The sequence below is a fragment of the Acidimicrobiia bacterium genome (genome assembly GCA_029210695.1).
Classification (GTDB): Bacteria; Actinomycetota; Acidimicrobiia; order Spongiisociales; family JAHEDJ01; genus JAHEDJ01.
Genome location: JARGFH010000033.1, coordinates 1 through 42,107, shown reverse-complemented (window position 1 = coordinate 42,107; position 42,107 = coordinate 1). Strand labels below are relative to the sequence as shown.

Annotated in this window: 33 protein-coding genes, 2 tRNA genes and 1 pseudogene; 24 read left to right on the top strand and 12 right to left on the bottom strand. The window is 64.5% G+C overall.

Features of this window, described 5'->3' with window-relative positions:
- Together P1T08_11635 and P1T08_11630 are read right to left on the bottom strand one after the other, a co-directional pair.
- Positions 1 to 293, bottom strand: a 293-nt coding sequence (locus P1T08_11635) for a hypothetical protein (protein MDF1596721.1), incomplete at its 3' end; no start/stop codon positions are given.
- A 131-nt stretch (positions 294 to 424) separates the two neighbouring features.
- Entirely contained in the window at positions 425 to 1,066 is a 642-nt protein-coding gene (locus P1T08_11630) for a cation diffusion facilitator family transporter (GenBank protein MDF1596720.1), read from the bottom strand.
- Positions 1,067 to 1,233: 167 nt separating this feature from the next.
- Between P1T08_11630 and P1T08_11625 the strand changes: the two genes are divergently transcribed.
- Complete coding sequence (locus P1T08_11625) at positions 1,234 to 2,517, top strand: hypothetical protein (protein ID MDF1596719.1); 1,284 nt, start codon at positions 1,234 to 1,236, stop codon at positions 2,515 to 2,517.
- Positions 2,514 to 3,344 (top strand): 16S rRNA (cytidine(1402)-2'-O)-methyltransferase, encoded by an 831-nt coding sequence (gene rsmI, locus P1T08_11620; protein ID MDF1596718.1) that lies wholly within the window; start codon positions 2,514 to 2,516, stop codon positions 3,342 to 3,344. Before P1T08_11625 ends, rsmI begins: the two co-directional genes overlap by 4 nt.
- Before the next feature lie 24 nt (positions 3,345 to 3,368).
- On the opposite strand, the gene P1T08_11615 is transcribed toward rsmI, so the two are convergent.
- Positions 3,369 to 3,590 carry an AbrB/MazE/SpoVT family DNA-binding domain-containing protein gene (locus tag P1T08_11615; GenBank protein MDF1596717.1) on the bottom strand — a complete coding sequence of 74 codons (222 nt, stop codon included), beginning with the start codon at positions 3,588 to 3,590 and terminating at the stop codon, positions 3,369 to 3,371.
- 139 nt (positions 3,591 to 3,729) lie between these two features.
- Here P1T08_11615 and P1T08_11610 point away from each other — a divergent pair, with 139 nt between their 5' ends.
- From P1T08_11610 to P1T08_11580, 7 genes are all read left to right on the top strand, one after another.
- On the top strand, positions 3,730 to 4,482 hold the full coding sequence (locus P1T08_11610) for a TatD family hydrolase (protein ID MDF1596716.1): 753 nt from the start codon (positions 3,730 to 3,732) through the stop codon (positions 4,480 to 4,482).
- Positions 4,479 to 5,291, top strand: a complete 813-nt coding sequence (gene rsmA / locus P1T08_11605; GenBank protein ID MDF1596715.1) for a 16S rRNA (adenine(1518)-N(6)/adenine(1519)-N(6))-dimethyltransferase RsmA — start codon at positions 4,479 to 4,481, stop codon at positions 5,289 to 5,291. The genes P1T08_11610 and rsmA overlap by 4 nt, the downstream gene beginning before the upstream one ends.
- The gene (gene ispE / locus P1T08_11600) at positions 5,288 to 6,127 is read left to right on the top strand and encodes a 4-(cytidine 5'-diphospho)-2-C-methyl-D-erythritol kinase (protein ID MDF1596714.1); all 840 of its coding nucleotides are present in this window, start codon (positions 5,288 to 5,290) and stop codon (positions 6,125 to 6,127) included. Before rsmA ends, ispE begins: the two co-directional genes overlap by 4 nt.
- Positions 6,128 to 6,165: 38 nt before the next feature.
- Positions 6,166 to 6,237: transfer RNA gene (locus P1T08_11595), tRNA-Gln, on the top strand.
- Positions 6,238 to 6,256: 19 nt separating this feature from the next.
- A complete protein-coding gene (gene glmU, locus P1T08_11590; GenBank protein ID MDF1596713.1) occupies positions 6,257 to 7,648 on the top strand; it encodes a bifunctional UDP-N-acetylglucosamine diphosphorylase/glucosamine-1-phosphate N-acetyltransferase GlmU in 1,392 nt (463 codons plus the stop codon).
- Between the two features lies 1 nt (position 7,649).
- Positions 7,650 to 8,621 carry a ribose-phosphate pyrophosphokinase gene (locus P1T08_11585; protein MDF1596712.1) on the top strand — a complete coding sequence of 324 codons (972 nt, stop codon included), beginning with the start codon at positions 7,650 to 7,652 and terminating at the stop codon, positions 8,619 to 8,621.
- 200 nt (positions 8,622 to 8,821) lie between these two features.
- Positions 8,822 to 9,226, top strand: coding sequence for a YjbQ family protein (locus P1T08_11580; GenBank protein ID MDF1596711.1), 405 nt, complete (start codon positions 8,822 to 8,824; stop codon positions 9,224 to 9,226).
- Here P1T08_11580 and P1T08_11575 read toward each other — a convergent pair.
- Positions 9,207 to 9,965, bottom strand: a complete 759-nt coding sequence (locus P1T08_11575; protein MDF1596710.1) for a hypothetical protein — start codon at positions 9,963 to 9,965, stop codon at positions 9,207 to 9,209. The two genes, P1T08_11580 and P1T08_11575, sit on opposite strands and share 20 nt — an antisense overlap.
- A gap of 65 nt (positions 9,966 to 10,030) precedes the next feature.
- Entirely contained in the window at positions 10,031 to 10,792 is a 762-nt protein-coding gene (locus P1T08_11570; GenBank protein MDF1596709.1) for a LysM peptidoglycan-binding domain-containing protein, read from the bottom strand.
- A 112-nt stretch (positions 10,793 to 10,904) separates the two neighbouring features.
- Here P1T08_11570 and P1T08_11565 point away from each other — a divergent pair, with 112 nt between their 5' ends.
- Genes P1T08_11565 through P1T08_11550 form a run of 4 tightly spaced genes read left to right on the top strand, consistent with a single transcriptional unit; the run spans position 10,905 to position 15,715 of the window.
- A complete protein-coding gene (locus P1T08_11565) occupies positions 10,905 to 11,183 on the top strand; it encodes a hypothetical protein (protein MDF1596708.1) in 279 nt (92 codons plus the stop codon).
- Entirely contained in the window at positions 11,183 to 11,476 is a 294-nt protein-coding gene (locus tag P1T08_11560; GenBank protein MDF1596707.1) for a hypothetical protein, read from the top strand. Before P1T08_11565 ends, P1T08_11560 begins: the two co-directional genes overlap by 1 nt.
- Positions 11,466 to 15,443, top strand: coding sequence for an FtsK/SpoIIIE domain-containing protein (locus P1T08_11555; protein MDF1596706.1), 3,978 nt, complete (start codon positions 11,466 to 11,468; stop codon positions 15,441 to 15,443). Before P1T08_11560 ends, P1T08_11555 begins: the two co-directional genes overlap by 11 nt.
- 44 nt (positions 15,444 to 15,487) lie before the next feature.
- Complete coding sequence (locus P1T08_11550) at positions 15,488 to 15,715, top strand: DUF3107 family protein (protein MDF1596705.1); 228 nt, start codon at positions 15,488 to 15,490, stop codon at positions 15,713 to 15,715.
- A gap of 122 nt (positions 15,716 to 15,837) precedes the next feature.
- On the opposite strand, the gene P1T08_11545 is transcribed toward P1T08_11550, so the two are convergent.
- Positions 15,838 to 16,113, bottom strand: a complete 276-nt coding sequence (locus P1T08_11545) for a WhiB family transcriptional regulator (protein MDF1596704.1) — start codon at positions 16,111 to 16,113, stop codon at positions 15,838 to 15,840.
- A 95-nt stretch (positions 16,114 to 16,208) separates the two neighbouring features.
- Here P1T08_11545 and P1T08_11540 point away from each other — a divergent pair, with 95 nt between their 5' ends.
- From P1T08_11540 to P1T08_11530, 3 genes are read left to right on the top strand one after another with little or no spacing between them, the layout of a single operon-like run.
- Positions 16,209 to 16,916 (top strand): glycerophosphodiester phosphodiesterase, encoded by a 708-nt coding sequence (locus P1T08_11540; GenBank protein ID MDF1596703.1) that lies wholly within the window; start codon positions 16,209 to 16,211, stop codon positions 16,914 to 16,916.
- The gene (locus P1T08_11535) at positions 16,916 to 17,371 is read left to right on the top strand and encodes a GatB/YqeY domain-containing protein (GenBank protein MDF1596702.1); all 456 of its coding nucleotides are present in this window, start codon (positions 16,916 to 16,918) and stop codon (positions 17,369 to 17,371) included. The genes P1T08_11540 and P1T08_11535 overlap by 1 nt, the downstream gene beginning before the upstream one ends.
- A gap of 29 nt (positions 17,372 to 17,400) precedes the next feature.
- Complete coding sequence (locus P1T08_11530; protein MDF1596701.1) at positions 17,401 to 18,327, top strand: hypothetical protein; 927 nt, start codon at positions 17,401 to 17,403, stop codon at positions 18,325 to 18,327.
- Here P1T08_11530 and P1T08_11525 read toward each other — a convergent pair.
- From P1T08_11525 to P1T08_11515, 3 genes are all read right to left on the bottom strand, one after another.
- Entirely contained in the window at positions 18,307 to 18,801 is a 495-nt protein-coding gene (locus tag P1T08_11525; GenBank protein MDF1596700.1) for a hypothetical protein, read from the bottom strand. The genes P1T08_11530 and P1T08_11525 overlap by 21 nt on opposite strands.
- Positions 18,798 to 19,730, bottom strand: a complete 933-nt coding sequence (locus tag P1T08_11520; GenBank protein ID MDF1596699.1) for a ParA family protein — start codon at positions 19,728 to 19,730, stop codon at positions 18,798 to 18,800. Before P1T08_11520 ends, P1T08_11525 begins: the two co-directional genes overlap by 4 nt.
- A 93-nt stretch (positions 19,731 to 19,823) precedes the next feature.
- On the bottom strand, positions 19,824 to 20,609 hold the full coding sequence (locus P1T08_11515) for a Ku protein (GenBank protein MDF1596698.1): 786 nt from the start codon (positions 20,607 to 20,609) through the stop codon (positions 19,824 to 19,826).
- A 246-nt stretch (positions 20,610 to 20,855) separates the two neighbouring features.
- Between P1T08_11515 and P1T08_11510 the strand changes: the two genes are divergently transcribed.
- Positions 20,856 to 32,714 carry an Ig-like domain-containing protein gene (locus P1T08_11510; GenBank protein ID MDF1596697.1) on the top strand — a complete coding sequence of 3,953 codons (11,859 nt, stop codon included), beginning with the start codon at positions 20,856 to 20,858 and terminating at the stop codon, positions 32,712 to 32,714.
- Between the two features lie 113 nt (positions 32,715 to 32,827).
- Positions 32,828 to 32,899 (top strand) — tRNA-Arg (locus P1T08_11505).
- A gap of 10 nt (positions 32,900 to 32,909) precedes the next feature.
- On the opposite strand, the gene lysA is transcribed toward P1T08_11505, so the two are convergent.
- Positions 32,910 to 34,178: a diaminopimelate decarboxylase gene (gene lysA / locus P1T08_11500; GenBank protein MDF1596696.1), complete on the bottom strand. Its 1,269-nt coding sequence runs from the start codon at positions 34,176 to 34,178 to the stop codon at positions 32,910 to 32,912.
- A 208-nt stretch (positions 34,179 to 34,386) separates the two neighbouring features.
- On the opposite strand from lysA, the gene P1T08_11495 reads away from it, so the two are divergent.
- The 6 genes from P1T08_11495 to prfA all read left to right on the top strand — a co-directional run bounded on the left by P1T08_11495 (position 34,387) and on the right by prfA (position 41,321).
- Positions 34,387 to 35,673 (top strand): homoserine dehydrogenase, encoded by a 1,287-nt coding sequence (locus P1T08_11495; protein ID MDF1596695.1) that lies wholly within the window; start codon positions 34,387 to 34,389, stop codon positions 35,671 to 35,673.
- Positions 35,670 to 37,052: a threonine synthase gene (gene thrC, locus P1T08_11490; GenBank protein MDF1596694.1), complete on the top strand. Its 1,383-nt coding sequence runs from the start codon at positions 35,670 to 35,672 to the stop codon at positions 37,050 to 37,052. Before P1T08_11495 ends, thrC begins: the two co-directional genes overlap by 4 nt.
- A 239-nt stretch (positions 37,053 to 37,291) precedes the next feature.
- A complete protein-coding gene (gene rho, locus P1T08_11485; GenBank protein ID MDF1596693.1) occupies positions 37,292 to 38,992 on the top strand; it encodes a transcription termination factor Rho in 1,701 nt (566 codons plus the stop codon).
- Positions 38,993 to 39,002: 10 nt separating this feature from the next.
- On the top strand, positions 39,003 to 39,257 hold the full coding sequence (gene rpmE, locus P1T08_11480) for a 50S ribosomal protein L31 (GenBank protein ID MDF1596692.1): 255 nt from the start codon (positions 39,003 to 39,005) through the stop codon (positions 39,255 to 39,257).
- Between the two features lie 32 nt (positions 39,258 to 39,289).
- Positions 39,290 to 40,249 (top strand): DUF1385 domain-containing protein, encoded by a 960-nt coding sequence (locus tag P1T08_11475; GenBank protein MDF1596691.1) that lies wholly within the window; start codon positions 39,290 to 39,292, stop codon positions 40,247 to 40,249.
- A complete protein-coding gene (gene prfA / locus P1T08_11470; GenBank protein ID MDF1596690.1) occupies positions 40,242 to 41,321 on the top strand; it encodes a peptide chain release factor 1 in 1,080 nt (359 codons plus the stop codon). The genes P1T08_11475 and prfA overlap by 8 nt, the downstream gene beginning before the upstream one ends.
- Before the next feature lie 35 nt (positions 41,322 to 41,356).
- Here prfA and P1T08_11465 read toward each other — a convergent pair whose 3' ends face one another.
- Complete coding sequence (locus tag P1T08_11465) at positions 41,357 to 41,890, bottom strand: cytochrome c (protein MDF1596689.1); 534 nt, start codon at positions 41,888 to 41,890, stop codon at positions 41,357 to 41,359.
- Positions 41,864 to 42,016: pseudogene (locus P1T08_11460) on the bottom strand (cytochrome c). Before P1T08_11460 ends, P1T08_11465 begins: the two are co-directional and overlap by 27 nt.
- Between the last annotated feature and the right edge of the window lie 91 nt (positions 42,017 to 42,107).

The window sequence follows — 42,107 nt, the reverse complement described above, 5'->3', positions numbered from 1 at the left end:
ACCTGCGCGGTGTGGGCAGTAGCGATACCCAGATCGATCCCCACCAGCCTCCGATAGGCCACCTCATTCATGACCGTCTCCTCCTTCTGCACGAGCTTCTCCGACTTTCGGCCGCTCCTGGCAGAAGACACAAAACGCCACGGTCCCACGTTCCTCAGCCACGACACCACGCCGCGGATCCCACACATGTGCTGCAACTGGGGCCGAACTCGCCGGTCCGCCCCACTTCCCTCAATCGGGTCACCCGTGACGGGCCCGGCAAAGGCAAACAGACCAACGAGGCTCCCCGCCATCGAGCGGATCCCTCAGTGCGGTCAAAGGCGCCTCCACCCGGACCAGCCAGGATGCATCATGCACCCAGGACCCGGCAGTGATCAGCCACCGAAGTCACTTACATGTGCGGTGAATCCGGTGTGGTGTTGGGTTAACTCTGGTGGTGGGCGGTTCCGTCGTGGGCGTCGGCCTGGCCGTGGGGATCGACATGGATGAGTGCAGTGATCGGGAAGCTAAACCGATGATGTAGTGCGTGCTCGACATCGTGGGCGGTGTCGTGCCCCGCTTTGACCGTCACGGTGGCGTCGACCGAGATCGCGGCAGCGATGCGGAGCTGATGGCCGTGCCAGCGAACCCGCAGATCTGCTACATCCTCTACGCCGGCCACTGCGCGGATGGTCGCCTCGACCTCATCGACGATCTCCGGCTCAATCCCGTCTAGCACTCGACGCGTCATGCGCTTCGCCGATCTAGCCATCAGCCACAGGATGGCACCAGCAACGACGAAACCGGCGGCCGGATCGACCCACGCCGCGCCAAAGGCGGCCCCGATCCCAGCGGCAACCACCGCCAGGGAAGTCAACGCGTCGGTTCGGGCATGGCGACCATCGGTAATCAATGCCTCAGAGCCGATCGCGGTTCCCACTCTGATGCGATAGCGGGCGACGAGCTCATTTCCCAGCGCCCCGACGAAACCGGCTGTGATGACCCACGGGACGTTTAGCCATCTGATCTTTGTCAACGACCACGATTCCGGGCTGATCAAAGGCAACTCGACGATTACCAATGTCAAAGTATCCGAAGGCGGGTAGGTCGGTCACGCTGAAAGTGAGGTTTTCCAGGAGGAAGTGCCCGGCTCCCCCAGCTGGGCACTTCCGCGCCCGGAGTCAACCGGCCGGTGGCTCGGGGCCGCTGCCCGGCCATGATCTCAAACAGACATGCGGTGGCTAACCTCCCGGCGTGTTCCGTGTTCGCGCCGCCGCCGTTGTTCTCCTCGTGGTCACCGCCTCTTGTAGCGGCGCCGGGGTGTCCACCACATTGCCGCCGGACGCTCCGCTCTCAACCTCGACCACTTCCACCATTGCGCCGGACCCGTTGCTGCTGGCCATCGAGGACTTGACCGCGGTGACCGAAGATATCCGCCAACTCCAGTTCGTGGCACCTCCAAACGTCGTCCTCGTCACCGAAGCGGAACTGGCCGAACGGGTGCGCACGTTGATCGAAGACGAACTCGACCCGAACGAGACCCGTCGGGATGAACTGCTGCTCGTCGCCCTCGGCCTGATCGGGGCGGCTACGGACCTGGCCGATCTGTACACCGACCTCTACTCGGAGCAGGTCGCCGGGTTCTACGACGGAGAGACCGGTGAACTGGTCGTGCCGTTCGGCGACGGTGCGCTGTCGCAGTTGCAGCGGCTGACCCTGGTCCACGAACTCACCCATGCGCTCACCGACCAGCATTTCGGCTTTGCCGATCTCATCATCGACCTCGACGAGGCACAGAGGTTCGAAGAAATGGCGGCGTTCACGGCAGTGATTGAGGGAGACGCCACCCTCACCGAGACGTTGTATCTCGGTTCGCGCTCCCGGGACGATCAACTCGAAGTACTCGATGCCGCCATGGAGATCGAGACCGGAGTGTTCGACCGGACTCCCCGCTTCATCCAGGAACTCCTGCTGTTCCCCTACACCACCGGGTCGGATTTCGTCACGGCCGTGTGGGAGGTGGACGGATTCGAGGCCGTCAACGACCTCTATTCAGCGGCGCCGACCACAACCGAGCAGATCTACCACCCGGCCGACTTCATGGTCGGTGAGCCACCCAAGGAGGTGGAGACGGACAACTTCGTCCCGGCGGGGTACGGCATCTCCGAGACTTCGGTGTGGGGTCAGGCGGCATTCCGAGCGATGTTCGGTCAGGCACTCGACGATCAGACGGCCACTGCGGCCGCCGTCGGGTGGGGTGGCGACGAATATCGCCTGTTGTGGGATGGCGGTGGTGAGATCGTGTTCGATCTGGCCTACGTTGCCGACTCGTCGGTCGACGCAACAGAGATGTTCGAGACTCTGGTGGCGTTCGTCGTTCAGCAGATCGCCGGCGAGGTCGTTGACACCGACGACGGGTACCTCGAGGTGGCCGGTGAGGATTTCGCAGTCGTCCGCCTCGACGGGCCGACCATTCGATTCGTTGTTGCGACCGACCCAGAGGTTGGGGAAGGCTTCGTGGAGCAGTTGTTGCCATGAGCGGCGTGTTGGTTCTATGCGCCACCCCGATCGGGAATCTCGGCGACATGTCGCAACGGCTGATCGAAACACTTTGTTCCGCCGATGTCGTATTCGCCGAAGACACCCGCAGATCCCGGGTGCTCCTCGACGCGGCCGGGGCTGCCGTACCGATGCGGTCCTACTTCGCCGGCAATGAAACCAGTCGCCGGGATGAACTGGTGGACCGGCTCACCCGGGGAGAGACGGTGGCGCTCCTCACCGACGCAGGAATGCCGGGCATCTCCGACCCAGGCCTCTCGGCGGTGCGAGTGGCGGTGGAAGTCGGTGCACTGGTCACCGCCATTCCCGGACCCAGCGCAGCCACGATGGCCGTTGCCCTGAGTGGTTTGCCCTCGGAGCGGTTCGTATTCGAAGGGTTCTTGCCGCGCAAGGGCGCCGAGCGCCGCCGGCGCCTCGAGGCACTCGCCGGCGAGGAGCGGACGACGGTGTTGTTTGTCGCACCGTCCCGGCTGGCGGCGGATCTGGAAGATCTCGCGGCTGCGCTGGGCGCCGAACGGCCGATGGCGGTGCTGCGAGAGCTGACCAAACTGCACGAGGAGGTCTGGCGCGGCAGCCTCGGTGACGGCCTGGGCGAATGGTCGGCGCGGGAGGCCAGGGGCGAATTCACGATCGTGATCGGCGGGGCGACCGCGCCGGTTCCATCATTGGAAGAAGCAACGCGCATCGCCCGAGGGCTCATCGAGGCCGGGATGTCGTCGGCCGACGCAGCCCGGCGCGCCGCCGACGAAACGGGAGTGGCCCGACGTCTCATTTACGAGGCCGTTCACTCAGCGGAGAGCCGCTAGCGGACCTGACTGGTTGAGGATTCGCTAGGCGATTTCGCTCCGGCAGGTCGCGCAGAGGCCTTTGCCCTTGAACGCGCTGACGTCTTCGGTCGAACCGCAAAACGTGCACGTCGCTTCGAGTTTCTTGATGACGATGCTGTCACCGTCGACGGCGATTGTCAGGTAGTCGCCTTCTCGAATCTTGAAGAGCCGCCGGGTTTCGGCCGGGATGACGATGCGGCCGAGGTCATCGATTTTCCGGGTCATGCCTGTATCCATGGCACCTCACGATTGGTGTGGTGGCCGTCGCACCCTGCGCGGCGGCCGAGTCTTCCCCTCTCGGGGAAGTGTAGCCGACCACATGGCGGAGGCTTCCAACTTCTTCTGCACCACTACGCTCCCGTTGATGACATACCGTTGGGTTGACACCCACTGTCACCTGCAACTTGGCTCGCAGCCGGTGAGCGATCTGCTCGAACGCGCCGCCGAGGTGGCGTGGATCGTAGTTCCGGGAATCGACCTCGCTTCCACGGCCGCAGCCGAACACCTCGTCGAGCAGTATCCGGAGCGGCTCCTGTTCACGGCTGGTCTGCATCCCCACGACGCAGGCAAATGGCCGGAGGAGCGCGCCGGTCTCGCCGCCTTCTTCGAGAGGGCGGCGGCGGTGGGGGAGATCGGGCTCGACTTCTATCGGGATCTCTCGCCCCGTGACCAGCAGATACAGGCGTTTCGCGATCAGATCCGGGTGGGGCTCGAACTCGGAAAGCCGCTCGTCGTCCATGTTCGCGATGCGTTCAAGGAAGCGTTCCAGATAATCGACGAACTGGCGGCGGGGCGCCAGACCGTGCTGCATTGCTGGACGGGCGGACCGAAGTGGACGAAACGATTCATGGAACTGGGTGTGACCTTCTCGTTTGCCGGGCCGATCGCCTTTGAAACCGGTGACACGGTGCGCAGGGCCGCGGCCGTCGTCCCACCCGGCCGGGCACTGGTCGAGACCGACACTCCCTACCTCTCACCGCCCCCATTCCGCCACGAGGACAACGAGCCGGCCCGGGTTGCCCTGGTCGGGGCGGCCCTGGCGAAGGTATGGGGTCTCGAGGTCGACGAGGTGGCGCGCATCACCTCCACCACGGCTGCCGGGATCTTCAGGCCGTGACGGAACCACAAGGGCGGCGCGAAATGCGAGACCTGCTCGACAAACACGGTCTCTCGCCCAGGACCACGCTCGGACAGCACTTCCTCGCCGACCCCAACATCGTGCGGCGCATCGTTCGGCTGAGCGGGGTTGATGCCACCTCCAACGTGCTCGAGGTGGGAGCAGGAACCGGGACGCTCACTCGCGGGCTGGCCGCCACCGGCGCCCGGGTGGTCGCCTATGAGGTGGATTACCATCTGCGGCCGCTGCTCGAGGAATCGGTCGGCGACCTATCCAACGTGGAGATCCGGATGGAGGACGCTCGTAGCCTCGACGTTGCCGGTCTCGATGGGGAGTGGACGCTCGTGGCCAACCTCCCGTATCACGTCGGGACCCCGCTGGTCCTCGATTTCCTCCGCTTTGCACCGGCGATCCATACGTTCGTGGTGATGGTCCAGCGGGAAGTGGCCGACCGGATGACGGCGAATCCCGGCGGCAAGCAGTACGGCCTGCCAACGGTCGTTGTCAACCTGTACGCCGGCATCAAGATGGAGTTTACGGTCCCTCCTCACGTGTTTGTTCCTGCACCGCAGGTGGCCTCCGCAGTTATCCGAATCCAACGTCGGGATGAGGTCGACGAGCAAGCGGAGCGGGCCATCGAGTTGGCGGCGGCGGGGTTCTCGCAGCGCAGGAAGATGCTCAGGTCATCGTTGAAGGGAGCGGTGGACGATCCGATCGTCGCCTGTGAGGCCGCCGGAATTGATCCGACACAGCGCGCAGAGTCGTTGTCCACCGGGGACTGGCTGGCCCTGGCCAGGGTCTCCTCGTGAAGATCGAAACACCTGCCAAGGTCAACCTCAGCCTGCGGGTCCGCAGCCGTGCTGAGAGTGGCTATCACCCTTTGTTGTCGGTCGTCCAGGCGATCGAGCCGCTCGACACGCTGTTCTTCGAACCTGCCGACGATGACCTGCTCGACATCAGAGGCATTCGGCTACAGGTCGACGATGACAACCTCATATGGAAGGCAGTGCGGGCCGCAGTGCCCGACCGCAAGCGCGGCCTTCACATCAAGCTCGTCAAAGAAATCCCGACCGCGGCCGGCCTCGGCGGCGGCAGCTCCGATGCGGCGGCTGCCTTGCTGGCGATGGCGGCCCTCTTCACGGTCGAGGATCCGGCCGCGCTGGCGGCGGGAATCGGGGCCGACGTGCCGTTCTTCCTCGCCGGCGGGTTGGCGCGCATGGAGGGATACGGGGAGATCCTGACGGCCCTCACCCCGGCGGGCGGCTATCACCTGGCGCTGGTGGTTCCGCCGTTCGACCTGTCGACACCGGCCGTATACGACACATGGGATCGACTCGAACAACCACGGGGCTTCATGGTGGCCGGATCTGATCTGCCTCCGTCGTTGCGACCCCTCGGGCCGTTCGTGAACGATCTCTATCCGGCCGCGGTAGCGCTGGCTCCGCAGCTCGATGATTGGCGGGCCGAGCTGGCCGGACGCTGGAGCAGGCCGGTGCTGATGTCGGGGAGCGGGCCGTCGTTGTTCGGCTTCTTCGGCTCTGAAGAAGAGGCGCGTGAGGCTGTAGATCTCGTCCCGCCGGGTTCCCGATACGCCGGAGCGGCGGCCCCACTCCGCCACGGAGCCCGCCTGGTCGACGACGGGTAACATGACCCTGCCGTTAGCCGCCTCGGCGGCACTGCCCATGGGGGGTGGTGTAACTGGCAGCACGACGGGTTTTGGTCCCGTTAGTACGGGTTCGATTCCTGTCCCCCCAGCGAAAAGGAGGAAGCGCGCATGGGCGTGAGGGTGGCGATCTTGGCCGCCGGGCAAGGTACCCGGATGAAGTCGAGCCTTCCCAAAGTCATGCACCGGGTGGCCGGTCGCACGATGGTGGGGTGGGTCCTCGACGCCGTCGACGGCATCGGAGCCGACCACGTGACCGTGGTGGTTGCGCCGGACGCCGCCGAATTGCGCGCTTCCCTTCCCGTAACGGTTACCAGCTGTGTGCAAGATGAGCAGTTGGGAACCGGACACGCCACCCAGGTGGCGATCGACCATTTCGGCGATGTCGACGGCGAAGCAGTGCTCGTGCTGCCCGGCGACACGCCGCTGCTACGCACGGAAACCCTTCGGGAACTCCTGGACGTCCATCAGAAGGACCGACCGGCCGTTTCGATGTTGACCATGCGCCTTGCTGATCCGTCCGGGTACGGACGGGTGCTGCGAGAAGCCGGCGGCAACGTCACCGGGATCGTTGAGCATCGGGATGCCACCGCCGAGGAGTTGACCGTCGATGAAGTCAACTCCGGCATCTACGTTTTCGACGGAGCGAGTCTGACCCAGGCCCTCGGCAAGCTCGACCGCGACAACGCCCAGGGCGAGTACTACCTGCCGGACGTGCTGGCCCTGTTGGCCGCAGAGCACCTGCCCATCCGTGCTGTGCAAGTGGATCCGGTGGAGCTCTCAGGAGTCAACAGCCAGGCGCAACTGGCCGAAGTTGCGGCGTTGATGCGCCAGCGCATCAACGAGGGGTGGATGGACTCCGGCGTCTGGATGGCCGATCCCCGGCAGGTGTTCATCGACGCCACCGTTCAACTCGAAGCCGGAGTCAGGTTGTACCCCGGTGTCCATCTGGAGGGGGTTACCCGGGTGGGCGCCGGCGCACAGATCGGGCCGGACACCTACATCCAGGACGGCACGGTCGGACCGGGCGCCCATGTTTGGTACGCCGTCGTGCGCCAGGCCGAGATCGGCGCCGAGGCCGAAGTGGGACCCTACGTTTCGCTGCGGCCGGGAACCCTGTTGGGACCTCGCTCGAAGGCCGGCACTTTCGTCGAGATGAAGAACGCCGTCATCGGCGAGGGGTCGAAGGTTCCTCACCTCTCCTATATGGGTGACGTGGAAGTGGGCGTCGGCGCCAACGTCGGGGCAGGCACCATCACCGTGAACTACGACGGATACGACAAGCATCGCACCGTCATCAAAGACGGAGCCAGGGTCGGATCGGACACCATGCTGATTGCGCCGGTGACCATCGGTGAGGGCGCCTTCACCGCAGCCGGATCGGTCATCAGCAGCGACGTTGCCGACGGAGCCCTCGCCATCGAGCGCTCGCAGCAGAAGGAGATCCCGGGCTACGCTGACCGGCGGCGGGAAAGACACCGTCGCAAGCTCGAGGAGGGCTGATATGGAGGTCGTGAGCCGCAAACGGCTCATGCTGTTCACCGGGAGCGCCAATCCTGCCCTGGCAGAGGAGGTGGCCGAACTCCTCGGTGTGCGGCTGGGTGGCCTGGAACGGTTGGTGTTCGCCAACGGCGAGATCTATGTGCGGCCCACGGACAGCGTGCGCGGCACCGACTGCTTCATCCTGCAAAGCCACAGCGATCCGATCAACTTCCACATCATGGAGCAGTTGATCGCCATCGACGCCCTGAAGAGGGCGTCCGCCCGCCGGGTCACCGCGGTGGTGCCGTACTTCGGGTACTCCAGGCAAGACAAGAAGGTGCGGCCGCGTGAGTCCATCGCCGCCCGGCTGATGGGCGACATGTTCATGACCGCCGGGGCCAACCGGATCGCCTCCGTCGACCTCCATACCGGCCAGATCCAGGGGTTCATTCACAAACCGTTCGACCATCTCACCGCCCTCCCGGTCTTCACCGATTACCTGCGCGACCGACTCAAGGGCCCGACGACGGTCGTATCTCCCGACGCCGGCGGCGTGAAACGGGCCGAGAAATACGCAAGACAACTCGACGCCTATGTGGCCTTCATTCACAAGCGTCGCGAAGCCGACCTGCACAACGAATCCGAAGCGCTGGCAGTGATCGGCAAGGTCGAAGGTCGCCACGCCATCATTGTCGACGACATCATCGACACGGCCGGAACCGCCGTGAACGCGGTGAAGTTACTGAAGAGCAAGGGAGCGCTCAGCGTTTCGATCGCCGCTACCCACGGCATACTCTCCGGACCGGCCGTCGATCGGATCATGCACAGCGACATCGAGGAACTGGTGATCAGCAACACGATCCCGGCTCCGCCCGGCATCGAGTCCCTCGACAAAGTCCGTGTGCTCTCCATCGCCCCACTCCTGGCCGAGGCGATCCAGGCCATCTTCATGGAGAGTTCGGTCTCTCAGATCTTCCTGGGGGACAATCTGTAGTCGCTCCGGCAAGCCGGAGCGACGGTTCTAGTGGTCTGTCTGCTATTTGATGACCGGGGTAGGCAGTGCCACGAACCCTGCCACAGCGGGGATCGTCCGGCAGGAGACCAAGTCACCAAATCCGCGACGGACCACTAGGTTTTAGGCTTTAGGTTCTAGGTTTTCGCCCGGGCTAACGGCTAGACCGAGGGGGTCGCAGCTTGGATTCAGTTGTTCTCACAATTCACACCGGGGGACGCCGCGGTGCGTTTGATATCACCAGCGAGGTCTCAGAGTTCGCCGCCGGCCGCGGGGACGGACTCGTCTCGGTGTTCGTGCCGCACGCCACCGCCGGGGTAGCGATCATCGAGTCGGGAGCCGGCAGCGATCGTGATGTCATAGACGCCGTTGACGGTGTCCTGCCCCGCGACGACCGGTGGCGCCACCGCCACGGCTCGCCCGGCCACGGCGCCGATCACGTAATGCCTGCCTTCATTGCACCCAGCATCACCATTCCCGTTCTGGGCGGGATGCCGGCGCTGGGGGCCTGGCAGTCGGTCATGCTCATTGATCCCAACCAGGACAACGCGGAGCGGCGGATTCGCCTCAGCTGGATTCCCGGCTGAGGTCGACCACCTGCCACACACCGGCGACTCTCGCCAGCGGTACCTCTACCCGGAGCGTGTGCCCGCCGCCGGTGGTCACCGCAACGCCTGCCACGGCGGTATCCGCTTCCAGATGGAGGGTGAGGAGTTCCACGCCAGCGAACCCTCCTGCCGGCGCACTACCACCGATGGGAGCCGATCCGGTCAGATACCAGTCGAGATAAGCGGCCACAGCCTCCGCCGTGCCATCGTCCGACGGGGGCGCCTCCAGCGCGGGCGCCGGTACCGCGGCGACGGTCGGTGCCGCAATCGGAGCGGGGAGCCCGTCGGCCAGCAATCCGGCTCCGGGCCTGTCGATCACCCGGATCGCGAAGTGCCTGGGGTGCGACGGCGCAAATCCGCGCTCCGTTTGCTCGAGGACCTCTGCCCGGACTTCGACGGTCCAGCCCTCTTCGTGCGGGAAGAATCCCCGGACGGACACATTGGTCACGTAGAAGGCTCCTGGGCGCATGCCGATCAGCGATGGGGAGTAGCCGAGGAAGGGGGCGAGCGTCTCTTCGGATTCCTCTCCTGCCGCCGACAGATAGGTGTGCACGAAGCCCTCGGCGAACCCGGCCACGACGAGGGGTGGTGTGGCCGGGTTCGTCTGCCTCGGGACGATGACTGCCACCAGGAGGACGACTCCTGCCGTGATCGCAACACCGGACACAACCGCCGTCCGCTTCCAGGCGCTCTCCGGGCGCGAGCGCGCAGCAGGCACAGGGGCAGCAGGCGGTGGTGCAGGTGGAGGTTGCCGGTATTCCGGTTCAGGAGACCGTACGCCGATCACGGCGCCACCGGGGGAATCACCAGCACCTCTCCGGGGTAGATGAGGTCCGGGTCGCCTGAGATGAGCCTGTCACGGTTGGCAGCAATCAGCTCGACCCAGTACGTCGCAGTGGCGGCATCCGAGGGCGGGGTACCGGTGGTGAGGCGCAGTCGATGTTCGGCGATGGACCACAGGCTCTCCCCGACCTCCACCGCGTGGGTTTCGGATCCGTCGAACAACAGGTTGGCGGGGAGGGAGTCAACCGGTTCATGGTCGAGGAGATCAGTGGATGGATTCCCGGCCGGCGGTGGCGCTGCCGGGAGGGAGGCCCACGGCGGGACCACTGTCTGTGCATCGACGACCGGTTCCTCCGGCACGCCGGCCGGGGTCGGAATGTAAATCTGTTCGACGGGCGGCGGAACGGTCTGGACCATCGCCTGGGCCGGAGTGACGAGCGTGCCGACGGTCAGGCCGACCGCCAGGGTCCGGTCGACGAGACGGCGAACAACCGGGAGCGTTGCCCACTGCACCGCCCGAAGGGCGGCCTGAAGGTCCACCAGACGTGCACATACATACAGCACCGTCGACGCGAGCAGCCAGTACGCCAGCGTCAGGGTGAGGTAGCGAAGGCCTGAGGCGACGGCGTCGTCGAGGCGGGTGGTCGGGGCCGGCAGGTCCGTCCACCGGATACCGAATCCCGGCCTGGAACCGAGTCTGTGGAGTGCGCTGATTGCGAACCCTTCGAAGGCCAGGAGCGCCGCGAGTTTTCTATGCATCATGAGATGATGATATCTCTACCTAAAGCCGCTCGTCAACTCTTGACATATCTTATCTATCACTATACGGTGACGAGAAGCGCCACCAAGGTGCTGATCGAGAAAGGGATGCGATATGGCAACGTTTGTTGGGGGCAACCTCGAGCAGTTGGTGACACTCACCACCACCTTTTCCAGAGAGGCCGACCAGGTCGAGCGGCTGAACCGATCGATCGACGCAAATCTGGCGCAGACGCAGTGGACGGGTCTCGTCGCCGACGAGTTCCGGCGGCGATGGCACGAGGAGTTCCAGCCGATGCTGGTCAACCTCCAGGAGGCACTGCTCGAAGCGTCGCATGTCGTCGCCGCCCGGCGGGACGCCATCGATCAGGCAACCAACCTCTACGGGGCCTGATGGCCGGGGCGGACTCGCTCGAGTTGGCCGCCGCACGCTTGCGGGTGGAGTCGAATCGTCTCGAAGACGCGATCGCTTCGTATCTGGAACCGTCCCTGTTGCAGCTGCCCGAGGTGTGGATCGGGCCGGCCGCAGATCAGCTGGAGAGGGACCTGCTGAGCCACCGGTTGGTCCTGCGCGGTGTCGCCCGGGGGTTGCGCGCCGGGGCGAGCCGGCTCGAATGGGAGGCTGCCGGGATCCGGGCCGCGGCGGCCGCAGGCGCCGGCCTTGAAGGAGTAGCCGGTGCGCTTTGAGGTCGATGGACGTGCTTTCGACGTCGACGTTGCACCGGATGCTCCACTAGGGACGGTCGCCGCCCTGGTGAACGGAGAGGGTGACCTCCTCGTCGAGGGTTTGCGCATCGATCCGGCGCTTGCGATCGGCGCGATGTGGGACGGGTCCCGGCTGGATCGTGGCGGGGAGGCCGATGGGCAAGAGGCAGTGATCGGGAAGACCGGCGTGGTCGAACTCGTCGGGCAATCGGGAATCGATGCCGGGGGCCGCTGGCGTCTCGCCCCTGGTGGATACGACCTCACCCGACGAGGCGGGCCGCAGGTGTTCGTAGATGACCGGGGCATGGTCACCGTTCACCGTGTGGATGGGTCAGATGATGTGTACCAGGTTGGAGTGGGGCAGACGTTCCGCGCCGGCGGGACGAGGTGGCTGATCAAGGCGCCGGGGTCAATAGAGCGACGGGTTGAGCCTGTACGCGGACGCCGCTCCTTCAACCGCCCACCTCGGCAACTCGCCAAGTCGCCGGAGCAAGCTATCGATGTCCCGGCTGCCCCTGCAGAACCGGCCGCCCGGGCTCGAATGGGATGGGCCATGCTGGCCGGCCCGGCCCTGATGGGAGCGATCATGGCGTTGGTCTTCCGGCCGATCATGGCGGTGATTGCGCTGGTTGGTCCGTTGATGATGACGATTGCGCTGGTTGAGGACCGCCTGCGCCTCCGAAAGGGCCGCCGCCGGAACGCGGCGGCATGGGCCGCCGATCTCGCCGTATTCGATGATGCGCTCGAACGGGCCGCCCGAAACGAGATCGAGCGGCGGTTTGACCGCCATCCGTGCGTCCCCGACCTTGTGCGAGGCGCGATAGAAATGGAACCTGTTCTCTGGGAACGCCGCCGCCACCATCCCGACTATTTGCGGCTGTCGATCGGCATGGGACGGACCTGGTGGGAGCCCCCCGTTCGGTCTCCATCCGGCGGCGACCCGACGGTGGAAGCAGTGATCGAACGGCGATCGCTACTCCCGAACGGACCGGTGGAGGTCGGACTGGAGGCCGGGACCATGATTGGAGTCGCCGGCGACCGACCGGGAGCCCTGGCGATGGTGCGGGCTCTTCTTCTGCGACTGGTGACGCACCACGGTCCGGCCGACGTTCGCCTGGCGATCATCACGGGCACCACGACCGATTGGGAATGGTGCTCGTGGCTACCGCACACCAGGCTGGATGGCTCCTCGGGGCGCTACCGCCTCGGTGCGGACCCGGACGACATCGAATCAGTCATGGCAAGCCTCACCCAGGCAAGCGAGGCTGACCTGGTTGTGGTGTTCGATGGCGGAGGAATGGATCCACAGCTCCGCGCCCGGCTGGCGGCGCTCGTTGATGATGGGACGGTCTCGGCAGTGGTAGTTGAGGCTGCGCCGGTGGAGCTTCCCGGGTCGTGCGAAACAGTGGTGACGATCTCCGGAGCCTTCGGCGTGCTCACACATCCTGCCGGCGGCGGAACGAAGGTCGAGTTTGCTATCGACGGCGTGCAGCCGGACGTGGCCGGACTGGTCGCCCGACAACTGTACGCGCTGGACGACCCGGAAGAAGCATCCGAGGGTGGACGCCTCCCGGCCGGGGTCACGATGCAAGCACTCGTCGGTCTTCCGGTGGACACTCCGGAAGTGATCGCCCGGTGGACCGATCCGCCGGAAGGCCTTCTTGCCGCTCTTGGTCTGACCGAGAACGGCCTGATGGCTCTCGACCTCGTTGCGGACGGGCCGCACGGGCTGATCGCCGGGACAACGGGTTCCGGGAAGAGCGAGTTGCTCCGTTCTCTGATCACATCGCTGGCCATGAACTACGGACCTGATCGCGTGACCTTCGCCCTCATCGATTACAAGGGCGGCAGCGCCTTCGACGCCTGCGCGGCCCTCCCGCACGTCCTCGGACTGGTTACCGATCTCGACCGCCGGCTCGGGAAACGGGCCCTCCAGAGTCTCGAGGCCGAACTGCGACATCGCGAGGAAGTCCTGCGCGCTGCCGGGGCAGAGGACGTCGATTCGTATCATCGCCTGGGCGAAGCCGCGCCTTTGCCGCGTCTCGTCGTCATCGTCGATGAGTTCGCCGCCCTGGCCGGGGACATCCCGGAGTTCGTTCCATCGCTCGTCGACATCGCCCGTCGAGGACGCTCGCTCGGTGTGCATCTGATCCTGGCGACGCAGCGTCCCGCCGGCGTCGTTGGTGATGCAATCCGCGCCAACACCAACCTGCGCGTGGCGCTGCGGGTGCAGACGGTCGCAGACTCGCGTGACGTGATCGACGATCCGGTGGCTGCCCGACTTCCCCGCCGGTTCCCTGGTCGCGGAGTGCTGCGTCTCGGCCCGGGCGAGTTGGTGCCCTTCCAGACGGCCAGGATCAGCGGAGGTGATCGTCCGGGCGCCGGCGATCTTCCCATCGCCGTTCCGGTCCGGTTCGGCTGGGAACCGGTGGCGGTTGCGCAGGAGCAGGAGCTCGCCTCATCACCGAGCGAACTCGAACGGTTTTCGGCGTTGGCGTCGGCAGCGGTCCGCGTGCTTGGATGGCAACCGCCACGAGCACCGTGGGCTCCGCCGCTCCCCGACGCGCTCGAGCTGGGAGGGTCGGATCGGGGCACCGGAGTGTTCGGCCTGGTCGATGAACCCGATCGGCAACGAGTCGGTGACCTCGTCTGGAACCCCGGCGACGGTGGTTTGCTCTCCTTTGGAGTCGAGGGCTCGGGTGCGTCGGATGCCATCGTGTCCTGCGCCTTCGCGCTCGCGCTCGCCACCGACCCGGGCGGGCTGCACATCTACGGCCTGGATGGTGGGGGAGGGTCGCTCGCCGACCTCGAGGAATGGCCTCACGTTGGGGGGATCGCCCGCATTGCCGATCGCGAGCGGGTGGTCCGGGTTGTCAGGCGACTGGATAGCCTGCTCGAGGATCGACGTCGGGGAGGGGCGCGCCAAAGCATGGTCCTCGTGATTGTGGAACGGCTGGGGATCGTGCTGAGCGCCTTCGATGGTCCCGGCGACCTCGACATACGTGAAGCCTTGATCAGAGTGATGGTGGAGGGCCCCGCCTTCGGGATCTTCCCCTTCGTATCGGCGTTGCGTCCCGGGGCGGTTCCGTCTGCCGTTGCCTCCTCGATCGGGCCGCGATTGTGTTTCCGCCTCGCCGATCCAGTCGAGTACGCGGCTGCCGGTGTGACACCGCGCGACGTTCCGGACCTGGTGCGAGGGCGCGGTTTCGATGCGGCCGGCCGGATGGTCCAGGTCGGACGGCCATCGCCGGCGGAAACCCGCCGGCTTCTGGACATGCAGCCGAACGGTACTCCTCCGGAACGAATCGGTATCTTGCCCCACCGGGTTCCCCTCGAAGCCCTGTCGCACCACCCGGGCGCAGCCGGCGAGGGCAGATTCCTGCCGGTGGGACTCGGCGATCGCGACCTGGCCCCGATCGGGTTTCGAATGCATGCCGGCGATCACGTGCTGGTCGCCGGTCCGGCCAGAAGTGGAAGAACGACGGCACTTGCCTCGATGGCTCGTCTGGCGGCAACCGCTGATCCCGACCTGGAGGTTGTCGCCTTGGCCGGGCCGGGATCGATGCTCTGTGAGGTGGCCGGAACCTGCTGCGGGTCCGTCGATGAGCTCCTGGAAGCCGTGCGCGACCGGTCGGAACCAACCCTGGTTGTCATCGACGATGCCGAACGGATCGAGCATCCGGAGCTGAACGCCCTCCTCACCCGGCCTCGAGACGAGTTCTACGTGATCGCGGCCGGAAGAGCAGACGCGCTACGGGGCCTCTATCAACATTGGACCAGGGACATCCGCCGCTGCCGGCTGGGGGTGTCGTTGCGACCCGACCCCGATCTGGACGGAGAGTTGTGGCAGACGCGTTTCCCACGTCGGGGTCCATCTTTCCACCTCCCGGGGCGCGGTTATCTGGTGCAGGGGGGAGATATCGAGGTCGTGCAGGTGGCTACTTCCTGAGTGCCGGACGGTACGATGGTGATTCCGGCAAACAAGGAGACTACGTGCGCGTTCGCATCGGCATCAGTGAAAGCAGGGAGATCGAGCTCGACGTCGAGGATGCGGGACCGTTCAAGAAAGAGGTCGAGGCCGCTTTCGTGGAGGGTTCATCGCGCGTTCTCTGGGTAGTGGATACGAAGGGGCGGTCGGTCGGGATCCCGGTGCGCAAGATCGCCTACGTCGAGATGGAGGGGACGAAGGACCGGCCGAATGTCGGCTTCGGCGGCGACTGAGCCCATCTTCGGATTTTCTCCGCAATGCAATGACTTGTGACGCGCCACAGTATTGCCGAGAAAACAGGAGAATTGGAGAGGCCGGCGGGTTGCGCCGGCCTCTCTGTCGAGATTCGGTGTCGTTAGCTTGCGCGGCGGCGGCGCTCCGCCAACCAGCGCTTCCGCAGGCGACGACGCTCGTCTTCGGCGTAGCCGCCCCACACGCCGGACTCCTGATTGGACTGGAGGGCGTACTGGAGGCAGTCTTCCTGCACCGAACAGGCGGCACAGATAGTTTTGGCGGAAGCGATCTGATCGAGGGCAAGGCCCGTGGTCCCGATAGGGAAGAACAATGTCGGATCAGAATCGCGACACGAGGCGAGAGTTCGCCATTCGGTTGCGATTGTTTGGGTGAGCACTGAGGTCTCCTGGATGTTTGTGACGTTTTTCACAAGTAGCGTGGAAACTGTAACGGCCGCGCGCCGGGTCCACAAGGGGTAATTTCGGAAAACACATGAAACTGCAAGAATCCAATAATACCCAGGTTGGCGGCCATCGTGGGCTTCCACTGGTCTATCCCGATAATACGCTCGAAGGCATCACTGCCGCGGCGAAAGTGGCCGATTTCATTGAACTGGATGTCCGGAGGTCGGCCGACGGGCAGATGGTGCTCTCCCACGATCCTGCGTTACAAGACACCACGATCCATGATCACACCTGGGAGGAGCTCCGAAATATCGATCTCGGCGGGGGCTACCACCCGGCGTTACTCGAGTTCGTTCTGAACGCCCTTCCCAACACCCCACTCGACATCGAGATCAAGAACTCACCGCTGCAACCCGGCTTTGATCCCGGCGGCGAGGTCGCGGTCGAGGTGGCGGCTTGTGCCAGACCTTTTGACGTCGTCACCTGTTTCTTCTGGCCGACCATGGATATCGTGAAGCTGGCCCTGCCCCACGTCCGCACCGGTCTTCTGGTCGACGAGGGTGGCTCGTTGACAGACGCTATTGAGGCAGCCGTCGCCACCGGACACGAGGTGGTCGCCCCTCACTTCAGTCTCCTCATCAACTCGGGGAGCCGGCCAATAGATCAGGCGCACGAAGCCGGCCTCGAGGTCGTGACCTGGACGGTGAACGATGCCGCCGTCGCCGCCCGCCTGGTCGGAGACGGCGTTGGTGGCATCATCAGCGATGACCCTGAACGAATCCAGCGGGAGCAATAATGAGCATTCAACAGGAACTCGCAGAAGAACTGAAGGACGCCCTTCGGGCTGGTGACGGTCCACGCAAGAACGTGATTCGCGCCGTCCAGACTGAGGCTGCCCGTGCCAAGAGCGAGCCGGGCTTCGCCGGCGAAACCGACGATTCCTTCTATCAAGCCGTCATCGCCTCATTCGTCAAGAAGATGGACAAGTCGCGGCTCGAATACGCGGCCCTCGGCGAACGCGGCGAGCAGATGGCCGGACGCCTCGGATTCGAGGTCGAGTATCTGGGTCGCTGGCTCCCGAAGATGCTCGATGAGGCGGCCACACTCGAGTTGGTCAAGGGCGCCATCACCGAGCTGTCCGCTACCGAGCCCAAGGAAGCCGGCAAGGTGGTCGGATTCCTCATGAAGTCACACAAAGGTGAGGTCGACGGCGCACTCGTCAACCGCCTGGTGCGTGCCGAACTCGAGTGACGCTTCCGACGTACTCTCCCATGCTGGCCATGCCGTGGCGGGAACCGTTTTCCGACCCCGGGTGGGTGTTTGAGGCCAAATGGGATGGTGTACGGACGGTGCTGGGTTGGGACGGAACGGCGGTCCGGGCGGGGAGCCGTACCGGCAACGACCTGCTGCCGGCCTTCCCGGAACTGTCTGCCTTCCGGTGGCCGCGTCCCGGACTGATCGACGGCGAGATCGTCGCCTTCGACTCGACCGGGGTGCCGTCGTTCGAACTGCTCCAATCGCGCATTGGAGCGACGGGCCGGCAGGCGGGCGCTATGGCTCGATCGGTCCCGATCTCCGTGCTGGCTTTCGACGTGCTCTACGACGGCGAACCCTTGTTGACGCACCCGCTCGAGGATCGGACCGGACGGCTGTCGCAGATCGAACCGGGTCTGGTGGTTGTCTCCGCCCAGACCGCCGGCGACGGCGTCGAGTTGTTCGAAGCCGTCCGGGCCTCGGCGATGGAAGGCATCGTCGCCAAACGGCTGGGTTCCCGCTATCGACCGGGGGTCCGGTCGCCCGACTGGCGGAAGGTCGCCGTGATCAATCGCCTCCGGGCCGTCGTCGGCGGCTTCGTGCCGGGAGAGGGCGGACGGGCGAGCAGCTTCGGGAGCCTGCTGCTCGGGCTCTTCGATGGGGAGGCACTTCGCTACATCGGTCGGGTCGGCACCGGGTTCGATGATCGAGCGCTCGAAGCCATCCGCAGCGCGCTGGACGACCTGCAGGCCACCCGATCGCCATTCGACGGGGCAGGCGACCCGGGCCAGGCGCGGTGGGTCCATCCGGGATTGGTGGCGCGTATCACATTCAAGAACTGGACAGTTGCCGGCCGGCTCCGCGCCCCGGTCTTCGAAGGGATCGACCTGGTCGATCCGAATGCGGTTACCTGGCTGGCAGAAGGCCCAGCCTCAGAGGGCGCGCTCGAGTAACTCCGCAACATACGCCGACCGGTTCATCCCGAGTTCCCGGGCGGCTTGGTCGATTTGAGCCAGCGCCTCTTCCCCGATGTTGAGCGGCACCTGGGTTCGGCCCGGTGGTCGACGCCGACGTGGAGCGACAACCTTCAGCGTACCCAGGCGGCGCGCGGCCGTCCGCTGGTCTCGAAGTGGCCCGGCGTGATCCACCAGAGCATTGAGGATGATGTCGATGTAGTAGGTCGCATCCCGCCGAGTCACCGCCTTGAGCTCGCTCGCCAGCGTCGTGGGCAGCGAGAGCGTGATACGACGGGTCTGGCTCTTTCGGGTGGACGGAGCCGGCAGGCGAGTTCGCTTCTTCGGAGCGCGGGGCGACCGGGGGGAGGGCGTCTCGCCGGCGGCCGGGGGATGAGCCTCGGGCGCCTGCGCAGGTTGCGGTGCTGGCTGTGACTTCGCCCCGAAGCCGCTCAGGTCGCGTCTGCGGCTCATGACCCGGCCCATGGGTCGCCGTCGACCACCGCAAATGGCCGGGGCGGTTCCTTCAATCCGATCCGGGTCAGGATCTCACGAGTCAGGTTTTCGTAATCCTCTGCCAGACCATCCGCCGCAGACGAGAACTGTTCAACCGGCCGGCCGGCTCGCGCCGCTTTGATGCGCTCACCCACGGTCACGGTCCGTTGCTGGTGATCGGCCTGCTTCTGGTACTCGTGGCTAAGGATCCCGCGCCGTCTCATATCGAAGGCGCCGCGTTCGGATCGACGAATAACGGCTTCGAAGATCAGCCGGGGATCTCCGAGTTCGGACTCGAGGGACTTGCGGACCTCTCGCCGGATGAGCTTGCCGGCCAGGCTGAAATCGAAGAGGGCGACACCGAGCAATTCGAGGCCGGGGTTGTCGACCGTTCGGACTCCGCCGAACTGCCGGGCCATGAGTTCGAGACCGTCGAGTGACCCGTCGTCGTATTTGACGGGAATGACCAACCAGTGCCCGGCGGTGAGCGCGGCGTCAACCATGATTCCGCCGGCCGGAGGGCAGTCCATCACGATCAGGTCGTAGTTCCCGGCGAGCGGTTCGAGTGCGTAGCGCAGCGCGTGGCGCCCGCCGGAAGGATCGAGGGAGAGAGCGGTGATGAGCTCCGGCGTCGCCGGGCCGGCCGGGATGGCATCGAGACCAGGTCGAACGTCACGAAGAGGAGTCAGAGGTGCACCGAAGGCAACGGCATCGCGCAGGCCGGCACCCCCATCGTCGAGGCCGCGCTGCTTGAACCCGAGGTCGGATCCAAGGTTGCCCTGGGGATCGAGATCGACTGCCAGGACCCGCCACCCGGCGGCGGAGGCCATCCCGGCGACATTGGCGACGATGGTGGTCTTGCCGACGCCGCCCTTGCCATTGGCGACCACCAGCCCGTTCGAAAGCATCAGGGCAGTGTAGCACCAATACGTATACATTACATATACATCACAGATACACCGTTCTCGGCCATGCGTATGGCCTATTCGCCTATTGCCCTTCTAGCTGGCTGCTCGTTTGGCTTTGGTGGCCTCGACGCTTGCCTTGAGGGCTTCGAGGAGATCGATCACCTTGGTCGGCTCCGGCGACTCCGGTGCGATTATCTCTTCGCCTTCGATCTTCTTCTGGGCGAGTTCCTCGATGGATTCACGGGTGTGGTCGGTCCACTCGGCGGGGTCGAAATCCCGGGAGAGGTTCTCGATGATCATGTTGGCCATCTTGGCCTCTTCTTCCCTGACCTCCACCGCGGTGTCGAGTTCCTCGAACCGGGCCTCCCTGATCTCGTCCGGCCAATACATCGTCTCGAGAACCAGCACACCGTTGTTGGGGCGGACCGTGGCCATGTACTGTTTGTCGCGCAGTGCCACTCTGGCGAGACCGATCTTCCCCGAAGCGGCCAGTGCCTCCAGGAGGATGTGATAGGCCTTGACGCCTGTTTGTTCCGGAGCGAGGTAGTACGAGGACTTGTAATACATCGGGTCGATCTCCGACTGGTCCACGAATTGCACGACGTCGACCGCCTTGGCGGCCCCTTTGGCCGTAGCCGACTGGAGCTCTTCGTCGGTGAACACAACGTAGCGACCTTTTTCGATCTCAAAGCCACGCACGATGTCGTCCCAGACCACCTCCTGGCCGTCCGCTTCGGCGACGCGTTTGTACTTGATCGGACTGCCGTCGGTTTGCCGGAGCATCTTGAACTTCGGTGTCCGATTTTCGGTGGCCGAGTAGAGGCCAACCGGAATGGTGACTAGGCCGAAGCTGATGGCCCCCTTCCAGATCGATCGCATGGTTTCGATTCTACGTCGCGAGTAGCCCTGGGCGCTAGGGACTAGTCATTGTGAGCACGTGTGGGATGGCACTCCAGAGGCGCGTCCGGCGGTTCGATGAATACCCATGGCAGTGCAGGAAACCAACGTTGAGCTAATTCCATTTTTCGCGTCGAGCGTGTTCGATATCCGTCGGTCGGGCGGGGCAGTCGGCCCGGCCAGCCCCTCGAGCATGAAGGCGCTCCACAGCCGCAACGGAGCAGGTACGTGAACATCGCCGATCTCAGTTCCCGGAAGGCGGGCGCCGGAAGGCAGTCGGCTTTCACGCGCATCAGCGGACGTTCGACGCTGACGGCATTGATCGCGTTCCTCGTCGTAGTGTCGCAGTTCGCCGCTCCGTTTCTCGCCGCTGCGGCGGCGGCCACCACGCTGACCGTCACGCCAATCACCTGGGACATGATCGGTCTCGATTCGAACAGCCCGGCCACCGGACCTTCGGAGTACCTCGTCGGTGCCAGGGTGTGCAACGCTGGGTCAGAGGCCACTGCGAATGCCGTTGCCACCTTCCGCTGGGATGGTACGAGTCCCACCTACATCACCTTGGCAAGTCCGGCGTCGCAGACGATCGGCAACCTCGCCCCGGGCGCCTGTCGCCGGGTTTACTTCAAGGTGACGGTCAGCAAGGTTGCCGCGGCGTTCGACACCACCGGCCGTTACTACATCGAAGTCACGTCGAGCAACGCAGCTACCGCTTCCACTCCCCGGCCACGACAGCTCTACGTTGAGAAGCTCATCTCGCAGTTCCACAACAAGGCCGTCTCGCTCACCAAGACCTCTGCCGGCGATCTCGTGGTCGGCACCCAGGCGACCTTCGTGCTCACCGGGACCACCGCCACGAACGGCTATGAGCAACTCGTCAACCTCGTCCCGTTCGACCCGGCTATCTTCCAAATCGTCTCCGTGGCCGCGGCCTATACCGCCCCATCCGGAGCGACGAACGACAAGATGCACGCGGACGCCTGCGGTTGGGACGCCGTCCCGACCAGTGCCACCTACCGATCCTGCATCGGCCCGCTCCTGTGGGGGGGCAAGGCGGGCGGAGACATCGCAGTCACCTTCACCGTCAACGTGGTCGGCGCCGGATCCGGGACACTGCGGCCCCTCATCTACGACTTCTCAGGATCCAGCTTCCGTTACAACGACAATTGGTCCACCCTCTTTCTTGCCTATACGGCCGTCACTCGTGCCGACCTCGCCATCACCAAGTCCGCAACTGCGACCGCCGGGGTGGGCGAGGCGATCGCCTACTCGTTGAACGTGACCAACAACGGCGCGTCGTCCGCCAACGGCGTTACCGTCTCAGATCCGCTTCCGGCGGGTGTGACCTACACCTCGGCGTCGACCTCTCTTGGATCGTGCACGTTCACCGCTCCGACGGTCACCTGCAATCTCGGAACGATGGCAAAGGGCCAGACCGCCACGATCACGATCAACGGCACAGTGGCGAGTGGCACTGCCGGCACCCTCACCAATACCGCCACCGTGGCATCGACCACCACCGACCCGACCCCGGCCAATAACACGGCCACCGCTACGACGACGGTCGCCAATGCGGACCTGTCCGCGATCAAGACCGTCAGCGACTCCACGCCCCGGGTGGGAGCGACGATCACGTACGGGATCACCGTTACCAACAACGGTCCCGATGCAGCCAGCGGAGTCAGAGTGGCCGATTTGCTGCCGGCCGGTGTGACCTATGTCTCGGACAACGGTTCAGGCTCGTACAGCGTTGCCTCCGGCCTCTGGACGATCGGGGCCCTGGCTGCGGGTGGCTCCAGAACTCTCTCCATAACGGCCACCGTCGCGTCGGGAACCGCCGGCGCGACGATCACCAACACCGCCTCCGTGTCGGCGTCGTCTCCGGGCGACGGGACCCCGGCCAACAACACGGCAGCCGTTTCGATCACGGTCAATACCCCGCCGGTGGCGAACGCTGATGCGGCGACTACCCCGGAGGACACGCCGGTCACGATCGATGCCGCCGCCAACGATGCGGACGTGGATGGGAACCTGGATCCGACCACGACCGCGCTGTCGTCCGGCCCCGCCAACGGGACCCTCCAGAACAACGGCGACGGAACGTTCACCTACACCCCGGCCCCGGACTTCAATGGGAGCGACTCGTTCACCTATGGAATCTGCGACACGGACGGTGAGTGCGCCACGGCCACGGTGACGATCGCGGTGGATCCGCGCAACGACGCGCCGGTGGCTGTCGACGACTCGTACACGACCGACGAGGACACGGCCATCACGGTGCCGGCGCCGGGGCTGCTCGGGAACGACACCGATATCGACGGCGATACGCTGACCGTCACTCTCCTGACCGGTCCCTCGGACGGCACCCTGGCTCAGAACTCCACCGGCGGTTTCGTCTACACACCGGATCCCGATTTCAACGGTGTCGACTCGTACACATACGAATCCTGTGACGCAGGTGGATTGTGCGACCAGGCGACGGTGACGATCACGGTTGGCGCAGTCAACGACGCTCCGGTGGCAGTCGACGATTCCTACTCAACCGACGAAGACACGCTGCTGACGGTGCCGGCCGCCGGCATCCTCGCCAATGACTCCGACGTCGAAGGCGACACCCTGACGGTCAATCCCTTGACGGGTCCTTCCGATGGAACGCTGACGCAGAACGCCGACGGCTCGTTCACGTATCTGCCGGATGCCGACTTCAACGGCAGCGACTCGTTCACCTACGAGGCGTGCGACCCGAGCGGCGCCTGCGCTCCGGCGATGGTCACGATCACGGTGGGCGCGGTCAACGACGCGCCGGTGGCTGTCGACGATACGGTCACGGTGGCGGAGGGGGGCACGGTGGTGGTGCTCGACAGCGCGGCGACCACGGTGCAGGCCAACGACACCGATGTCGAGGACGGCGTGCCGGCCGGGTCGGTGGCGCTGGTGACCGGACCGGCCAACGGTGTGCTCACCCTGAACCCGGATGGCACGTTCTCCTATGTTCACAACGGTTCGGAGACCACCACCGATTCGTTCACCTATACCGTGACCGATTCCGACGGCCTGATCTCGAACGTGGCGACCGTTCTCATCACGATCACCCCGGTCAACGACGACCCGGCGGCAGTAGACGATGCGTACACGACGGACGAGGACACGCCGCTCGCCATCGCCGCGCCCGGCTTGCTCGACAACGACACCGACGGCGAGAGCGACCCGCTCACTGTGACCGGGATCGATGTGACGGGCACCACCGGTACCGTCACCTGGAACGCCGACGGATCATTCGGCTACACACCGGCCGCCAACTTCAACGGCGTCGATACGTTCACCTACGACATCGCTGATGGCAACGGCGGTGCCGATACGGCCACGGTCACGATCACCGTCGACCCGGTCAACGACGACCCGGTGGCAGTCGATGACTCGTATTCGACCAACGAAGACACGGCGCTTACCCTGCCGGTGCCGGGAGTTCTCGGAAACGACTCAGACGTCGACGGGGATCCTCTGCTGGTTGACTCATACACCCAACCCCCCAATGGGTCGGTTTCGGTGAGCGCGGATGGATCTCTGACGTACACCCCCGACGCCGATTTCAACGGGACGGACACCTTCGACTACACGATTTCAGACGGCAACGGCGGCACCGCAACTGCGACGGTCACCATTGCCGTCGATCCCGTCAACGACGCACCGGTCGCCACAGATGGCGTCTACCTCACTGAAGAGGACACCCCCGTGGCGGGGAACATCCTCACCGACGACACCGGCGCCGGAGTTGACTTCGATGTTGATGGTGATCCTCTCTCGGTTGCGCTCCTCTCCGACGTGTCGAACGGCACACTCACACTCAATACAAACGGGACGTTCGACTACACCCCGAACTCGGACTTCTCCGGCACCGACACCTTCTGGTACACCCTCAGCGACGGCAACCTTGGCTTCGATGCGGCGCAGGTTACGATCACGGTCGACGCCGGTCCCGACGCGGTCGATGACACTTACACGACCGACGAGGACACGCCGGCCACCTTTGCCGTGTCGGTGCTGACGAACGACGATCAGGGCGACGCCCCCGCCACCGTCACCGCCTTCGACACCACCGGTACCCTCGGTGTGGTGTCGGTGGCGGCGGACGGCACCGTGTCCTACGACCCGGACGGCCGGTTTGAGAGACTGGCAGTCGGAGAGACGGTGACCGATACCTTCACGTACACGATCACCGATGCCGACGGAGACACGTCGACGGCCACCGTGACCGTCAACATCGATGGCGTGAACGACACCCCGGCGGCGGTCGACGACGCATACTCGACGACCGAAGACACACCCCTCAGCGTGCCTGCCGACGGCGTCCTCGGCAACGACTCCGACATCGACGGCGACACGCTGGTCGTCGACTCATACACGCAACCGGCCAACGGAATCGTGACGGTGAATGCCGATGGATCTCTGACCTACACACCCGCCGCCGATTTCAACGGCGATGACACCTTCACCTACACCGTCTCAGACGGCAACGGCGGGACCGCCACGGCCACCGTCACGGTCACCGTGGTCGAAGCCAACGACCCACCGGTAGCCGGCGACGATCCGGCGACCACTCCGGAGGACACGCCGGTCACGATCGATGCTGCAGCCAACGACACCGACGTCGATGGCAACCTCGACCCGACCACGGCCGCGGTGTTGTCCGGCCCCGCCAACGGGGCCCTCCAGAACAACGGCGACGGAACGTTCACCTACACCCCGGACCCGGACTTCAACGGAATCGACGCCTTCACCTACGAGATCTGCGACACGATCGGTGCCTGTGACCAGGCAACCGTCACGATCACGGTGGTGCCTACCCCCGACCTGGTTGACGACACCTACTCGACCGACGAGGACACCGCCCTGGTGATTCCCGGCCCCGGCGTCCTGGCCAACGACGACCTCGGTGACGGACTCGACACGCTCACCGTCACCACATCACCCGCCGACGGGACCCTGGCCCTCAACAGCGACGGATCATTCACCTACACACCCGACGCCAACTCCAACGGGAGCGACTCGTTCACCTACGAGGCCTGCGATATCAACGGCGCCTGCGACACTGCGACGGTGACGATCACGGTGGGCGCGGTCAACGACGCGCCGGTGGCTGTCGACGATACGGTCACGGTGGCGGAGGGGGGCACGGTGGTGGTGCTCGACAGCGCGGCGACCACGGTGCAGGCCAACGACACCGATGTCGAGGACGGCGTGCCGGCCGGGTCGGTGGCGCTGGTGACCGGACCGGCCAACGGTGTGCTCACCCTGAACCCGGATGGCACGTTCTCCTATGTTCACAACGGTTCGGAGACCACCACCGATTCGTTCACCTATACCGTGACCGATTCCGACGGCCTGATCTCGAACGTGGCGACCGTTCTCATCACGATCACCCCGGTCAACGACGACCCGACCGCAGTCGACGACTCGGTGACCACCGATGAGGATCTGGACGTCGTCATCGCCGTCCTGGGCAATGATTCCGATGTCGACGGCGACCCGCTCGCCGTGGTGTCGGCGACGACCCCGGCGAACGGGTCGGTGACGATCAACGCGGACGGGACGATCACCTACGCCCCGGACGCCGATTTCAACGGGACGGATTCCTTCGACTACACGATTTCCGACGGCAACGGCGGCACTGCTACCGCCACGGTGACGATCACGGTGGACCCGGTCAACGATGCGCCGATCGCCGCCGACGATTTCGACATCACCGGCCAGGACGTGGCCGTCTCGACCGGTGTACTCGGAAACGACACCGACCTCGACGGGCTGATCGATCCGACCACGGTGACGGTCGGCAACGGCGTCAACGGCCTTCTCGAACCTCTCAACGGTTGGGTGACCGTCAATCTCGACGGAACGGTCACCTACAACCCGAATGCCGGCTTCACCGGGATCGATGTCTACGAGTACGAGGTGTGCGACAACGGCACGCCGGTTGAGTGTGACACTGCCATGGTGACGATCACCATCGTGCCCGACATCCCGCCGACCGCCGTCGACGACAGCGCCACGACCCCGGAAGATGCGCCGGTGACGGTCGACGTGGTCGCTAACGACACCGACATCGACGGGACGGTCGACCCGACCACGGTCGCCATCGACGGCCCACCAACCAACGGGACCGTCGCGGTAGATCCGATCACGGGCGAGATCACCTATACCCCGGATCCCGACTTCTTCGGCACCGACACCTTCACGTATACCGTCGCAGACGACGATCGAGTCGTGTCGGCGCCGGCCACGGTGACCATCACGGTCACCCCGGTCGATGACCTGCCGCTGGCGGTCGACGACACGAACTCCGTTCCGGAAGACGGCGGTCCTGTATCCGGGAATGTTCTGGGCAACGATACCGGTCTGGGCGACGGCGGGATCACGGTCACCTTGATTGCCGACGTGGCGGGCGGGACCCTCGCCCTGAGCTCCGACGGAACCTACGACTACACGCCCGATCCCGACTTTGCAGGCACGGACACCTTCATCTACGAGGTGTGCGATGTCGACGGCGACTGCGCGCAGGCGACCGTTACTATCACAGTCGTTGGGTCCAACGACGCTCCGGTGGCGGTGGATGACCCGGCGACCACCGACGAGGATGTGCCGGTCACGATCACCGTGCTCGCCAACGACTCGGACGTCGACGGCGACGGCCTGGTCGTCGCCTCGGTGTCCGACCCGGCCACCGGGTCTGCGGTCGTCAACGCCGACGGCACGGTGACCTACACACCAGACGCCGACTTCAGTGGCGTCGACACCTTCATCTATGAGATCTCCGACGGAAACGGTGGCACCGCCACCGCCACCGTGACGGTGACCGTCGACCCGATCAACGACGCCCCCGACGCAGTAGGCGATGCTTACAGCACCAACGCCGACACGGTGCTCAACGTCGCGGCCCCCGGTGTGCTCGCCAACGACGCCGACATCGACGGCGATCTTCCCACTGTTGCCACCATCGACACCACCGGTACGGCGGGCACAGTGACCGTGAACTCCAACGGTTCGTTCGACTACGACCCGGCCGGAGCCTATGCCGCCCTGCCGCCGGGGGTGCCGGCAGACGACACGTTCACCTACGAGATCTCCGACGGCCGCGGCGGTGTCGACACGGCAACCGTCACCATCACGGTGATCGGGACCGGCGACGCGCCCCAGGCAACCGACGACTCGACAACGACCTTCGAGGACACGCCGGTCATGATCGAGGTGGTTTCAAACGACTTCGATATCGACGGCGACCTCGACCCGACCGCCGTCACCGTCGACTCGCCACCCGCCAGCGGTATCGCCACCGTCAACGCGGATGGCACGATCACCTATGCCCCGAACGGCGACTTCTTCGGAACCGACACCTTCACCTACGAGATCTGCGACAACACCGGCCTGTGTGACACTGCCACCGTCACGGTCACGGTGAGCGCGGTCGAGGATGCCCCGGTGGCCCGCGACGACGCCGGAACCACCGACGAAGACGTCGCGGTCACCGTCCCGGTGCTCGCCAACGATTCCGACGCTGAGGGCAACCTGGATCCGTCCACACTGGCTCTCCTCACCGATCCTGCCGACGGTATCGCCACCGTCAACGCCGATGGCACGATCACCTATGCCCCGAACGGCGACTTCTTCGGGACCGACACGTTCACCTACGAGATCTGTGACAACACCGGCCTGTGTGACACTGCCACCGTCACGGTGATCGTCAACTCGATCAACGATGCTCCCGATGCCATCGACGACACGGAGACGACCGACGAGGACACGGCAGTCGTGATCTCTGTACAGGGCAACGACGACGACCCGGATGGAGATGCGCTGACAACCGCCGCGGTAGGTACGCCCACGAACGGCGGCGCGGCCATCAACCCCGATGGGACTATCACCTATACCCCGGACGCCGACTTCTGGGGCGCCGACTCCTTCACCTATACGGTGTGCGATCCGCTCGGGTTGTGCGACACGGCGACCGTCACGGTGACGGTCAACGACGTCAACGATCCTCCGGTCGCCAACGATGACGCCACCACCACCGACGAGGACGTGCCCGTCGCGGTCGATCTCGATGTAAACGATGCGGATCTCGACGGTGCCGTTGACCCGGCCAGCGTGGTGGTTGTCGACGTCCCGGCCAACGGCACGATCACGGCGATCAACTCAGACGGGTCGGTCGAGTACACGCCGAACCCCGGTTTCTGGGGCACCGACTCGTTCACCTATACGGTTCTCGATGACGACGGTGCCGTCTCGAATGTTGCCATCGTGACGATCACAGTGAACTCGGTGAACGATGTTCCTGAGGCCTCAGATGACTCGGCCACAACGGATGAGGACACACCGGTGACCATCGCCGTGCAGGGCAACGACACCGACCCCGATGGCGACGCACTGACTACGACCATCGTCAGCCAACCTGCCCGCGGTTCGGTAGGCGTCAATGTCGACGGCAGCGTCGACTACACCCCGGAGGCCGACTTCTTCGGCGCAGATGCCTTCGTGTATGAGGTTTGCGACGCCGACCTCGCCTGCGATCAGGCCACCGTGACGGTCACGGTCAACGATGTCAACGATCCTCCGGTCGCCAACGACGACGCGGCTTCGGTCGAAGAGGGTGGCACGTTCTCGATCACCGTCGACGTGCTGGCGAACGACTCCGATGTCGACGGGACGCTCGTTGAGGCGAGCGTCACCGTGGGCGATGGTGTGAACGGCCTCTTCGAGCCGGCCAACGGTTCGCTCGTCGTCAATGCCGGCGGCACCATCACCTACACACCGGTGGCAGGATTCGCCGGCACCGACACGTTCGAGTACGAGGTCTGTGATGATGACGGCGCCTGCGATACCGCAACGGTCACCATCCTCGTCACCGACAACACGCCGCCCGTCCCGGTCGATGATCCGGCCACGACCGGTGAGGATGCTCCGGTGACGATTCCGGTGTTGGACAACGACATCGATCCCGATGGTGATTCGTTGACGGTGGATTCGGTGACGCAGCCGGCCAACGGCTCGGTGGCGGTCAACCCCGATGGGACGGTCGCTTACACCCCGAACGCCGACTTCTTCGGAACCGACACGTTCACCTACGCAGCGTGCGACGACGGGATTCCCGCCGAATGCGCCACCGCCACAGTGGCCGTCACGGTCACCCCGGTCAACGACGCTCCGGTGGCGGGCGATGACCTGGCGACGACGGATGAGGATGTTGCGGTGGTGGTCAACCTGGTCGGAAACGATTCCGATCTCGAGGACGTCATCGTCGACCCGGCCACGGTGGTGGTGACTTCTGGTCCGGCCGACGGCACGCTCGTGGTCTATGCCGATGGGACGGTTCTCTACATGCCGGCGGCCGGTTGGTGGGGCACCGACACGTTCACCTATACGGTCGACGACTTCGACGGTTTGACCTCGAACGAGGCGACGGTGACGGTGACGGTCAACTCGATCAACGATGCTCCGCAAGCGACCGATGACCCGGCCACGACCGGTGAGGACACTCCGGTGACGATTCCGGTGTTGGACAACGACGGTGATCCCGATGGGGACCTGTTGACGGTGGATTCGGTGACGCAGCCTGCCAACGGCTCGGTGGCGGTCAACCCCGATGGGACGGTCGCTTACACCCCGAACGCCGACTTCTTCGGAACCGACACGTTCACCTATACGGTGTGTGATCCCGATGGTCTGTGTGACANNNNGGTCGCTTACACCCCGAACGCCGACTTCTTCGGAACCGACACGTTCACCTATACGGTGTGTGATCCCGATGGTCTGTGTGACACGGGCCTCGTCACCATCGACGTCACCCCGGTCAACGACCCGCCGGTGGCGATCAACGAGACGCCGGTCACCGACGAGGACACGCCGATCTCATTCAACGTCCTGGCCAACGACACCGATCCCGAGGGTGACACCCTGACGGTCGACTCCTGGACCAACCCGATCAACGGGACGATCACACTCGACCCGGTGACCGGCGCCGTCACCTACACGCCCGACCCCGGTTTCTTCGGAAACGACTCATTCATATACACCGTCTGTGATGCCGGCACCCCGCAGCTGTGCGCAGCGGCGACCGTCGAGATCGACGTCCTGCCCGTGAACGACCCCCCGGTTGTGGCACCCGACTCAGCCGCAACCGATGAGGGCACACCCGTCACGATCACTGTGCTCGGCAACGACTCCGACCCAGACGGCGACTCGCTGGCCGTCAACATCGTGACGCCGCCCGCCAACGGAGCCGTCACCGTCAACGGTGATGGAACGGTCACGTACGCTCCGGAGGCCAACTTCTCGGGCACCGACACATTTGACTACGAAGCTTGCGACCCGTCCGGCGCCTGCGCTACGACGACTGCCGTCGTCACGGTGGCTCCGGTCAACGACGCTCCGGTGGTAGTGAACGATCTGGTGACGACCGATGAGGACACCCCGGTCACGATCATCCTGCTCGGCAACGATTCCGATCCCGAGGGAGACACGCTCACGGTGACATCGGTGACGGCACCGGCCAACGGCACGATCGGGATAAACGCGGACGGCACGATCACCTACACACCCGCCCCCGATTTCAACGGCACCGACGCATTCACATACACGGTGTGCGACCCGTCGGACGCCTGCGCCACGGCGACGGTATCGGTGATCATCACTCCGGCCAACGATGGACCCGTGGCTGTAGATGACACCATCGCCACCGAGGGTCCGGTGACGATTCCGGTGCTGGCCAACGATTCGGACATCGATGGGGACACCCTCTCGGTGACCTCGGCCACGTCGCCGGCCGACGGTGTGATCACAATCAACGCCGACGGCACCATCACGTACACACCCGATCCCGCCTTCGAGGGTGTCGACACGTTCACCTACACGGTGTGTGACACCTCGGACTCCTGCGACACGGCCGGGGTGACGGTGGCCGTTGCCCAGCTCGGTCGGATCAGCGGGGTTGTCTGGATGGACGTCGACGGTGACGGATTGTTCGACTCAGGTGAGTTCGACCTCTCGAATATCGCGATCGAGTTCACCTGCGCCGGCGCCGATGGGATCGTCGGTACCACTGACGACATTGAGCTGCCGTCGGCCTTCACGGGTAGCCCGTACCTGGCGACCGACGTTCCTCCCGGGTTCTGCAGGGTGAGCGTCGATACTTCGACGCTGCCCGCCGGCCTGGTTCCGACCTTCGACATCGACGGTGGTTCCGATGCCGCTGCCCTGATGTTGGTTGGTCCCGGCTCGACCGTTGGTGGCATCGACTTCGGATTCACCGATGTAAACGACCCGCCGGTGGCGGTCGACGACGAGGCGGAGACCGCCGAGGACACGGCGGTGACGATTCCGGTGGTTTCGAACGACTCGGATCCGGAAGGCGAGCCGCTGACGATCACTTCGTTGTCGCAACCGGCCAACGGGTCCGTGGCAATCAACGCAGACGGAACCGTCACCTATACCCCGAAAGCAGGCTTCTCCGGCATCGACTTGATCAACTACACGGTGTGCGACGCGGTCGGCCAATGCGCAACGGCCGCCGTGACGATCACCGTATCTGCGGTGAACGACGCACCGGTAGTCACCACCACCGACATCAGGGTGACGGTGGGCGACTCGCTGCCGGCGCTCGGATCGTTCGACTCCGAGGGCAACAGCTACCGTCTCGTGATCCTGTCCGGCGCACTCCCGGCCGGCATCACCATGAACCCGGACGGCACGTTCGCGGGCAGGACCTCAGTTACGGCGCTCCTGACCCTCACGATCGAGGCATGTGATGACCTCGGCGCCTGCGCCATCTACACGGTGTTCATCGATGTTCTACCACCGGCGCTCGCCAGCCTTGACAACGGCGACACGGTGCCTGCGACCCTCGCTAGAACGGGTATGGACAGTGACGCTCTGGTGCTGTTTGCCGGCATTCTGCTGGCGCTCGGGCTTGCCATCGTGATGCGGGCCGGTCGTCGCCAGGAACGATCGGCCATCCTGCCGCAGGTAGCCGGCTGTGGCAAGGCCACCCGCCCGTCCCACCAAACCCCCAAGCCGAATATGTGGTGGGGGAGCGAGTAGAAGCTCGAGAGAGCCATCCGGCGGACGGGACCCTCTACTCAGACTCTCCAACCGTGCACCGGCCGGGCACGCCGATCCGGCGGAACCCTCCCGCTACTACAATCCTGCCATTCGCCCCCGTAGCTCAGGGGATAGAGCACCGGCCTCCGGAGCCGGGTGCGCAGGTTCGAATCCTGCCGGGGGCGCAACGAACTTCTACAGGTCGAGGCGAACGAGATCTTCGTAGGTTTCCCTTCGCACGACCGGCCTGGCCTCTCCTCCCCGGCAGAAGACGACGGCGGGCCGGAGGATCTTGTTGTAATTGGAACCCATCGAATGGCCGTAGGCGCCGGTCACCGGAGTGGCCAGAACGTCTCCGACGCGGAGATCGTCTGGGACAAACCCATCCTTGACGAGCACGTCTCCCGACTCACAATGCTTTCCGACGACCGTGACCGGATCCGGGCGCCGGGCATCAACAGCCCGGGGAAGGAACGTCTCGTAGCCGCTTCCGTACAGAACCGGGCGCGGGTTGTCGCTCATTCCGCCGTCTACTGCGACATAGGTGCGGATTCCCGGCAGCGCCTTGATCGTGCCGACCTTGTAGAGCGTAACGGCCGCCCCGGCCACGATGGCGCGCCCTGGTTCTGACGTGATCCGGGCGGTGACACCCTCGTCGCGGGCGGCCGCCTGAATGGAGCTCGCCCACTCGGTGATGGTCGGAGCGTTCTCACGTTCGACATACGGATGTCCAAGCCCCCCGCCCAGCGACAATTCATCGATGGCGTACCGTCCGGCGAAACGGGCGACGACTCTGGTCGCTTCAACGAACGATGCAAGCCGGAACACCTGACTGCCGATGTGGGCATGGACGCCGAGGAGCGTCATTGCGGGCGAAGCGGTCGCCCGCTCGAGTGCAGCACCGGCCGCGCCGGTCGACACGGTGAACCCGAACTTGGTGTCGTCACGCCCGGTGGTGATGTAATCGTGTGTGTGGGCCTCAACGCCTGGAGTGATCCTGATCAGGACCCGGGCAGGGCCGAGTCCGTCTGCATGGAGTGACTCGAGGAGGTCCATCTCGTCGAAGGAGTCGACGACGATCCTCCCGACCCCCTTTTCGAGCGCCATCCGCAGCTCGAGTTCCGACTTGTTGTTGCCATGCAGTATCAGATGATCTGCCGGAACTCCTGCGCGGAGCGCCACGTACATCTCTCCTCCGGTGGCCACGTCGAGGTGCATGCCCTCGTCGTAGGCGAGCCGGGCCATCGCCGTGCACAGGAACGCCTTTGTGGCGTAGGCGACTCCGTTCCCGAATGCCTCCACGGCTTCCCGGCAGCGAGTTCGAATGTGTGCTTCGTCGTACACGAAGAGGGGTGTTCCGTACTCCTCGGCCAGGTCGAGGACGTCACAGCCACCAATCGACAGGCGGCCGGCGGCTACCGAGCTGTTGTCGGGTAGCAACTGAAGCGGAATCGGCCCTGGCATAAGCGGCAGGGTAACGAGCCGGTGAGGCCTGGGTCGGATATGAGAAGAGAGGTTCTGGGTCATAGGTTTTGGGTTCTACCCCAGAGCCCGCCAGGAATACCCAACTCAGAACCTAGAACTCAGAACCTAGAACCCACAACCTAGAACTCAGAACCTAGAACCCACAATCTCTGGATTACCATCTCCCACCAATCACGAGGAGCAGTAGGTGCAAACAGTCGGGGTCGGGATCCTTGGCAGCGGGACGGTGGGCGGGACCCTCGTGCGCCGTCTGCTCGAAGAGCAAGACGTCATCGCGCAGAAGGCCGGGTTGCGGCTCGAGCTTCGTCGCATTGCGGTGCGATCCCTCGACAAGACCCGCCCCTATACGATCCCCCCTCATCTGCTCACCGATCAGGCCACCGAGGTCATCGATGACTCGACTGTGGAGCTAGTCGTTGAGGTGATGGGCGGGCTCGACCCGGCCGGGAGTCTGGTGTTGCGCGCCCTCGAAGCCGGCAAGCCCGTGGTAACCGCCAACAAGGAGTTGGTAGCGGCCCGTGGCCTGGAATTCGTTTCGCTGGCGGAGAAACGGGGCGTTTCGTTGTTGTTCGAGGCGGCAGTGGGCGGCGGAATCCCGATCATCCGTCCCCTGTCGGAATCGCTGGCCGGTGAACGTGTCCTCCGGGTCATGGGGATCGTCAATGGGACCACCAACTACATCCTGACCAAGATGCTCGATGAGGGCGCCGATTATGGGGATGCGTTGGCCGAAGCGCAGGCTCTGGGGTTCGCTGAAGCCGATCCGGCTGCCGACGTTTCTGGTGACGACGCGGCGGCCAAGGCGGCGATTCTGGCCAGCCTGGCATTTGGCACCTGGGTCGACGCCAAGTCCGTGTTCCGGGAGGGGATCGAAGGCCTCCGTCCCACCGACTTCCGCTTCGCGGCCAACCTCGGCTTCGTGCCGAAGCTGCTGGCCATTGCCGAAGATACCGACGCGGGAGTTCTGGTTCGTGTTCACCCAACGCTGGTGCCGAAGGACCATCCGCTCGCCTCAGTGCGTGGTGCCAATAACGCCATCTTTCTTGAAGGTCCGGCAGTCGGGGAGTTGTTGTTCGCCGGGCCAGGTGCCGGGGGAGAGCCGACTGCCACCGCCGTACTCGGAGATGTCATCGACGCGGCAAGGGAGTTGCTGGCTAGATCACAGGTGGCACCCCGCATACGGTTTGCACCCGGTCGGGTACTGGCCTTCGAAGAGGCCGTCACCAAGTGGTACGTGCGGCTCGAAGTCGAAGATGCCCCTGGGGTGCTGGCCGCGGTGGCGACGGTGTTCGGTGAGCACGAGGTGTCGATTGCCTCCGTTTGGCAGGACGGTCGCGGCGACGAAGCGACCCTGTTGATCGTGACCCACGACGCCCGGGAGGGTCAATTGGCCGAGGCCAGGTTGGCGCTTGATTCGCTCGACGCGGTGCGACAGGTCGCCTCAGTGATCCGGGTCCAGAGCGACGCCCCGTGAGGTACGTCTCGACGCGGGGCGCTGCACCCGAAGTCGATTTTGAGGGGGCGCTGCTGACCGGACTGGCCCCCGACGGCGGCCTCTACGTTCCTGCCTCCTGGCCGGCGCTGCCCGATCTGGAACCTGAAGCCACCTATGCAGAGGTGGCTGCGGCCGTCATCACCCCGTTCGTCGAGGGGGTGTTCTCTCACGACCAGACACTCGAGCTCGCGGAAGCGGCGTACGGCCGTTTCCGGCACGAGGCGGTTGCGCCTTTGCGCCCGCTCGGTGAAGGCGAGATGCTCCTAGAACTCTTCTGGGGACCGACGCTCTCATTCAAGGACTACGCCCTCCAACTGGTCGGGCGCCTGCTGGATGAGGTGCTCCGGCGAAGGGGGGCACGGGTCACGGTGATCGGGGCCACATCGGGTGATACCGGTTCTGCCGCGATCGACGCCCTGCGGGATCTCGACTCCATCGAGGTACTGATGCTGCATCCAGAAGGCCGGGTGTCCGACGTTCAGCGCCGCCAGATGACGACCGTGAACGCGCCGAACATCCACAACCTGGCGGTGAGAGGCACCTTCGACGACTGCCAGGACCTCGTAAAGGCAATATTCTCGGACCCTGATCTCAACGCGGAAGTCCGCCCCGCCGCGGTCAATTCGATCAACTGGGCGCGCATCATGGCTCAGACCGCCTACTACGTGTGGTCGGCCCTTCAACTCGGCGCGCTCGACGAACGTGTCACCTATGCGATTCCGACCGGCAACTTCGGCAACGTGTACTCCGCCTACGCAGCCGGGAAGATGGGAGTGCCCATCGAGCAGTTGATTGTCGGCAACAACGCCAACCATGGTCTGGCCGACTTTCTGACCGCAGGGAGTCTTCCGATCGGGGAGGTTGTCCCGACCCTCGCCCCGGCAATGGACATCCAGGTGCCCAGCAACCTCGAGCGCCTGCTGTTCGATGTGTTCGAGCGGCGCGGCGATGTGCTGGGTTCACTGATGAGCGAGTACCGGGCGATGGGCAGTCTCGATGTGCTGCCGGCCCAAATGGCGGGTGTTCGAGGCCAGTTCGACGCCGGTTTTGCCTCAGACGACGAGATCGTGCAGATCATCCGGGACCTGTATCACGAGACCGGCGTGGTGGTCGATCCACACACCGCCACCGGAATTGCGGCGGGTCGTCGCTTGCGAAGGGACTATGACCACGAAATCGTATTCGTCGCCACCGCTCACCCGGCCAAGTTCCCGGCTGCGATCAAATCGGCTTTGCACCTCGAGCCCGATCTGCCCGACGACCTCGATGACCTGATGGAGCGCGACGAGCGGTATGAGGTTGTCGATAACGACTTCGACACGGTGGCTCGGATCGCCCGGAGCGTAGCCCCGCATTAGATCAACGGTGCTTGCTCTCCTCCGTGCTTGGCACAGCGCACCCTATCGCCTACACTAAGTGGCGATCCCAGAATCCCTCTAGCCGTTCGCGGTGCACGTGTGGTTCTCCTGCATCCCCCAAGGCGCCCCTTTGTCGATGCAGGATGGGATATCACTCAACGCTGAGCCACTCAGTCACAGGACGCCGGTCCGGATTTACATTGCCTCGGGGAGGCACCGGAATGGGCGGGAAGGATGACATGACCACCAGATCTGAGCTCCAGGAGAAATCGATCAAAGACCTTCGCGAGATCGCGACCGCACTGCAGATCGATGCGGCAGGGCTGCAGAAGGCCAAACTGATCGGTGCCATCATCGGCGCCGACGGTTTCGAGAGCAGTGACGAGCCCACTCCCGTCGAGTTCCCGGTTGCAGAGCGCACGAAGGCGCCGATCGGCGACACCGGCAAGGAATCAGACGGCGAAGATGCTGAGGTGGTGGACGCCGCTGAGCCCAAGGAAGCCACAAAGGACACCCCCGCGGCCGAAAAGGAGCTTCCGGCCGGCGAGTCGGCTGCGGTCGTTGACGGTGGGGATTCCGAACAAGACGATGATTCCGATTCGTCAGATCGAACCAACCAACCTCAACAGGGCCAGCGTTATGACAATGATCCGAATCGTCGCAAACGCCGGCGGCGGGGACGTGGACAGGGTGGCCAGGACCGGCAGGGCGGCCAGGACCGGCAGGGCGGCCAGGACCGGCAGGGCGGTCAGGACCGGCAGGGCGGTCAGGACCGGCAGGGTGGCCAGGACCGGCAGCACCACGAGCAGATTCCCGAAGGTGACCTCGAAGAGCGTGAGGGAGTCCTCGACATTTTGCCGGAAGGATATGGTTTCCTTCGCATCGGCCGCTACCTCCCCGGTGACCAGGACGTGTATGTGTCGGCCAGCCAGATTCGCAAGTTCGGGTTGCGCCGCGGCGACCTGATTCGCGGTCCGGTTCGTCCGCCCCGCTCTCAAGAGAAATTCGCCGCCATCACACGGATTGAGACGGTGAGCGGCCAGAGCGTGGAAGACGCTCGCAAGCGGCCCCGTTTCGAGAAACTGACACCGCTGTTTCCCGATGTGCGAATGAGGCTCGAGATCGACGGTCACCACGAGTGGGTGTTGCCGAGGATCGTCGACATCATTGCCCCGATCGGCAAAGGCCAGAGAGGCCTCATCGTATCTCCGCCTAAGGCAGGCAAGACGACGGTGCTGAAGGAGGTCGCCCGCTCGATCAGCGCTAACAACCCCGAATGCCATCTGATGGTCGTGCTCGTGGATGAGCGCCCGGAAGAGGTCACCGACATGCAACGTTCGGTGAAGGGAGAAGTCATCTACTCGACGTTCGATCGTCCGGCCGAGGAGCACACGCAGGTGTCCGAACTCGCCCTAGAGAGGGCGAAGCGCCTCGTCGAGATGGGCACCGATGTGGTGATCCTGCTCGACTCGGTTACTCGTCTCGCCAGGGCCTACAACCTGGCGACGCCGGCCAGCGGCCGCATCCTTTCGGGTGGTGTCGACTCGACTGCTCTCTACCCGCCCAAACGCTTCTTTGGAGCTGCGCGGAATATTGAAGAGGGTGGAAGCCTTACGATCCTTGGAACCGCCCTGGTCGAGACAGGGTCGAAGATGGACGAGGTTATTTTCGAGGAGTTCAAGGGCACCGGCAATATGGAGTTGAAGCTCGATCGCAAGCTCGCCGACAAGCGGGTATATCCCGCAATCGACATCGCCGCTTCCGGCACACGCCGCGAGGAGTTGTTGTTCGATCGGAACGAACTTGCGCAGGTGTGGAAGCTGCGTAGGGTGCTGCTGGCATTGGAATCTGGTCCGGCCGTCGAATTGCTCATCGACAAGCTCAAGACCGCCAAGTCCAATGCAGAGTTCCTCATGGAAGTCGCCAAGAGCGGGAATTAGGAGAAATCACGTGAAGACAGGGATCCACCCCAACTACATGGACACGAAGGTCACCTGTTCGTGTGGCAACACGTTCATGACACGTTCGACCCAGGAAGAGATGCACGTCGAGTTGTGCAACGAGTGTCATCCATTCTTCACCGGTCGCCAGAAACTGGTCGACACCGGTGGTCGTGTCGAGCGTTTCCAGAAGCGCTACGGCGACAAGGCCCAGGTCAAGTCGAAGAAGACCGCCAAGTCTGAGACAGAGACGAGCGAGGCGTAGTTCCGCCCGCCGGTTGCGACCGGCGGCGTCCTATGAGTCGTCATCCCAATTCCACCGTCGGCGGTCAGGCCGTAATCGAAGGCGTGATGATGCGCGCCCCGGCCGGTTGGGCCGTGGCCGTGCGAACTCCTGAGGGCTCAATCGTGACGATGTGTGAGGAATTGCCGCGCCTGTCCGAGCGCAAGCGACTGGCCAGAATGCCCCTCGTGCGCGGCATGCTGGTCCTGTGGGAGTCGCTGTCCCTCGGTATGCGAGCCCTGACCTGGTCGGCCGAGAAAGCGGTAGGGGAAGAAGAGGAGCCGATCGGCAAGTGGCAGATGGCCCTCTCGATCTTGATCGCAGTCGCGGCGGTAGCGGTCCTCTTTGTCGGTGCCCCGCTGCTGACGGCGCGCTGGCTGGCCGGTGAGACGACGATCGGCCTCAATGTCGTCGAAGGTCTCATCCGTATCGCCCTGTTTGTCGGCTACATCTGGGCGATCGGCCGTTCCGCGGAGATCAAACGGGTTTTCCAGTATCACGGCGCCGAGCACAAGACGATCCACGCTTACGAGGCGGGGGACCCACTGACCGCCGGCGAGATCCAGAAATACTCACCCGCCCACCCCCGGTGTGGGACCAGTTTCCTTCTGCTGGTGGTGCTGGCCTCCATCGTCGTGTTCTCGTTCGTCCCGCATACCCTGCCGGTGGTATGGCTGGTCCTCAGCCGTCTGCTCCTCATCCCGGTCATCGCGGGTATCTCGTATGAGATCCTCAGGGCTTCCGGTCTGCGTGCTGATGCTCTGTTCGGTCGTATGGTGGCCGCCCCCGGGCTCTGGCTGCAGAGGCTGACTACCGGCGAACCCGACGACGATCAGGTCGAGGTTGCCGTCGCCAGCTTGCTCGCCGCCCTCGACTCGGAGTCGGTAGAAGAAGTTCGTGGTCGGGGCGAGATCGTTGCAGGTGCAGTCGAGGCTTTCGAGGTGGGCTGTATCGGAGACAAGACCGATGGATGAGGCGCTTGCCGCCAGACTGGCCGAGGTCGAAGAATCGTTCAACGAAGTCGAGCAGCAACTCGCCGATCCGGATGCACTGTCCGATCAGGCCCGGTTTGTGGACCTGGGAAGACGCCACTCGGAACTCAAACCGATTGTCGAAACGTTCTCGAGCTATCGCGACGCTCTTTCGGACGCCAACGAAGCCGCCGAGCTGGCAGGCGAAGAGACCGATCCGAAGATGGTCGAAGACCTGCGACGGATGTCACGTGAACGAAGGGCGGAGGCCGAACGTCTCGAACATGAGCTGCGCCTGGCACTTGTCCCCAAAGACCCGAACGACCAGAAGGACGTCATCGTTGAGATCCGGGCAGGCACCGGTGGTGACGAAGCGGCCCTCTTTGCCGGCGACCTCCACCGGATGTATCACCGGTTCGCAGAACTGCACGGATTCAAGACCGATGCGATGGATTCGTCCGAGTCCGAGGCAGGCGGATTCTCCAAGGTGATCTTTGCGGTCAAGGGTGCGGGTGCGTATTCAATGCTCAAGTACGAGGCGGGCGTGCATCGGGTTCAGCGGGTGCCAAAGACCGAATCGCAGGGGCGGGTGCACACGTCGACCGCGACGGTGGCAGTGCTTCCCGAAGTGGAAGCAGTTGAACTCGACCTGGACCTCAACGATGTGCGGGTCGACGTGTACCGGTCGAGTGGCCCGGGCGGTCAGTCGGTGAACACGACCGACTCGGCAGTGCGTCTCACCTATGAGCCGACCGGACTGGTGGTGACGTGCCAGGACGAGAAGTCACAGCTGCAGAACAAGGAGAAGGCGTTCAGGATTCTGCGTGCCCGTCTGTATCAGATGGAGGTCGAGAAGCAGCAGTCCGAGTTGGCGCAGAACCGCCGCTCCCAGGTCGGGACGGGGGAACGATCGGAGAAGATCCGCACCTACAACTTCAAAGAGAACAGGGTGACGGATCATCGCATCGGCCTGACGATCAAACAGCTGCCCACGATTCTCGACGGAGAACTGGACGCGTTCGTCGAAGCGCTTTCCGCCGACGAAGAGGCTCGCCGGCTGGCCGACGGCGACTGAGGGCCGCCTAAGACCCCTCTCAGACTTGGTGCGTTCTACCGAACTACGCCACGTGCCGAACGGATCCACACGTAGCCGACACCACTCACCACGCTGAGCCCGACCAGGACCACGACGGCGAGGGCGATCAACGAGACCCCGCTGTCAGCCTCGGAATCCTCATTGAGGAACAGTGAGAGCGTCCGACCATCATCGCTCGAGGTTGCACCGCCGCCATCCGCCTCGTCGGTTGCGCCTGTGTCTGCCAGGGTCACCGCCCCGTCGGCGAGGAGGAGCGTGTGCTCGACCAGCTCCGCTACTTCCTGCTCGGTGAGATCAGGGAAGGCAAGCATTCCGGGTGTTCCATTTCGAAGCAGGGCGGCGAGTTCGCCGGCGTCGAACTGCTCACCGAGGATCACCCCTCCGATTCCGCCTTCGCCGAGCGTCCCGTGGCAGGCGGCACACAAGGTTGCGTACAGTTGTCCGCCGGGGCTGTCGACGGCCGTTAGCGGGCCGGCGCTATCGCCTCCGACGGATTCGAACGAGTTGAGGATGAAGTCGGCTATCGCGCCGATTTCTTGGGCGTTCATGCGCCCGGAGTAGCTGGGCATCGAATCCCGTCCGTCGGTGACGATGGAGATCAGATCGGAGCGGGCGAGCGTCGTTCCGGCGAGTGGTCCGGCTGTGCCGCCCTCCCCGTGGGGTCCGTGGCAGGCCGAGCAGTACTTGACGGGCGCTTCGGAATTGAGCGGGGTGTAGGGGTTCCCGGTTGATTAGGAGGGCTCTGCCAATCTGATGGTTACTACG

What these genes read in the sequence shown, in the direction of transcription:
- P1T08_11525 (MDF1596700.1), bottom strand. Translation starts at nt 18,801, where the DNA reads ATGAGCCGCAGACGCGACCTGAGCGGCTTCGGGGCGAAGTCACAGCCA.
- P1T08_11530 (MDF1596701.1), top strand. Translation starts at nt 17,401, where the DNA reads ATGCCGTGGCGGGAACCGTTTTCCGACCCCGGGTGGGTGTTTGAGGCC.
- prfA (MDF1596690.1), top strand. Translation starts at nt 40,242, where the DNA reads ATGGATGAGGCGCTTGCCGCCAGACTGGCCGAGGTCGAAGAATCGTTC.
- rho (MDF1596693.1), top strand. Translation starts at nt 37,292, where the DNA reads ATGACCACCAGATCTGAGCTCCAGGAGAAATCGATCAAAGACCTTCGC.
- P1T08_11540 (MDF1596703.1), top strand. Translation starts at nt 16,209, where the DNA reads ATGAAACTGCAAGAATCCAATAATACCCAGGTTGGCGGCCATCGTGGG.
- P1T08_11535 (MDF1596702.1), top strand. Translation starts at nt 16,916, where the DNA reads ATGAGCATTCAACAGGAACTCGCAGAAGAACTGAAGGACGCCCTTCGG.
- lysA (MDF1596696.1), bottom strand. Translation starts at nt 34,178, where the DNA reads ATGCCAGGGCCGATTCCGCTTCAGTTGCTACCCGACAACAGCTCGGTA.
- P1T08_11475 (MDF1596691.1), top strand. Translation starts at nt 39,290, where the DNA reads ATGAGTCGTCATCCCAATTCCACCGTCGGCGGTCAGGCCGTAATCGAA.
- P1T08_11515 (MDF1596698.1), bottom strand. Translation starts at nt 20,609, where the DNA reads ATGCGATCGATCTGGAAGGGGGCCATCAGCTTCGGCCTAGTCACCATT.
- P1T08_11520 (MDF1596699.1), bottom strand. Translation starts at nt 19,730, where the DNA reads ATGCTTTCGAACGGGCTGGTGGTCGCCAATGGCAAGGGCGGCGTCGGC.
- P1T08_11465 (MDF1596689.1), bottom strand. Translation starts at nt 41,890, where the DNA reads ATGAACGCCCAAGAAATCGGCGCGATAGCCGACTTCATCCTCAACTCG.
- P1T08_11615 (MDF1596717.1), bottom strand. Translation starts at nt 3,590, where the DNA reads ATGACCCGGAAAATCGATGACCTCGGCCGCATCGTCATCCCGGCCGAA.
- P1T08_11610 (MDF1596716.1), top strand. Translation starts at nt 3,730, where the DNA reads ATGACATACCGTTGGGTTGACACCCACTGTCACCTGCAACTTGGCTCG.
- rsmI (MDF1596718.1), top strand. Translation starts at nt 2,514, where the DNA reads ATGAGCGGCGTGTTGGTTCTATGCGCCACCCCGATCGGGAATCTCGGC.
- P1T08_11565 (MDF1596708.1), top strand. Translation starts at nt 10,905, where the DNA reads ATGGCAACGTTTGTTGGGGGCAACCTCGAGCAGTTGGTGACACTCACC.
- P1T08_11560 (MDF1596707.1), top strand. Translation starts at nt 11,183, where the DNA reads ATGGCCGGGGCGGACTCGCTCGAGTTGGCCGCCGCACGCTTGCGGGTG.
- P1T08_11585 (MDF1596712.1), top strand. Translation starts at nt 7,650, where the DNA reads ATGGAGGTCGTGAGCCGCAAACGGCTCATGCTGTTCACCGGGAGCGCC.
- glmU (MDF1596713.1), top strand. Translation starts at nt 6,257, where the DNA reads ATGGGCGTGAGGGTGGCGATCTTGGCCGCCGGGCAAGGTACCCGGATG.
- P1T08_11570 (MDF1596709.1), bottom strand. Translation starts at nt 10,792, where the DNA reads ATGATGCATAGAAAACTCGCGGCGCTCCTGGCCTTCGAAGGGTTCGCA.